Annotated in this window: 72 protein-coding genes (1 of these 72 only partly in view); 48 read left to right on the top strand and 24 right to left on the bottom strand. The window is 52.0% G+C overall.

Annotated elements, in window-relative coordinates:
- The 7 genes from ACXJJW_RS04680 to ACXJJW_RS04650 all read right to left on the bottom strand — a co-directional run.
- Positions 1-988: the 5' portion of a cation:proton antiporter gene (locus ACXJJW_RS04680; protein WP_456474583.1), read on the bottom strand. 203 nt of this gene lie to the left of the window's left edge; only the first 988 of its 1,191 coding nucleotides appear in the window; the start codon lies at positions 986-988; its stop codon lies beyond the left edge, outside the window.
- 21 nt (positions 989-1,009) lie between these two features.
- Positions 1,010-1,372 (bottom strand): response regulator transcription factor, encoded by a 363-nt coding sequence (locus tag ACXJJW_RS04675; protein ID WP_456474570.1) that lies wholly within the window; start codon positions 1,370-1,372, stop codon positions 1,010-1,012.
- A gap of 51 nt (positions 1,373-1,423) precedes the next feature.
- Positions 1,424-2,854: an RtcB family protein gene (locus ACXJJW_RS04670; protein WP_456474569.1), complete on the bottom strand. Its 1,431-nt coding sequence runs from the start codon at positions 2,852-2,854 to the stop codon at positions 1,424-1,426.
- 11 nt (positions 2,855-2,865) lie between these two features.
- Positions 2,866-3,282 (bottom strand): archease, encoded by a 417-nt coding sequence (locus tag ACXJJW_RS04665; RefSeq protein ID WP_456474568.1) that lies wholly within the window; start codon positions 3,280-3,282, stop codon positions 2,866-2,868.
- A gap of 7 nt (positions 3,283-3,289) precedes the next feature.
- Positions 3,290-4,060, bottom strand: a complete 771-nt coding sequence (gene minD, locus ACXJJW_RS04660) for a cell division ATPase MinD (protein WP_456474567.1) — start codon at positions 4,058-4,060, stop codon at positions 3,290-3,292.
- Positions 4,061-4,072: 12 nt separating this feature from the next.
- Entirely contained in the window at positions 4,073-4,450 is a 378-nt protein-coding gene (locus tag ACXJJW_RS04655) for a response regulator (RefSeq protein ID WP_456474566.1), read from the bottom strand.
- Positions 4,451-4,525: 75 nt separating this feature from the next.
- Positions 4,526-5,521 (bottom strand): NOG1 family protein, encoded by a 996-nt coding sequence (locus ACXJJW_RS04650; RefSeq protein ID WP_456474565.1) that lies wholly within the window; start codon positions 5,519-5,521, stop codon positions 4,526-4,528.
- Between the two features lie 87 nt (positions 5,522-5,608).
- On the opposite strand from ACXJJW_RS04650, the gene ACXJJW_RS04645 reads away from it, so the two are divergent.
- On the top strand, positions 5,609-6,508 hold the full coding sequence (locus ACXJJW_RS04645; protein WP_456474564.1) for a CBS domain-containing protein: 900 nt from the start codon (positions 5,609-5,611) through the stop codon (positions 6,506-6,508).
- On the opposite strand, the gene ACXJJW_RS04640 is transcribed toward ACXJJW_RS04645, so the two are convergent.
- Positions 6,493-7,041 (bottom strand): uracil-DNA glycosylase, encoded by a 549-nt coding sequence (locus tag ACXJJW_RS04640; protein ID WP_456474563.1) that lies wholly within the window; start codon positions 7,039-7,041, stop codon positions 6,493-6,495. The two genes, ACXJJW_RS04645 and ACXJJW_RS04640, sit on opposite strands and share 16 nt — an antisense overlap.
- A gap of 112 nt (positions 7,042-7,153) precedes the next feature.
- Between ACXJJW_RS04640 and ACXJJW_RS04635 the strand changes: the two genes are divergently transcribed.
- Both ACXJJW_RS04635 and trxA read left to right on the top strand, forming a co-directional pair.
- Positions 7,154-7,534 (top strand): NifB/NifX family molybdenum-iron cluster-binding protein, encoded by a 381-nt coding sequence (locus ACXJJW_RS04635; RefSeq protein WP_456474562.1) that lies wholly within the window; start codon positions 7,154-7,156, stop codon positions 7,532-7,534.
- Positions 7,476-7,919, top strand: coding sequence for a thioredoxin (gene trxA, locus ACXJJW_RS04630; RefSeq protein WP_456474561.1), 444 nt, complete (start codon positions 7,476-7,478; stop codon positions 7,917-7,919). Before ACXJJW_RS04635 ends, trxA begins: the two co-directional genes overlap by 59 nt.
- Before the next feature lie 25 nt (positions 7,920-7,944).
- Here the strand turns inward: trxA and ACXJJW_RS04625 are convergent, their stop codons facing one another.
- The 4 genes from ACXJJW_RS04625 to ACXJJW_RS04610 all read right to left on the bottom strand — a co-directional run bounded on the left by ACXJJW_RS04625 (position 7,945) and on the right by ACXJJW_RS04610 (position 12,576).
- Positions 7,945-9,372 (bottom strand): ATP-binding protein, encoded by a 1,428-nt coding sequence (locus tag ACXJJW_RS04625; RefSeq protein WP_456474582.1) that lies wholly within the window; start codon positions 9,370-9,372, stop codon positions 7,945-7,947.
- Between the two features lie 74 nt (positions 9,373-9,446).
- The gene (locus ACXJJW_RS04620) at positions 9,447-10,100 is read right to left on the bottom strand and encodes a metallophosphoesterase (RefSeq protein ID WP_456474560.1); all 654 of its coding nucleotides are present in this window, start codon (positions 10,098-10,100) and stop codon (positions 9,447-9,449) included.
- Positions 10,101-10,261: 161 nt separating this feature from the next.
- Positions 10,262-10,933, bottom strand: a complete 672-nt coding sequence (locus ACXJJW_RS04615; RefSeq protein WP_456474559.1) for a response regulator — start codon at positions 10,931-10,933, stop codon at positions 10,262-10,264.
- Positions 10,934-11,022: 89 nt separating this feature from the next.
- Complete coding sequence (locus ACXJJW_RS04610) at positions 11,023-12,576, bottom strand: radical SAM protein (RefSeq protein WP_456474558.1); 1,554 nt, start codon at positions 12,574-12,576, stop codon at positions 11,023-11,025.
- A gap of 336 nt (positions 12,577-12,912) precedes the next feature.
- Here ACXJJW_RS04610 and ACXJJW_RS04605 point away from each other — a divergent pair, with 336 nt between their 5' ends.
- The 3 genes from ACXJJW_RS04605 to ACXJJW_RS04595 all read left to right on the top strand — a co-directional run bounded on the left by ACXJJW_RS04605 (position 12,913) and on the right by ACXJJW_RS04595 (position 14,607).
- Positions 12,913-13,104 carry a RelB antitoxin-like protein gene (locus tag ACXJJW_RS04605; protein ID WP_456474557.1) on the top strand — a complete coding sequence of 64 codons (192 nt, stop codon included), beginning with the start codon at positions 12,913-12,915 and terminating at the stop codon, positions 13,102-13,104.
- Positions 13,091-13,354, top strand: coding sequence for a type II toxin-antitoxin system RelE family toxin (locus tag ACXJJW_RS04600; RefSeq protein WP_456474556.1), 264 nt, complete (start codon positions 13,091-13,093; stop codon positions 13,352-13,354). Before ACXJJW_RS04605 ends, ACXJJW_RS04600 begins: the two co-directional genes overlap by 14 nt.
- A 134-nt stretch (positions 13,355-13,488) precedes the next feature.
- Positions 13,489-14,607, top strand: a complete 1,119-nt coding sequence (locus tag ACXJJW_RS04595) for a tryptophan--tRNA ligase (protein ID WP_456474555.1) — start codon at positions 13,489-13,491, stop codon at positions 14,605-14,607.
- A gap of 11 nt (positions 14,608-14,618) precedes the next feature.
- On the opposite strand, the gene ACXJJW_RS04590 is transcribed toward ACXJJW_RS04595, so the two are convergent.
- From ACXJJW_RS04590 to cutA, 4 genes are read right to left on the bottom strand one after another with little or no spacing between them, the layout of a single operon-like run.
- Positions 14,619-14,831 carry an LSM domain-containing protein gene (locus ACXJJW_RS04590; protein WP_456474554.1) on the bottom strand — a complete coding sequence of 71 codons (213 nt, stop codon included), beginning with the start codon at positions 14,829-14,831 and terminating at the stop codon, positions 14,619-14,621.
- Positions 14,832-14,861: 30 nt separating this feature from the next.
- Positions 14,862-16,472 carry a lysine--tRNA ligase gene (gene lysS, locus ACXJJW_RS04585; RefSeq protein ID WP_456474553.1) on the bottom strand — a complete coding sequence of 537 codons (1,611 nt, stop codon included), beginning with the start codon at positions 16,470-16,472 and terminating at the stop codon, positions 14,862-14,864.
- A gap of 4 nt (positions 16,473-16,476) precedes the next feature.
- Positions 16,477-17,553, bottom strand: a complete 1,077-nt coding sequence (locus ACXJJW_RS04580) for a sensor histidine kinase (RefSeq protein WP_456474552.1) — start codon at positions 17,551-17,553, stop codon at positions 16,477-16,479.
- Between the two features lie 17 nt (positions 17,554-17,570).
- Positions 17,571-17,885, bottom strand: coding sequence for a divalent-cation tolerance protein CutA (gene cutA / locus ACXJJW_RS04575; protein ID WP_456474551.1), 315 nt, complete (start codon positions 17,883-17,885; stop codon positions 17,571-17,573).
- A gap of 41 nt (positions 17,886-17,926) precedes the next feature.
- Here cutA and ACXJJW_RS04570 point away from each other — a divergent pair, with 41 nt between their 5' ends.
- Positions 17,927-19,135: a site-2 protease family protein gene (locus ACXJJW_RS04570; protein ID WP_456474550.1), complete on the top strand. Its 1,209-nt coding sequence runs from the start codon at positions 17,927-17,929 to the stop codon at positions 19,133-19,135.
- Complete coding sequence (locus tag ACXJJW_RS04565) at positions 19,136-19,765, top strand: diacylglycerol/polyprenol kinase family protein (protein WP_456474549.1); 630 nt, start codon at positions 19,136-19,138, stop codon at positions 19,763-19,765.
- A 1-nt stretch (position 19,766) separates the two neighbouring features.
- On the opposite strand, the gene ACXJJW_RS04560 is transcribed toward ACXJJW_RS04565, so the two are convergent.
- From ACXJJW_RS04560 to ACXJJW_RS04545, 4 genes are all read right to left on the bottom strand, one after another.
- Positions 19,767-20,177, bottom strand: coding sequence for a PIN domain-containing protein (locus tag ACXJJW_RS04560; RefSeq protein WP_456474548.1), 411 nt, complete (start codon positions 20,175-20,177; stop codon positions 19,767-19,769).
- Positions 20,174-20,398, bottom strand: a complete 225-nt coding sequence (locus ACXJJW_RS04555; protein WP_456474547.1) for a hypothetical protein — start codon at positions 20,396-20,398, stop codon at positions 20,174-20,176. Before ACXJJW_RS04555 ends, ACXJJW_RS04560 begins: the two co-directional genes overlap by 4 nt.
- Before the next feature lie 99 nt (positions 20,399-20,497).
- Positions 20,498-20,677, bottom strand: a complete 180-nt coding sequence (locus ACXJJW_RS04550; RefSeq protein WP_456474546.1) for a hypothetical protein — start codon at positions 20,675-20,677, stop codon at positions 20,498-20,500.
- A 51-nt stretch (positions 20,678-20,728) separates the two neighbouring features.
- Entirely contained in the window at positions 20,729-21,016 is a 288-nt protein-coding gene (locus ACXJJW_RS04545) for a hypothetical protein (RefSeq protein ID WP_456474545.1), read from the bottom strand.
- Positions 21,017-21,283: 267 nt separating this feature from the next.
- Between ACXJJW_RS04545 and ACXJJW_RS04540 the strand changes: the two genes are divergently transcribed.
- The 40 genes from ACXJJW_RS04540 to ACXJJW_RS04345 all read left to right on the top strand — a co-directional run bounded on the left by ACXJJW_RS04540 (position 21,284) and on the right by ACXJJW_RS04345 (position 46,854).
- Positions 21,284-22,279, top strand: coding sequence for a 50S ribosomal protein L3 (locus ACXJJW_RS04540; RefSeq protein ID WP_456474544.1), 996 nt, complete (start codon positions 21,284-21,286; stop codon positions 22,277-22,279).
- A 2-nt stretch (positions 22,280-22,281) separates the two neighbouring features.
- Positions 22,282-23,055, top strand: coding sequence for a 50S ribosomal protein L4 (gene rpl4p / locus ACXJJW_RS04535; RefSeq protein WP_456474543.1), 774 nt, complete (start codon positions 22,282-22,284; stop codon positions 23,053-23,055).
- A gap of 2 nt (positions 23,056-23,057) precedes the next feature.
- A complete protein-coding gene (locus ACXJJW_RS04530; protein WP_456474542.1) occupies positions 23,058-23,318 on the top strand; it encodes a 50S ribosomal protein L23 in 261 nt (86 codons plus the stop codon).
- A gap of 9 nt (positions 23,319-23,327) precedes the next feature.
- Positions 23,328-24,047: a 50S ribosomal protein L2 gene (locus tag ACXJJW_RS04525; protein ID WP_456474541.1), complete on the top strand. Its 720-nt coding sequence runs from the start codon at positions 23,328-23,330 to the stop codon at positions 24,045-24,047.
- A gap of 2 nt (positions 24,048-24,049) precedes the next feature.
- Complete coding sequence (locus ACXJJW_RS04520; protein WP_456474540.1) at positions 24,050-24,445, top strand: 30S ribosomal protein S19; 396 nt, start codon at positions 24,050-24,052, stop codon at positions 24,443-24,445.
- Positions 24,446-24,454: 9 nt separating this feature from the next.
- Positions 24,455-24,916, top strand: coding sequence for a 50S ribosomal protein L22 (gene rplV / locus ACXJJW_RS04515; RefSeq protein ID WP_456474539.1), 462 nt, complete (start codon positions 24,455-24,457; stop codon positions 24,914-24,916).
- 4 nt (positions 24,917-24,920) lie between these two features.
- The gene (locus ACXJJW_RS04510) at positions 24,921-25,742 is read left to right on the top strand and encodes a 30S ribosomal protein S3 (RefSeq protein ID WP_456474538.1); all 822 of its coding nucleotides are present in this window, start codon (positions 24,921-24,923) and stop codon (positions 25,740-25,742) included.
- The gene (gene rpmC, locus ACXJJW_RS04505; protein WP_456474537.1) at positions 25,743-25,952 is read left to right on the top strand and encodes a 50S ribosomal protein L29; all 210 of its coding nucleotides are present in this window, start codon (positions 25,743-25,745) and stop codon (positions 25,950-25,952) included.
- Positions 25,949-26,212 carry a ribonuclease P protein component 1 gene (gene rnp1, locus ACXJJW_RS04500; protein ID WP_456474536.1) on the top strand — a complete coding sequence of 88 codons (264 nt, stop codon included), beginning with the start codon at positions 25,949-25,951 and terminating at the stop codon, positions 26,210-26,212. The genes rpmC and rnp1 overlap by 4 nt, the downstream gene beginning before the upstream one ends.
- A 6-nt stretch (positions 26,213-26,218) precedes the next feature.
- Complete coding sequence (locus tag ACXJJW_RS04495) at positions 26,219-26,542, top strand: 30S ribosomal protein S17 (protein WP_456474535.1); 324 nt, start codon at positions 26,219-26,221, stop codon at positions 26,540-26,542.
- A gap of 1 nt (position 26,543) precedes the next feature.
- Positions 26,544-26,942 (top strand): 50S ribosomal protein L14, encoded by a 399-nt coding sequence (locus ACXJJW_RS04490; protein ID WP_456474534.1) that lies wholly within the window; start codon positions 26,544-26,546, stop codon positions 26,940-26,942.
- A gap of 9 nt (positions 26,943-26,951) precedes the next feature.
- The gene (gene rplX / locus ACXJJW_RS04485) at positions 26,952-27,302 is read left to right on the top strand and encodes a 50S ribosomal protein L24 (protein ID WP_456474533.1); all 351 of its coding nucleotides are present in this window, start codon (positions 26,952-26,954) and stop codon (positions 27,300-27,302) included.
- Between the two features lie 5 nt (positions 27,303-27,307).
- Positions 27,308-28,042 (top strand): 30S ribosomal protein S4e, encoded by a 735-nt coding sequence (locus ACXJJW_RS04480; RefSeq protein ID WP_456474532.1) that lies wholly within the window; start codon positions 27,308-27,310, stop codon positions 28,040-28,042.
- A gap of 5 nt (positions 28,043-28,047) precedes the next feature.
- Positions 28,048-28,548 (top strand): 50S ribosomal protein L5, encoded by a 501-nt coding sequence (locus tag ACXJJW_RS04475; RefSeq protein WP_456474581.1) that lies wholly within the window; start codon positions 28,048-28,050, stop codon positions 28,546-28,548.
- A gap of 2 nt (positions 28,549-28,550) precedes the next feature.
- Positions 28,551-28,694, top strand: coding sequence for a 30S ribosomal protein S14 (locus ACXJJW_RS04470; protein WP_456474531.1), 144 nt, complete (start codon positions 28,551-28,553; stop codon positions 28,692-28,694).
- 12 nt (positions 28,695-28,706) lie between these two features.
- Positions 28,707-29,096, top strand: coding sequence for a 30S ribosomal protein S8 (locus tag ACXJJW_RS04465; protein WP_456474530.1), 390 nt, complete (start codon positions 28,707-28,709; stop codon positions 29,094-29,096).
- Positions 29,097-29,106: 10 nt separating this feature from the next.
- On the top strand, positions 29,107-29,655 hold the full coding sequence (locus ACXJJW_RS04460) for a 50S ribosomal protein L6 (protein ID WP_456474529.1): 549 nt from the start codon (positions 29,107-29,109) through the stop codon (positions 29,653-29,655).
- A 9-nt stretch (positions 29,656-29,664) separates the two neighbouring features.
- The gene (locus tag ACXJJW_RS04455; RefSeq protein WP_456474528.1) at positions 29,665-30,018 is read left to right on the top strand and encodes a 50S ribosomal protein L32e; all 354 of its coding nucleotides are present in this window, start codon (positions 29,665-29,667) and stop codon (positions 30,016-30,018) included.
- Between the two features lie 4 nt (positions 30,019-30,022).
- A complete protein-coding gene (locus tag ACXJJW_RS04450) occupies positions 30,023-30,472 on the top strand; it encodes a 50S ribosomal protein L19e (protein WP_456474527.1) in 450 nt (149 codons plus the stop codon).
- A 7-nt stretch (positions 30,473-30,479) separates the two neighbouring features.
- Positions 30,480-31,055 carry a 50S ribosomal protein L18 gene (locus tag ACXJJW_RS04445; protein ID WP_456474526.1) on the top strand — a complete coding sequence of 192 codons (576 nt, stop codon included), beginning with the start codon at positions 30,480-30,482 and terminating at the stop codon, positions 31,053-31,055.
- A 2-nt stretch (positions 31,056-31,057) separates the two neighbouring features.
- Positions 31,058-31,708: a 30S ribosomal protein S5 gene (locus tag ACXJJW_RS04440; RefSeq protein ID WP_456474525.1), complete on the top strand. Its 651-nt coding sequence runs from the start codon at positions 31,058-31,060 to the stop codon at positions 31,706-31,708.
- Position 31,709: 1 nt separating this feature from the next.
- Complete coding sequence (locus ACXJJW_RS04435; RefSeq protein ID WP_456474524.1) at positions 31,710-32,177, top strand: 50S ribosomal protein L30; 468 nt, start codon at positions 31,710-31,712, stop codon at positions 32,175-32,177.
- Positions 32,177-32,641: an uL15 family ribosomal protein gene (locus ACXJJW_RS04430; protein ID WP_456474523.1), complete on the top strand. Its 465-nt coding sequence runs from the start codon at positions 32,177-32,179 to the stop codon at positions 32,639-32,641. Before ACXJJW_RS04435 ends, ACXJJW_RS04430 begins: the two co-directional genes overlap by 1 nt.
- Complete coding sequence (gene secY / locus ACXJJW_RS04425; protein WP_456474522.1) at positions 32,638-34,017, top strand: preprotein translocase subunit SecY; 1,380 nt, start codon at positions 32,638-32,640, stop codon at positions 34,015-34,017. The genes ACXJJW_RS04430 and secY overlap by 4 nt, the downstream gene beginning before the upstream one ends.
- Positions 34,018-34,028: 11 nt before the next feature.
- The gene (locus ACXJJW_RS04420; RefSeq protein ID WP_456474521.1) at positions 34,029-34,589 is read left to right on the top strand and encodes an adenylate kinase; all 561 of its coding nucleotides are present in this window, start codon (positions 34,029-34,031) and stop codon (positions 34,587-34,589) included.
- A complete protein-coding gene (locus ACXJJW_RS04415; RefSeq protein ID WP_456474520.1) occupies positions 34,590-35,102 on the top strand; it encodes a DUF106 domain-containing protein in 513 nt (170 codons plus the stop codon).
- 55 nt (positions 35,103-35,157) lie between these two features.
- Positions 35,158-35,424 carry a 50S ribosomal protein L34e gene (locus tag ACXJJW_RS04410; protein ID WP_456474519.1) on the top strand — a complete coding sequence of 89 codons (267 nt, stop codon included), beginning with the start codon at positions 35,158-35,160 and terminating at the stop codon, positions 35,422-35,424.
- Positions 35,421-35,963 carry a (d)CMP kinase gene (gene cmk, locus ACXJJW_RS04405; protein ID WP_456474518.1) on the top strand — a complete coding sequence of 181 codons (543 nt, stop codon included), beginning with the start codon at positions 35,421-35,423 and terminating at the stop codon, positions 35,961-35,963. Before ACXJJW_RS04410 ends, cmk begins: the two co-directional genes overlap by 4 nt.
- A gap of 148 nt (positions 35,964-36,111) precedes the next feature.
- The gene (locus tag ACXJJW_RS04400) at positions 36,112-36,345 is read left to right on the top strand and encodes a 50S ribosomal protein L14e (RefSeq protein ID WP_456474517.1); all 234 of its coding nucleotides are present in this window, start codon (positions 36,112-36,114) and stop codon (positions 36,343-36,345) included.
- Positions 36,342-37,337: an RNA-guided pseudouridylation complex pseudouridine synthase subunit Cbf5 gene (locus tag ACXJJW_RS04395; protein WP_456474516.1), complete on the top strand. Its 996-nt coding sequence runs from the start codon at positions 36,342-36,344 to the stop codon at positions 37,335-37,337. The genes ACXJJW_RS04400 and ACXJJW_RS04395 overlap by 4 nt, the downstream gene beginning before the upstream one ends.
- A 54-nt stretch (positions 37,338-37,391) precedes the next feature.
- Entirely contained in the window at positions 37,392-37,754 is a 363-nt protein-coding gene (locus ACXJJW_RS04390; RefSeq protein WP_456474515.1) for a DUF4870 domain-containing protein, read from the top strand.
- 97 nt (positions 37,755-37,851) lie between these two features.
- Entirely contained in the window at positions 37,852-38,241 is a 390-nt protein-coding gene (locus ACXJJW_RS04385) for a hypothetical protein (RefSeq protein WP_456474514.1), read from the top strand.
- A 48-nt stretch (positions 38,242-38,289) separates the two neighbouring features.
- Positions 38,290-39,852: a lipoyl protein ligase domain-containing protein gene (locus ACXJJW_RS04380; protein ID WP_456474513.1), complete on the top strand. Its 1,563-nt coding sequence runs from the start codon at positions 38,290-38,292 to the stop codon at positions 39,850-39,852.
- Between the two features lie 43 nt (positions 39,853-39,895).
- A complete protein-coding gene (locus ACXJJW_RS04375; RefSeq protein ID WP_456474512.1) occupies positions 39,896-41,635 on the top strand; it encodes a radical SAM protein in 1,740 nt (579 codons plus the stop codon).
- 206 nt (positions 41,636-41,841) lie between these two features.
- Positions 41,842-41,982, top strand: a complete 141-nt coding sequence (locus tag ACXJJW_RS04370) for a hypothetical protein (protein WP_456474511.1) — start codon at positions 41,842-41,844, stop codon at positions 41,980-41,982.
- Entirely contained in the window at positions 41,979-43,145 is a 1,167-nt protein-coding gene (locus ACXJJW_RS04365) for a radical SAM protein (RefSeq protein ID WP_456474510.1), read from the top strand. Before ACXJJW_RS04370 ends, ACXJJW_RS04365 begins: the two co-directional genes overlap by 4 nt.
- A 68-nt stretch (positions 43,146-43,213) precedes the next feature.
- Positions 43,214-44,227 (top strand): phospholipase C/P1 nuclease family protein, encoded by a 1,014-nt coding sequence (locus tag ACXJJW_RS04360; RefSeq protein WP_456474509.1) that lies wholly within the window; start codon positions 43,214-43,216, stop codon positions 44,225-44,227.
- Between the two features lie 202 nt (positions 44,228-44,429).
- Positions 44,430-44,705: a hypothetical protein gene (locus ACXJJW_RS04355; protein WP_456474508.1), complete on the top strand. Its 276-nt coding sequence runs from the start codon at positions 44,430-44,432 to the stop codon at positions 44,703-44,705.
- Between the two features lie 587 nt (positions 44,706-45,292).
- Positions 45,293-45,955, top strand: a complete 663-nt coding sequence (locus ACXJJW_RS04350; RefSeq protein ID WP_456474507.1) for a type IV toxin-antitoxin system AbiEi family antitoxin domain-containing protein — start codon at positions 45,293-45,295, stop codon at positions 45,953-45,955.
- The gene (locus tag ACXJJW_RS04345; RefSeq protein ID WP_456474506.1) at positions 45,943-46,854 is read left to right on the top strand and encodes a nucleotidyl transferase AbiEii/AbiGii toxin family protein; all 912 of its coding nucleotides are present in this window, start codon (positions 45,943-45,945) and stop codon (positions 46,852-46,854) included. The genes ACXJJW_RS04350 and ACXJJW_RS04345 overlap by 13 nt, the downstream gene beginning before the upstream one ends.
- 96 nt (positions 46,855-46,950) lie before the next feature.
- Here the strand turns inward: ACXJJW_RS04345 and thsB are convergent, their stop codons facing one another.
- From thsB to ACXJJW_RS04325, 4 genes are all read right to left on the bottom strand, one after another.
- Positions 46,951-48,573, bottom strand: a complete 1,623-nt coding sequence (thsB, locus tag ACXJJW_RS04340) for a thermosome subunit beta (protein WP_456474505.1) — start codon at positions 48,571-48,573, stop codon at positions 46,951-46,953.
- A gap of 89 nt (positions 48,574-48,662) precedes the next feature.
- Positions 48,663-49,859, bottom strand: a complete 1,197-nt coding sequence (locus tag ACXJJW_RS04335) for a putative sulfate/molybdate transporter (RefSeq protein WP_456474504.1) — start codon at positions 49,857-49,859, stop codon at positions 48,663-48,665.
- A 56-nt stretch (positions 49,860-49,915) separates the two neighbouring features.
- The gene (locus ACXJJW_RS04330) at positions 49,916-50,257 is read right to left on the bottom strand and encodes a hypothetical protein (RefSeq protein WP_456474503.1); all 342 of its coding nucleotides are present in this window, start codon (positions 50,255-50,257) and stop codon (positions 49,916-49,918) included.
- Between the two features lie 6 nt (positions 50,258-50,263).
- Positions 50,264-50,671, bottom strand: coding sequence for a Tfx family DNA-binding protein (locus tag ACXJJW_RS04325; RefSeq protein ID WP_456474502.1), 408 nt, complete (start codon positions 50,669-50,671; stop codon positions 50,264-50,266).
- Positions 50,672-50,901: the final 230 nt, after the last annotated feature.

Below are 50,901 nucleotides of genomic sequence, written 5' to 3'. Positions count from 1 at the left end.
AATACACAGGTAAACCGCATCCTGCAACCTTGCTGAACACCGCTATTACGAAAAGTACAAATACAAAGCCCAGAGAAGATGCGCTGAGCGAGGTGAGGTCAACCTGCGTACCGATGACAGTAAAGAAGAGGGGTGCCATCATGAAATTCACCTTCTCTATAAACTTGTGTATGCTCTTGATGAGTTTCGTCTCTGCTATCGCCATGCCAGCCGCAAATGCACCAAGGATGGGTGCCAGGCCCGCGATACCGGCGATATACGCGAAGCCGAAGCAGGATGCCACTGCAAGAGCCTCCAGACTGCCCTTGGTTCTCATGAAGGGTGCAGTCGTGGCCACTATTCGAGAGAATATGAAAATTCCGGTAAGGGTGAGAAGTATCCACACGCCTATGGCCTTGGTGGCAATTATAAGAGTATCTGTAAGGGTAATACCCCCACCCTGAATCACAGCCAGAACCACCGCCAGGATAACCAGGCCGAGCACATCGTCAAAAACAGCAGCGCTGACAATTATCCTGCTCTCGATGGTTCTACCCTTACCCAGGTCGTAGAGGGTTTTAACTGTTATTGCGATGCTCGTAGCAGTTAGGGCGGCGGCTATAAGCATCGCCTCATGGGCGGTGCCGCCAGCGAGTAGCACAAAGTAGTATCCCATGGTGAAGGGGACGAATATCCCTCCCAGTGCCACGCCCACGGCGGTGGCGCCAGTTTTTTTGAACTCGGCGAACCGCATCTCAAGCCCAATTAGAAAGAGAAGAAGAATTGCACCAATCTCGGCGAACACCTTCACCGTGTCGTCGATAATCACCAGTCTGTTGCCAAAGAGCTCTACGCCTCCAAGCAGCGTGGGAGCTAGGAGCACACCTGCAAGAAGCTCACCCACAACAGCGGCTACACCGAAGCGCTGCGCAATCTCTCCCCCTCCCTTGGCTGCGAATATCAGAAGAGAGAGGGTTAAAATAGTCTCTAGAATCTCAGCTTCGCCCATGTCTGACACGCTCTCCTCACATCAGCCATGCAGGAGTTTTTCCACCATCTCCACAAGCTCCTTCTTCTCAAAAGGTTTGCCGAGAAAGTCGTCCGCACCGGAAATCTGCATCGCCTCATCTATATCTTCCTTTATGTACATTATGGAGAACATCAGCACAGGCAGCTCCGGGTACCGTGCTTTAATCTCCCTTGCTGCTTCTATGCCATTTGTACCGGGCATAAATATATCCATTATCACAAGGTCGGGTTTATAACCTTCCAGGGCTTCCATGCATTCACTCGCGCAGTAGACCCAGCTTACCTCATGCCCCTTTCCTTCGAGTATCTTTGCAACGAGTAGACCTATGTCAGGCTCGTCGTCTACAAACAGTATTCTCGCCATCTTATCACATTTGGAATATTATTGCCATCCCTGGTATAAAAACCTCGCGGGCTATCCCTTTATACATGCCAGCGGCTTAAGCTTAACCACCTTCTTTGCCAGGCCGGCGTTGTGCACTGCGTTGACAACTTCCTCCACATCCTTATATGCCCCCGGTGCCTCCTCGGCAACGCCGGCATAGGAGTGGGCCTTTATCACTATACCCCTGCTTCTCAGCTCCTGAACAATGCGCTCTCCTCGATATGTGCGCTTCGCCTGCCTCCTGCTCGTCGCCCTGCCAGCGCCGTGGCAGGCGCTTCCAAAGGCCTTCTCCAGCCCTGTGGAGGTGCCCCTTAGTATGAAGGAGAATGTGCCCATGGTGCCGCCTATGAGCACCGGCTGACCTACACTGCGGTAATCCTCAGGAATCTCCTTCCTTCCCGGGCCCAGCGCACGAGTGGCGCCCTTCCGGTGGACGTAGAGCATTTTGCGCTTCCCATCTACGAGGTGCTCTTCCACCTTGCAGGTGTTGTGGCTTATGTCGTAGAGCATCTCCACCTCTGCCTCCGGCATAACCTCCTCGAACACCTGCCTCACCAGGTGGGCTATAACCTGGCGGTTCGCCAGGGCGCAGTTTATGCCGGCAGCCACAGCAGAGAAGTACTTCTCCCCCTCAGGGGAATTTATCGGGGCACACGCAAGCTCGCGGTCCCTGATGGGTATCCCGTACTTCTTTGCGGCAGCATAGAGCTCCTTTATGTAGTCCATGCCTATCTGATGCCCCAGAGCACGGGAGCCGCAGTGCACAGATATGACCACACTGCCCTTCTCCAGACCGTAAACCTTCGCAGCTTCTTCGTCATAGACCTCACTCACATGCTGCACCTCGAGGTAGTGGTTCCCTGAGCCCAGGGTGCCTACCTCGCGGAGCTGTCTCTTCTTCGCCATGGCTGAGACATTCTCTGGCTTTGCTCCGGGCATCATCCCCTCCTCCTCTATGTACTCCAGGTCCTCCTCATAGCCGTAACCCTGCTCCACCGCCCAGGCCGCGCCACCGCGAAGCACATCGTCGATTTCACTCATGCTGAGGTGCAGCTTGCCCTTACTGCCCAGCCCTGCGGGCACCTTGCGGAACAGGGCCTCCGCGAGCTGCTCAATCCCTGACTTAACCTCCTCAAGGCTCAAACCAGTGCGCAGTGTGCGAACACCGCAGGATATGTCGAAGCCGATGCCCCCCATGCAGATGACGCCTCCATCCTCAGGGTCAAAGGCGCCAACACCGCCTATTGGGAATCCATAACCCCAGTGCGCATCCGGCATTGCCAGAGACGCCTTCTGAATCCCCGGCAAACATGCGACATTGGTTATCTGCTCCCTCACCTTGTCATCCATATCTTCAATCAGCCTGCGTGATGCGAAAATCTTCCCGGGCACACGCATATCGTTTCTTCTGGGAATTTCCCATTCATAATCCCCCTTCCTCTCAAGTAATTTAAGGTCCATCTCCACCACCTCTAAACGTCGACCACACACTGCACCTTATATCTTCCCTCCTCCTTACCAACTTCAAGCATGGAATAGGTTGCACCCTTCACCTCCACACTTATCTCGTGCCTCTCCCTGTCGATGGGCTCGCCTGTTGCGTAGCCCTCCAGTTGGGTGCCATCGGAAGAGATTTTGACGGTGAAGTCTGAGAAGAGATAGCCCTCAAGGTCAGCGAGAGCGAGGAGCTGGTTAAGCCACTCTACGAGCAGGGTTTCGATGTCGGGTGCCTCCGCCCTGATGTGAAACTTTTTTAACGGCTTCACCCTGCTGATATCCACCATAACAGAAAACATCGCCCTGGCAGCGTTTTCGAAAGCCTCATCTAGGGTTTTGCCATACCCCCGAATACCAATATCTGCCTCGTGGTCAAACGTCTCATAATCCATTGTACATTTACCTGCCAAATAGCCCCTGGACGAGCCGCTTCATGAAGGGCACCTTGGGCTCTACTGGTATGTACTCCTCCCCTACCAGGTCTGCGGCAAGCTTCTTTATCGCCTGGGCTGCCTGAGAATTTGGAGCCCGAATAACAAAGACCTCGCCAAAGGCTGCGCTGCGTCGCACCTCTGGGTCTTCGGGCACAACCGCTAGGATGCGCGTTTCCAGAATCATCTCCACCTCTTTCACAGTAAGGTCGCTGCTGTCGAAGGTTGCCCTGTTCAGAATACCACCCAGAACATGTGTACCGAGTTTTTTGGCAATTATCTTTGTTTTAAGGGCATCACTCATTGAGGATATCTCAGGGTTAACCACCAGCAGCGCCTCCTGGGCGGTGGAGAGGGCGGTAAGCACACTCCTGCCCAGTCCTGCGGGAGCGTCGATGAGCAGTATCTCAACCTTCTTCAGAGCCTCCAGCACCGAGTCCAGCCTGTCGGGGTCTGCCTTTCTCAGGGTTTCAAGTGATATCCCTGCCGGAACAACCTTAACGCCAGCTGGCCCCTCATAGATGGCCTCGTTTATATCTGCCTCTCCCGCCAGGACGTGGTGAAGTGTGGTTTTCACATCCTCAATGCCGAGGATGAGCTCCAGGTTGGCCATCTCTATATCGGCGTCGAGGATTAAAACCTCCTTGCCCAGCTGCGCAAGGGCCACGCCCAAGTTCGCTGAGATGGTGGTCTTTCCTGTTCCACCCTTTCCAGAGCATATTGTAATGGAGACGCCCATGGTAACCGCCTGTTACTCCTCTCTCTTTATAGGCCTCTCCAAAAGCCAGTTTACAGTGCGGAGCAGCTCCTCATTCTTAAAAGGCTTACTGATGTGCCAGTCTGCAAGCCCTCTGTCCAAACTCGTCACCTTGTCCTCATCCTCACTCTTGATTGTAAGCATGGCCACGATGATGTCCTTTGTTTCTTCCCCCTCCTTGATTTTCCTGCTAACCTCCCACCCGTTTAAACCGGGCATCATGACGTCGAGAAGAATCAAATCCGGCCTGATTCCGGATTCGAGTTTGTCCAGCGCCTCCTTTCCTGAATATGCAGTCTCTACCTCATGTCCTCCATTTTCCAGGATATTTTTAATAAGAAAAACCATCTCGGCTTCGTCATCAACAACCATAATTTTGGCCATTCTTACTCCTCCATAGTTATATATGATTAACAATTTTAATATTATATAGAATTGTATTTAAAATTATTTGTCATTCACGGTGCCGGTTATCCTCGCCACTATTTCATCTATTCCTGTACCTTCCTTTGCGGAGCATATCAGCGCTCTGTCCATGGGCTCAATTTTCTTTGCTTCCTGGAGTGCTTTCTCTGTAAGCAGGTCTGCCTTGTTTATTACAGGTACTACTTCAACATCAAAGCTTTCTGTAATGCTCCTGTATATCCGGAGCTGCTCCTCCAGAGGGTAGCCGCAGGTTTCAGAGGGGTCAAATACAAAAATTATAAGTCTGGCGAGGTGCTTCAGCGCGAGGATACACTGCCTCTCCACCCGCTTCATGTCTTCAAAGCTGCGGTCAAGCAAACCCGGGGTGTCGATCACCTGCACCCGCCTGTGGCGGTACTCCATGTACCCAAGAAGAAGCTGCTTTGTGGTGAAGGGATAGCTCTCCACCCGGGGCTCGGCTCCAGTAAGACGGCGCAGAAGAGAGGATTTGCCCACGTTGGGTGCACCCGCTATGACCACAGTAAAGGTATTCTCGACTGTTGGCAGATTTTTGAGCTTTTCTCTTACCTCCCTGAGAAATATAAGCTCTGGGTCGATTTTGCGGAGCAGTGAGGCGACTCTGCCGTAAAACTCCTTCCTGTAGCCATGAATTTCTGCTTCATCGCCAGCTGTGCGCACCTTGCGGGTGTACTCTCTTTCGAGCCTTCCAATCTTATCCACAATCCACCTGATGGAGCTCAGAGACTTCTTGAACTTCTCTATCCCCACGAGGGTTTCAATAAGCTCGTAGTAAAAGGGGGAGAGCTCGTCAATTTGTGGGATTCTCAGAAGTATTCTGTTCAGATAGCGCCTTATTGAGGAGCCGGCAACCTTTATACGGCGTACCTCCCGCTTCTTAATCTTACCCAGCCTTGACCCGGAAACAGAAACCCGTTTGGCTTCCTTTGAGGCTTTTGAAAAAGCGTAGTCCATCAGCTCTTCAGAATTCAGTATCTGGGGTACCCTCTTGAAATTCATTTCACAACCTTTCTTAAAAAGGTTTATATATAAATATCTGTCATAGTTAATCATGAATAATGTATCATACTCTTAATGGGGAAGAACATGAAACTCACGCCTGTGCAGAGAGAAGTTTTGATGGCGCTTGTGGAGCTTTATCACAAGTCAGGAGGCGAAGCGGTCAAGGGTGAAGATATAGCGGAGCTCATACACAAGAACCCGGGTACGATAAGGAATCAGATGCAGTCGCTGCGCAGCCTTGGCTTAGTGGAGGGTGTACCTGGTCCAAAGGGCGGATATCGCCCCACAACTGAGTGTTATTCTATTCTTAACTACGAGAAGCTTGAACATGAAGTTGCGGTGCCAATCCGTCTCAACGGCAAGCCCGTGGAGGATGTGACAGTAACAGGAATAGATTTAATCACAATCCACGATCCCCAGAAGTGCCGTGCAACAGTGCACGCTCTAGGCGACCTGAAGCAGATAGACGTGGGCAAGGAGGTCCTCATCGGACCTACGCCTGTTAACAGGCTTGCGATTCGCGGCAGGGTTGTGGGTAGAGATGACATCGACAATGTGCTGCTCATCGACATTCATGAGATGGTCTCTGTGCCAAAGGAGAAGGTTTATGATGTGGCGACCCATGCCATAAAGTCGATTTCTCCCGAGGCGAGCATTCGCGATGCCGCAAAGCTCTTTACTCAGATAGGCATCCGTGGCGCTCCTGTGATGACAGATAAGAAGGCAGTGGGAATCCTGACCAACACCGATATAGCCCGTGCCCTTGCTGAAGGCAAAGAGGACAGTAAGGTAAAGGAGGTCATGAGCACAACGCTGATAACCATCCACAAGGATGCAGCGCTCTCCACTGCGATAGCGGTGATGGAGCAGAACAATATTAGCAGGCTGATAGTCATAGACGACCGTGGGAATGCCATAGGCATAATAACGCGAAGGGATATACTGTGCCGCATGGCCCGCCTTCTGCGTCAGGTCTCGCTGTAGGCGAGTTCTTTAGCTCTGCGAATGTCTTCACTGAGGTGGTGAAGGAGGTTTATGTTTCTCAGTATCGCCGCCGGGTGATAGGTTACCAGGTATATCCTTCCCCTTCTGATGGGTTTTCCCCTTGTCTCGCCTACTTTTTTGATTCCCAGCAGTGCCTCGCCCGCAACCCCGCCCAGGAGCAGAATAACGTGCGGATTGATCACCTCTATCTGCCTTCTGAGGTGGGGAAGACAGGCTTTTATCTCCTTCTTCCTGGGCCTTCTGTTGTTTGGAGGCCTGCACTTGATAACAGAGGTTATAAACACCTCCTCCCGGGTAAGAGAGGCCTGGTTAAGCACCTGGGTGAGAAGTCTTCCCGCGCGCCCAACAAAGGGCTTGCCGGTTGCATCCTCTTCCCTGCCGGGGGCTTCTCCCACAAGCATTATCCTTGCTCTGGGACTCCCCTCGCCGGGCACTGCCTTTGTCCTTCCTGTGCTCAGCTCACACTTCCTGCAGAGTTTTATCTCCTCTGCGATGGCTTCTAAGTCGAACATAGCGGTGTGTAGCTGTCAGTACAGAAAAAGTTTTATGTTCAAATATGTTGCACAATATATGACAAATATATTTTATAAGGTTAGATTAAATGGTAAAGGCAGGTGGAAGATTATGAAGGTGGCGGTTGCTGCGGATGCAGCGGGTGAGAATGCAGAGGTAAGCCAGCACTTTGGAAGGGCGGGGTACTTCCTGATATACGAGCTAACTCCGGAAAGCTTCAGCTTTATGGAGGCGAGGGAGAATCCCAAAGCACGAGGCGGGCACTTCCATGAGGCGATTCTCCCGGTGCTGGAGGATGTGGAAGTGGTTATCTCCGCTGGTATAGGAAGGGGCGCCTATTCGCATTTAATAGCAGAGGATAAAAAGGTTGTAATTATCAACGTCATGCCAGCGAAGGAGGCAGTTGAAAAGCTCGCTAGGGGTGAGCTGAGGCATGAGCCCGGGAGGATTCACAGCGGGCATCACCATGCCCATGGTCACACTCACTATTAAAAAGGAGGTGTTAATAGTTATGAGCGCAACATTTGAAGAGATTGGAGAAAACCTGTACAAGGCCACTGCGCAAAACTGGGACGAGCTTGTGCTGAACTCTGAGCTACCCGTGGTTGTTGACTTCTGGGCAGAGTGGTGCGGTCCCTGCAGGATGCTGGGCCCCATCTTTGAGGAGGTGGCAGCTGAGTACAAGGGCAAGCTCAGATTTGTGAAGCTGAATACCGAGGAGAACCAGGAGGTTGCTATGCGCTACGGTGTGATGAGCATCCCCACCATAGGGTTCTTCCACAGGGGTGAGCCCATCGATGGCCTGGTGGGAGCAGTGCCAAAGTCCTTGCTGACATCAAAGATAGACAGTGTGCTGAAGAAGATAACTTTAGAGTAATACCTCCCTCCTTTCCTTTTTGATTTTACCCGGCGTCATAAAAACTTTTTATATCATTAAGACTAAAAGTGAGGATATTTCCTTCATCGGCGTATCTCTTTGCCTTTGCCGTGAATCCGGATTTTGATATAACTGCATAGTACTCTTTTCTCTCTTGATTGTACCACTTTACATCTCTTGCCTTTTCTATCAGACTTTTAAGAACATCCACATCTGTCTTTCTTTTTCGCCATTTACATTCTACAAACAGTATTTTTTTTGTCTCTGTATCCAGTGTTAATATATCTATTTCTCTGTCTTTGTGCCACCACCTACCAATGCTGGTGAATTTAAATGGAAGTCCATCTTTTAAATTTAGGTCCTTCAAGAATTGCCTGCAAATTTCTTCGAAACCCTCTCCAACAAAGGAATCCATATCTTTCAGCACTATTTTTTTCAGCGTCTCATAGGATTTTCCTTCGAACAGACTGAGATTCTTGTAAAAATATCTGAACCAGAATTTCACAAGTGGATTTTTTATTCTGTAAATTGATTTTTTAGAACTCCTTTTCTCTGTTACTGGTATAATTCTTTCCATCAGTTCATAGTATTCAATGATTTCTCCAATATATCTCGAAACAGAATTCACACTCATCCCGGCATAGGAGGCTATTTCGCTTAACTTTGTGTGGCCTGTGGCAATGGCTTCCAGTACGGTATAGTATGTACCCTTTCTCTTCCCAAACTCCTGTCTCAGGATATCCAGAACCTCATATCCAAAGACACTGTTATCCCTTAGGAAGAACACCTCAAGTATTTTATCCACTTTTCTGGATTTCAAGCCAAAATCTTCCATTGCTACGTAGTATTTCGGATATCCCCCAAATATTGAATAAAAGGTCACAAATTCTTCTTCTTTTGAATAGCCAAGATGTTTCAGCATATGTCTTACCTCGGAATATCTCAGAGGTTCGATCTTTAACTTTGCTTTTAACCTGCCGTACAGTGGCGACTTTATATCCTCGAAAACACCTTTTATCAAACCAACAATAGAACCAAGAAACACAAGCATTATGCGCTTGTTCTGATTTTCATCGATTTTCCTCTGAAAAGATGAAAAAATGGCGGGATATGTCTCTCTAAAGTTTTGAAATTCATCAAAAATTACTATTTTGCCCTCACAACGCTCCATTATAATGTCCAAGAAATCATCGAAGTTCTTTAATGCTTCCCTATCACCTAGAATACCCTCCCTTTTGAGGTCTATTTCAAATTCATTCAGAAGAGATTGCGGCGTCTTGAGACCATAAATAAAAAAATACACATGCTTTTTGTCCTTTGAGAAGTACTTTATGAGCTCCGTTTTTCCTATCCTTCGAGGGCCATAAATCAATACAGGAAACAACCTCTTAAATGAAAGCCCGTAAAGTTCCTCCAGCAATTGAAGCTCATTTTCTCTGTTTACAAACTCCATATTATTCACTAAGTGAATTATTCACCAAGTGAATATTTATACCTTACGGTGCTGGCTGTGCAGCTCTGCAGCATTCAGTACTCCCTAAGCTCAACCTCCACTTCACCTTCGTTCAGCTCAACAATTGCATATCCCATGTGTAAAGCGCCCGGGTTTACAACGGTGGTGTAGGCAACCCTTGCGACGCCCCTTGCTTCGTGGATGTGCCCGCAGAGCGCAACTGCGGGCTTCTTTTTCTTTATGAACTCCTTCACAGCCCGGGAGCCCGCATGCATTCCGGAGCTGGTCTGGTCAAGCTTTGTGCCGAAGGGCGGGGCGTGGGTAACCATAACCTTTGTGCTGTGCTCCTTTATGCCGGAGTAAGCGCTCTCCAGCAATTCCATCAGCTGCTGCTCTTCATACTCCTGGGGGGTGGCGAAGGGGGTGCGATTTGAGCCTCCTGCGCCGAAAAAACCAATGCCCTCTGCAACCCTCCCCCTGCCGTGAAGGCTCAGCCTGAGTTCTTTTATCAGCTCATTTACACCACGCAAATCGCAGTTGCCGGGTACAACCAAAAGCTGTCTGGACAGGTTTATCAGAGGCTTGAGAATCTCCCTGGCTTCATCTCTCCCCCCGAAGTTTGTTATATCTCCCGCTACAACCACCACATCTGCATTGGCAATCTCATACTTTATCACGTTAAGCTTATCCGGCCTCCCGTGGATATCAGAAATAACCAGTATCTTCATGAGTTTTTAATTGCAGCTTAAGAAATAAAAATTTTGGGTAGTAGGTATCCGGGCCCCCCTCCCCACCCAGCAATATTACTTACCCCCTTGGATTTTATATACTTTTTTGGAAATTCTCTTCAAATAAACAGTTTAGTAACCTTTTGTTATTGAGGGTTTCTTCAAATACCTTCGATGTGCTCCTCCACTTTTACCATATCCATAAACGAGGCAGCTTTTCTCCCGAGGAGAGTTAGGAGGTATACCTTATCCTTTCTCTGGTCTACCATTCCCGTCGCCTTCAGGTTGCGCAGGTGAAAGCTCACAATAGTTGGATCCTTAACCCCAATTTTTCGCCAGATGCCTGTGAAATTACTTGGCGAGGAGCGCAGAAGTCTTATGATCTCCCTTCTAATCGGGTGATTTAGGGCGCGTATAACAAGCTCAAACTCTGTTCTGGAGAGCCCTCCGGTGGGGATATTATCAGCCACTTTTTGCTCTTCAAGCACCGCCTTTATAGATGCCTTCATCTCATCAAAACTAAAGGGCTTGGCTATGTAGTCGCTTGCGCCGTGCTTCATCGCTTCGACAGCGCCCTTTATGCTGGAGTAACCTGTTATCATTATAACCTTGGTGTCTGGGAGGTTCTGCTTAACCCACTCCAGAAGCTTTGAGCCATCAACCCCCGGAAGCTTTATGTCAGTTATGAGTATATCCACCCTGTTCTCCTTCAGCAGTCTAAGGGCCTCCTCTCCATTCTCGGCAGTAATTACCTGGTGCCCCTCCCTGCTCAGCACCCTTTCGAGCCCGCGCAATGTTATGAGTTCATCGTCTGCTATTAATATCCGTGCCATCTTTTTTCTCTCAGTGGTTTTTGTATGTGTGTCAATTTTTATTTAACAGCACATATAAAACCTTTCGTTGCTCTTTGCAATAATATCGACTAATAGCACACACCGCACCGCTTGCACCCAGGGAAGCAGGCAGGCGAGGTTTCACCCTCCAGAAATTTGCTGTGCTCCAGGAGGAGATAGCTTTTGCTTACCAGCACATCTATCTTCTCCCAGGGGAGTTCAGCGTCTGTGCTGATTTCCCCCAGGTAACTTTCCATCTTGAGCCCCAAATCCCTGAAGGCACGTTTCCATGCGCCGAAGCTCCTCCCCTGGCCGAGCACCCTCTCAAGTACATCACCCAGGCGAGAATCACCCCTCGCCACAGCAGCCTGAAGCGCAGCGCTCCTGGGGCTTTCGCTCTCTATGCTGGCGATGCCCGCGAGGTTTTTATGAAGAATTCTAAGCCTGCGCTTCAGCACACCTGCCCCCGGGAAGGCCACCCACTGCATCGCCGAATGGGGTTTTGGCACAAGGGGGTTTACAGATAGCTTTATGCTCAGCCCTGTCTCCCTCTTTAGCATCTTCACCTCCTGTGCCAGGGCCTTGATGTGCTCCTCGCTTTCGCCCGGGAAGCCCAGGATGTAGTAGAGCTTCAGGTATCTTATGCCGGCGCGTGCCGCCAGCTTTGCTGCTTCTATAATCAGGGAGTTGCTCATGTCCTTATTGACAGCATAGCGAAGCTGCTCACACGCCTCTGGCGCCAGGGTGATGCTGCGCTGACCGCTCTCCACAAGAGCCTCGACGAAGCTTCGGGTGAGCGTGTCTGCGCGCAGCGATGGCGCAGAGATTTCCAGGCCAAGCTGCTTGAGGAACTCGGCCAGCTCGTCTATTTGCGAGTAGTCGGTGATACTCGCGCCCAGGAGGGAGATTCTCTTTGGCCTGCTCGCCTCGACGCCGCGGGTTATAACCTCCTCCAGCCTTGCGAGGCTGCGCTCCCTGCGCGGGCGGAAGATGTAGCCTCCCATGCAGAACCTGCAGCCCCGACCGCAACCTCTCGAAACCTCCACGAGCAGACTTTCGCCGAAGGCGCCCGCCTCGCTTAACACCTGCGCAGCGGGAAAGTAGGCGTCGAGGTCGCGAACATACACGCGAGTCGCTCCTCTGCTTATGCCGGGGACGTACATATAGCTCAGCTTTGCGAGCTCCTCCAGAGCTTCGCCCTTCTTCCTCCCCCTTACTGCCCCGATTACCTCCATAATGCCTGCTTCGGCCTCGCCTATGAAGAAGGCGTCGATGAAGCGCTCCAGGGGTGAGGGGTTTACGCAGCAGGGGCCGCCAGCTATTACAAGCTGCTCGCGCTCCTCCCGTCTTATCGGAATGCCGCTTCGTCTGAGAATTTCGAGCATGTGCAGGGCGTCGAGCTCAAACTGCCAGGAGAAGGCAATTACATCGAAGTCGCTGAGCGGCGAGCGCGTTTCGACGCTCCTCTCCACGTCCAGATAAAAGCGCTCCGCGTAGATATCCTCGCGGGAGTTGAGCAGGTCGTAGAGTATCTGCATTCCCAGGTTGGCGATACCGGCGCGGTACAGGTTGGGAAACACCAGCGCCACGCGCAGCTTGCCGTGGATGCTCTTGATTACGGTGTTGCGCTCCTTAACAATCATTTATGTAAGCGCGGGGGGTAACATCGCCAAGGGTGAGAGGACCGTCGAGGTAAAACGGATTGATTACATTTCCAAATAATGTAATATCACAATTTGTTCAAAACGTATGTTAATTATAGCGCCAAGTCCGGAAATTAACCCCACTAGCAGCCTCTCCGGGAGAGAAACCGGCTCCTGACGCAAGATCTTAAAGAGAATCTTAAAGGATAGACTAACAGAACCCAAACTACAGAAATACATACTCACGTGAGCACTAAGAATTTTAGTAAAATTAGAAGTTCTAATTGACATGTCGGGAGGTAAAGTCTCAGCTGATATATAACGTGGAGGATAGATATGAAGAAATTTCAAGAGCAATATATAGTGGATGGAAAGGGGCAAAAGACAGCTGTAGTTCTTCCCATTGAGGAGTATGAAGAACTCTTAGAGGACCTCCACGATCTTGCAATCATTGCTGAACGCCGGGATGAACCCACAATAACTTTCGAGGAGCTTAAGAGACGGTTGAAAGAAGATGGACTCTTATGAGATTCGATGGAAGAACTCGGCAGAACGCGACTTACGGAAGATTGATTCACAACATGTTCCTCGAATTATCAAGGCTGTCGAATCCCTTGTGGATGATCCATTTCCGCCACAGCGTCGCAAGCTCCGAGGGTCAGAGCAAAATTACAGGATTCGAGTTGGGAACTACAGGGTAATCTACCAAGTTGATACTAAAGCGAGAATTGTGACAATTTACCATGTGCGTCATCGAAGAGAAGCATATCGTCGCTGACTTGGATGAAGACCCTAGATAAATTTTCTGAAATGAAAAGCTTACTTTTACTGAGATGCCACGCCCCACCTCTGCCAGTCCCACACCTCACCCAACCACAGCCTTTATATTTCCGAAGCGCTTAACCCCAAGCTATGCCAGAGGACTTTGTGGTTACTCCGTGGGAAGTGGTTGGCGAGATAGACTACGACAAGCTCATAGATAAGTTCGGCACCTCACCCATAGATGACGCCCTGCTGGAGAGGTTTCGCAGGCTTGCTGGCGAACTTCACCTCATGCTGCGCAGGAAGATATTCTACTCACACCGCTCCCTTAACTGGGTGCTGACACAGTATGAGAAGGGCAGCCCCTTTGTGCTTTACACCGGTCGAGGACCTTCAGGCAATACCCACCTGGGACACCTCATGCCCTGGATATTCACCAGGTGGCTCCAGGAAAAGTTCAACGCCAAGCTCCTTTTCCAGCTCACCGATGACGAGAAGTTCCTGTTCAACCCTGAGCTAACCCTCGAAGATACCCGCAGGTATGCCTATGAAAATGCCCTTGACCTCATCGCTCTCGGCTTTGACCCGAAAAAGACAGAGATTTTCCTCAACACGGAGTACATAAAGTCCCAGTACAAGCTCGCCTTAAAGGTTGCCAAGCGCACCACCTTCTCCACCGCTAAAGCTGTCTTCGGCTTCAAAAATGAGACAAATATCGGGTTGATATTCTTCACCAGCATGCAGTCGGCGCCCTGCTTCCTTGAGAGCGAGCGTCAGGGTAAGGCTGTGCCTGTGCTAATCCCCTGCGCCATTGACCAGGACCCTCACTTCAGAATAACCCGCGACGCCGCGCCGCATCTGGGCTATCCCAAGCCAGCGCTGGTCCACTGCAAATTCTTCCCTTCACTGCTTGGCGGAGACAAGATGTCGGCAAGCAAGCCCGAGAGCAGCATCTACACCACCGACTCTCTGCGCGATGCGAGGCGCAAGATAATGAACGCCTTCACCGGGGGTAGAGAAACGGCGCAGCTTCAGCGCAAGCTGGGAGGAAATCCAAGCGTCTGCTCAATCTACCAGTACCTCTACTACATCTTCGAGGAAGACGACGAGAAAATTAAGGAGCAGCACGAAGCCTGTGTGCGCGGCGAACTGCTGTGCGGTGAGCACAAACGCTACCTGGCAGAGAAGGTTGAGAGCTTCCTGATGCAGCACCAGGAAAGGCGGGAAAAGGCTAAGGACGTGCTTGAGGATTTCATTGTAAGGGATTAGAAACTAGCTTCTCACAGCCTAATCACAAAGGTTATGTTACCTCCCTTGAATATTGCCCTCTCGAGTCTCAGCTCCCCCTCAACCTCTTCCACATCCTCGAGATAGAGGTTGTCAAGTTCGTCGTAGCTCAGGAGGGTGCCCACATAATCCTTCCCTGTCCTGGTGGTTATGCGCACCCTCTTACCAAGGGAATTTCTGAGCATCGTCTCGGGTTTAATTACCATGCTCTGAACCTGCCTCTCTGGGTATATAAATTATTCGCTCAGCTCCCTCAGCCGTGAGAGAAGCCACTCCCTCTCCAGCGAAGCCAGGAATGGTCCGGCACGAGGGCCCCGTGGTGTGCCGAGGGTGGCGAGGTAAATGGCACCAAAGGCTTTTGAAGCGCTTATGCCAGCTTCTCTGGCAAGCAGGAAGATCTTCTCCTGAATCTCCTCGTCGGAACGCTCAGCCTGGGAAAGCCACTCATACAGGGAGCGCAGGAAGAAGCGCTGCTCCTGTGAAAGCTTCTCCTTAACCTCTCCAGCATCCTCGAGGAGCACAAGCCTCAGCTCAGGCGCATAACGCTCCACCCACTCCTTTGCATAGCCCACGCGCCTGAGAAGCTCCCCTTCGAGTTCAGGTGAGTAGTGCCCGGAGCGCTTCAGGCTTGAGACTATCGCCTCCCGGCTTGTGAAGAGCTGCGCCACCATTGCAGCGTGGGAGAAGGGCAGGGGAAGTGCAGGCTGAGGTTCGCCTATCTGGGACATCTCATACAGCCTGCGGAGGTGCTTAGCCTCCTTCCTGTTCTCCACGCTCTCCATGCCATAGTAAACCCTCGCCACATGGTCGTACTCGTCGTACAGCTTTGGAAGCTCCCTCCAGGAGAAGCTCCGGGTCTTCATGAGCTTCTTGTTGTACAGGAAGCGCAGAAGCTGGGGGGGTGCTACCTGCAGCCACTCGTGGGGATAGACCACATTGCCCAGCGAGGCGCTCATCTTCTCTCCGGCGATCATCAGATGCTCATAGAAGATGGGCACAGGCATGGGAAACTCGAGGACGCGCTCGCATATCTCGGCGTTAACCCACCAGGCGCTCCCGGGAACGACGTACTCCTTGCCTGCACCCTCACTGGCTACGCGCCAGCGCGCCCACTGGGCCGCCCACTCGCTCTTCCACATCAGCTTTCCCTCATCGCGCAGCGGATCTGCTGTGCCTTCGTAACCGCAGCCCCTGGCGATGTGCTTCTCAAAGGCGTAGTCCTCACAGCGGTAGTACACCTTCCCGGCTTCATAACGCTCCACGCGGGGGGTTATAATCCTGCCGCAGGACCTGCATACTGGGGTAAAGGGGCTCCAGCCCTTGGCGAGGGGCTTGCCCCTATACTTATTCTGAATCTCAATCACAAGCTCCAGGTTGTCCAGGAGCTTTCTGATAAATGGGCGGAAGTTGCCCTGCCTGTACTCCTCGCGCATTGAGTACCTCTCGGGCTTAACCTCGAGGAACTCCTCTATCACGTCGATGTAGCCTGCCACATGGTGCTCCGCATAGCTGGAGTGGCACCCCCAGGGGTCGGGCACAGCGCTGACCGGTGTACCTATGTACTCCTCAAGTTCTCCGGGCACGCCCTCAGGAATCTTGCGCAGCGGGTCCATATCCTCCGCCACCCAGATGAGCTTCGCCTCACAGCCGGCGTCGCGCAGTGCGCGCACAACACTCTCGCCGCGTATGGTATCGCTCAGTCTGCCGATGTGCAGAACACCTGAGATGCTGGCGCTTGTCTTCACCACAAAGCGCTCAAAGCTGGGAATCTCCCTCTCTATGTAGCGAAAACTCTTCCGCCTGGCTATCTCCTGTGCCTTTCTGTCTGCCCAGAACAGCGCCGTCATGACTTCACCTCTGCTTCTTTGGGATTCTGACATAGAAGATACTTCCACCTTCAGGGTTGTCTTCCACCCAGGCTGAGCCATGGTGAAGCTCTGCGATGCGCTTGACTATCGCCAGGCCCAGGCCCGTACCCTTGACAGTGCCCTTCTCTATTCGCTTGTACCGCTCAAATATCTTCTCTTTTTCAGCATCGGGTATTCCCGGGCCGTAATCCTTCACCATAATCAGGTAGCTATCCTTCTCGTCGATGATATCAACCACAACCTTGCTGTTGGGTGGGCTGAACTTTATGGCATTGGAAATCAGATTGTAGAACACCGATTCTATGTTGGGATTCACCATTGCCACCCTCGGTGAGCGAACCCTCATCTCTATGCGTATGTTCTTCTCCCTTGCAGCTTCTTCAAAGGTGGCGACCACCCCCTTGAGAAGCCTTGTGATGTCCATCTTCTTGAAATCAAAACTCTCAAGGCTCTGGAGTCGCGCATACCTTGCGGCATTTTCTATCATGTCCACAAGCCTTTCTGTATTCTTCAGGAGTCTTTTCAGATCCTTTTTTATTTCTGTGCAGGATTTTCTATCCAGAAGTATCTCGCTCTGCAGCATGATTATGTTCGCCACGTTCAAGAGGTCGTGGGTAATGATATCGCTGAAAAGCTCCTTAATCTTCAGCGTCTCCTTAAATTTTTCCAGATTTGCCTTCATGCTTTCCTGCAGGCTGTAGCTGTCAGTTATATCACGGAAAATTGTGATTATACCTATAATCTCTCCATTGCTCTTCAAAGGAGAGGCGGATATCTCAATAACTCTCTTCCGGGCCTTTTTATCATAGTGAGTATGGACTATCTTCTTAACCTGTCCTCTTGTCACCACTTCCTCAAGGGGGCAGATGACATCCTCCTGACATGGTATTTTGAGGCAGTGGCTTATGGTATGGCAGGGCTTGCCCACAATTTCACTTCTCTCACATCCGCAGCGTTCCAGCAGAGCCCTGTTTGCGGCGAGTATCCTCCTGTCCTTACCTATTATCAGAACCATGTCGCCCATGGCGTCTATAAACTCTTTCAGTTCTTCAATTTTCATGTTCAAACCTCGAAAAGTTAGCTCTCTACCTCCTCTTCGAGCCAGCGGAGGTAGTCTTCACTCCCCTCTACAATCGGAAGGGCGATTACCTCCGGCACCTCGTAGGTATGAAGCTCCTTCACACGCTCTATTATCGCAGGTACCTTCTCTTTTAACGTTTTTATAAGAATTAAAACCTCTTCCTCTTCTTCCAGCTTTCCGCGCCACCAGTAGATGGAGGTGACCTTTTCTATAATATTTGCGCATGCGGCGAGTCTCTCTTCTACCAGTCTGCGCGCTATCTCTCTGGCCTGCGCGGCGTCTTTTGCAGTGATAAATACTACAGCATACATAAGGATAGTATTGAAACGTGAGAAAATAAAAAGGTGTCGTAATGCGTAACTGGCAGTGGTTTGTGATAATCGCCACCCTCTCTGCTCTCTGGCTGAGTTTCACGGGAGGGAAACCCTCAAAACTCGAGGTTTTTTTGATTGCTTCAGGGCTTCTGTGGCTGATTATTCTTGAAGTCGCAGAAAGAGGAAAGCTGAACATGGATAGGTATGCAATCCTCCTTGTGATTAAGACGGAGAGGGGGAAGGGCCTGATTCTTAAGGTCGCGGGCTACAAAAGGTTCTGGAGGGCTCTGGGCTACCCTATAGCCTTTGTGGGCATCGCGGGTGCTTTGGTTATGGTGGGTGCCCTTATTATAGGATTCTACTTCCTCTCCTTCAAGAGTGTGGATGTGCTCCAGCCCACACCCCTGGTGCCGGGGTACACCATACCCTTCTGGTACGGCATAATAGGCTTGGTCTCTGTGCTCGTGGTGCATGAGCTCGCCCACGGCATTATCGCTGCCGTAGAGCGCATAAAAATCAAAACCCTTGGCATAGCTCTGGTGGGGATTCTGCCACTGGGTGCCTTTGTTGAGCCGGAGGAGGAGAGTCTGAAGAAGAGCTCCTGGCTGACCCAGCTCAAGGTTTACTCCGCTGGTTCATCAGCAAACCTCCTTCTGGCCTTCTTGGTATCCCTCTCGATACCCTTCTATTTCGGGGCGCTGTACGACACCTCCGGGGGTGTGCAGATAGTCGAGGTAATTGATGGTTCGCCGGCGTCGATGGTGCTGGAGAAGGGCATGGTTATAAAAAAGATTCAGGGACAGGCAGTCGACACCATCCAGGATTTTTATGAAGTTGTTACAGGCCTCAAACCGGGGGAGAGGATTTCAATAGTCACTGATAGGGGAATCTTCTATCTGGTAACCTCCCCACGGGAGGAGGAACCGGAAAGGGGGTATATTGGCGTGAAAACCTTCTTTCCTCTGAAGGAGGATGTCATCGGCTACACTGGTTTGGCTCTGCCCATGATGATATTTTACTCCCTCTACTGGATTGCACTGCTCAATCAGGGAATTGGCTTTATCAACCTCGCCCCCCTCCATCTGGGTATCGCTGCTACGGACGGGCACCACATCTTCCGCCTCCTCCTCGAAAAGTTCTTTGCCACCCAGGAGGCAGAAAAGCTCTCCGCCATGGTTTCAACAGCGATGGTACTTATACTGCTCTTCAGTATCTTCAAGCCAAGCTTTCTCATGGCGGGTGGTTGAATGGACACGGAGACAAGGAGACAGCTTATCCATATGAGCGGTGCAATTACACCCTTCTACCTTCAGTTCTTCTATGAGCGCTTCTCCTCCTGGCTTGCGCCGGAGGCTCTTGTGGCCGGGATGCTGCTGGTGGGTTATGGAATAGCCCATCTATATAAACGCGGGGTTCGAATACCTGTGTTTGCAACGCTTGTGGATATGGCAGAGCGCGAGGAGGTTAAGGCCCAGTCCCCCGGCAGGGGAACCTTCAGGTTCTTCCTCGGCGTGTTTGCGACGATGCTCATCTTCGGCTCACTGCTGGATGCGCCCTTCTTTGTGGTGGGCTCCGGGATTCTGGTTCTCGCTCTTGGTGATTCCATATCCACGCTAGCCGGAAGGAAGCTTGGCAGGAGAAGGGTGCCCTACAACAGGGTGAAGAGTTTCGAGGGTTCGGGGCTCGGCACCGGCTATGCCTTTCTAGGCGTGCTCCTCTATCTTGTCTTCTTTCATGGTGTGGAGCCAGCTCAGGCGGCAAAGCTTGCGCTGGCGGGAGCAGTGGCAGGAATGTTTGTGGAGTCCCTCCCCATAAAGGTGGACGACAACCTTCTTATACCGGTTGCTGCCAGTGCTGCGGTGTATGCGCTTGCTTAGGTTATATTTCAAAAAATTTATCAAATCCCTTTTCAACCAGTTTTGTTTTTAATTTCCTGTCACCTGTCCACAATAGTCCATCAAGTTCTATTGTCAATGCTATAAATGGTATATCTTTTTCATCCACATCGTGACACAATTCATATGCTCTTTTTAAGCTAAATTCTGATACAGAATCCTCCCTAATAAAAGTTATCGCCTTTAATATTTTATGTAAGATCTCCAAAATTTTATATTCATCAATCTTAGCAGATTCTACAATCTTACTCTTATGTTTAAACATTTCCACTATTGCATAGTTACAGGAGTAAAATTCAAAATTCTCGCTGAGCAGAATCACGTCCCTGATTTCCCTGCTGGCAGGAAGCAGCGAGGAGAATAAAATATTCGTGTCAAGAATGATTCTTTTCATTTCTCAACTCCTATTTTCTTTAGAATCTCCTTCCCATGCTCCTCCCACCAGCTTCTTTTGATTTCTTCTGATAATTCCCAAGCTTCTCTCTCAGTCATTTTAAAATCCTTTACCAACTCTTCCAGCTCTACTCTCTCAATAAATCTCTTTATAAAATTCTGAGAAATCATGTCTTTTGGAATTTTTATTATCAGATTTTTTTCTTCGAGAGTTATTTCCATTTTAATAACCTCCTTATAATCCTGGGATTAACCGCCAAATCTACTCAATATCTATAATTTATGCAACATCAATATATATTTCGGAACAATTTTTATCTGTCATTTCTGCCACTCGCGGGCAGCGCTGAGGAGAATCATGCTCCAGATTTTCTGCTGTATATCCTGGCGAAGGAAATGCCCGCGTGTATTGCGAAGCCGTGCCGATGTAGCGTGTATTGCATCCTCAGGCACAAGGGCGGAGAATACCGCAGCAATAGCAAGCCCCAGAAGGAAGTACATGCGCCTTTGCAAGAACATGCCTGAGCTATGGTAAATGAGCTGCGCTGGTAGTCAAAGCGTCTCTCTGCGATATTGAGGAGAACTCCAAGGGGGAGGTGAAAATAAAAGGGAGAATGAGCCTCCCCAGGGCAAACTTCCATCCGAGCACCCTGGCAGGAGCGCTGCAAGTGCAGAAGCCGCAAAGACAGAGGAGGCATTTCGCTTGAGAAATCTGTAGGCGTGCTCAGGCTTCATGTAGGTAGAGAGTACTGCGGCAAATAATGTGCCTAGAGTGAAGTATGGGATTACCTCCACAAGCAACTTTGCATATTCCCCTAGCACTGTGGTAAGGAGGTTCATCTTTGCACCCATCAAAAGTTTTTGATTATCAAATAATTTTGATAATATCTGGATTACTCGCACCTCATATTTTTCTATAAACCATTACCAATGTTACTGCTTTCTAAAACCCACATCTCAGTGTTGTGACAGAACCAACGAAATCTATATATACCAGTAATACATCTTTTCAGTAAACCATTCCCCTCTGAGCCGGAAAGCCAGGGGGAATTTTGTTCTGGGTGCAACTCCAAAAGAGGAGGCACCAGATTGTGATGAGGTGAAGAAATGGGAAAGAGAGCGCATCATCCGCATCGCGGAAGCCTTGGATTCAGCCCGCGCAAGCGCGCTGCCTCGCCAGTGCCCAAGATAAAGCGCTGGGTAGTTGAAGATAGAGTGAGGGTACAGGGATTTGCGGGCTATAAGGCGGGAATGACTCATGTTGTGCTCATTGATGACTACCCGCACAGCCTCACCCATGGTGAAGAGGTAACAAAGGCGGTGACTGTGATTGAGACACCGCCCCTTAAGGTCTTCGGGGTGAGGCTCTATGGAAAGCGCAGCGAAGGACTGCGCACCATAGGCGAGGCCTGGGCAGAAAAGCTGGACAAAGCTCTTGCCAGGCGGCTGCCGGTGCCAAAAAAGCTGAAGAAGGGTATTGAAGCTCTTGAGTCTTATCTGGATGACGCCACGGAGGTTAGGGTGCTGGTGCACACCCTCCCCGGGGCTACGGGAATAGGAAAGAAGAAGCCCGAGGTTATGGAGTACCTGGTTTCGGGTAAGGTGGACGAGGCCTTTGAGCACGCCAGGGGTTTGCTCGGCAATGAGATTCGCGCTGGCGATGTGTTCGAGGAGGGCGAGTTCGTCGATGTAATGGCAGTTACAAAGGGCAAGGGTTTCCAGAGCCCTGTGCGCAGATGGGGTGTTAAGATCCTGCACCACAAGACGCGCAAGGGCAGGAGAACCGCGGGTACGCTGGGGCCGTGGCATCCCTCTGCAATGATGTGGAGTGTGCCCCAGAGTGGTCAGATGGGCTATCATCACCGCACCGAGTACAATAAGCGAATTCTTAAAATAGGTGAAAAGGGCGAGGAGGTTACGCCCAAGGGCGGATTTTTGGGCTATGGTGTTGTTCGCGGCGATTACATAATCGTTGAGGGCTCTATACCCGGGCCAAGGAAGAGGCTTGTGCGCCTTCGCCCGGCGATTCGTCCGCCGGAGCATCTGCCCGAGGGCAAGCCCCAGGTTGCCTACCTGAGTCTTGAGTCAAAGCAGGGTGTATGAACATGAAGACTACTCTTTATTCACTGGATGGTAAAGCCAAGGGAAAGGTGGAGCTTCCCGGAGTATTCGCCACCGAGTATCGTCCGGATATTATAAAGCGTGCAGTTATAGTGCAGCAGTCCCATCGCCTGCAGCCTTACGGCAGCGACTGGTATGCTGGCAAGCGCACCTCCGCAGAATCCTGGGGGCCTGGGCACGGCGTATCAAGGGTGCCTCGCAGGAAGGGCTCCCGAAATCCTGCAGCAGGAAGGGCGGCTTTTGTGCCCCAGGCGGTAGGCGGGCGGCGAGCGCATCCCCCTAAAGTTGAAAAGAGGATTTATGAGAAGATAAACCGCAAAGAGAGGCTTAAAGCTATAGCCTCAGCGATAGCAGCCACTGCAAACAGGGAGATTGTTGTCGCAAGAGGTCACCGTGTGCCCGAGGGCATTGAGCTTCCTGTTGTGGTGGAGAACGCCTTTGAAGAGCTTTCAAAGGTTAAGGATGTGAAGGAGTTCTTTGCATCGCTGAAGCTTCTCGGGGATGTGGAGCGCGCTTCCAGGCGCAAGATTCGCGCCGGTGTGGGCAAGCGCCGCGGAAGGCGCTACAAGAACAGGAAAAGCGTTCTAATTGTGGTTGGCGAGGATAAGGGCATCCTGAGGGGTGCGCGCAACCTTGCAGGTGTGGATGTGGTTCTCGCCAGAAACCTGAGCGCAGAGGACCTTGCCCCGGGAGCACATCCGGGCAGGCTCACTGTGTATACTGAAAATGCCCTGAAGGTGCTGGAAGAGAGGTTTTGAGCATGGATCCACATGAAGTAATTATCTATCCGGATGTTAAGGAAAAGTCGATGAAGATGATTGAGAAGGAGAACAAACTCGTGTTTGTGGTTAGAAGAGAGGCCAACAAGGAACAGGTAAAGGATGCTGTGGAAAAGCTGTATGAAGTAAAGGTGGAAGAGGTTAACACTTCCATAACTCCTAGAGGAATAAAAAGGGCATACGTCAAGCTGGCGCCCGAGTACAGGGCGGAAGAGGTAGCCACGAGGATAGGAATATTTTAGGTGATTGATATGGGCAAGCGTATAATTTCACAGCGCCGGGGAAAGGGAAGCATTGGGTTCAGGGCACCCTCTCATCGTTATCGCTGTGAACTCAAGTATCGAAAGTACGACGAGAAGGAGAAGACCGGAAAGGTGGTGGGCAGGGTTATCGACATACTACACGACCCTGCGCGAACTGCGCCGCTTATCCGGGTGGCGTTTGAGGGAGAGGGGAAGATGTATTTTCTTGCTCAGGAGGGGATTAAGGTCGGCGACACCATTGAAACTGGTGCCAAAGCTTCTATTGCACCCGGTAATGTGCTTCCTCTTGCGAACATACCTGAGGGTACGCCTGTCAGCAATATAGAGAATCACCCCGGTGACGGGGGCAAGCTTATAAGGAGTTCTGGCGCCTATGGTCTTGTGGTGTCCCACGAAGGTGAGAGAACAATAATCCAGCTCCCCAGCGGAAGGCTCAAGGCACTGGATGCAAGGTGCAGGGCGACCATAGGCGTGGTTGCAGGAGGCGGGAGGCGCGATAAACCAATCATGAAAGCTGGTAAGCGCTTCCATATGCTGCGCTCAAAGGCGAGGTACTGGCCTATCGTCAGGAAGGTTGCCATGAACCCTGTGGACCACCCCTTTGGCGGCGGCTCACACTCGCCGGGTAAGCCCACGACTATCTCGCGAAGAATGCCTCCGGGCAGGAAGGTGGGATTAATCGCTGCAAGAAGGACAGGGAGGCGATAGATATGGCTAGGAAGGAATTCAAATATCGCGGTTATACTCTTGATGAGCTGAAGAAGATGAGCATCGACGAGCTTATAGAGCTTCTGCCAGCGCGTCAGAGACGTTCGCTGAAGCGGGGTTTAACGCCGCTGCAGAAGAAGCTCATGGAGAAGATGAAGAAGGCTATGGATGGAAAGCGGGTTAAGCTGCGCACCCATGCGAGGGATATGATAATCCTGCCAAACATGGTGGGCCTGACCTTTGAGGTGCACAACGGCAAGGAATGGGCGCGCGTGGAGATAAAGCCCGAGATGGTGGCCCACTACCTGGGTGAGTTCGCACCCACCAGGAGGCGCGTGAGGCACGGCTCGCCGGGTATGGGAGCAACCCGAAGCTCCATGTACGTACCGTTGAAGTAGGTGGTGTAGATGGGCAAGCTGGGCTACTCATTCAGGGCTGAAGACGAGGAGAAGGTTGCTAAGGCAATCGGGAGAACAATGCGCATCTCTCCAAAGTGGAGCATAGAACTTGCGCGGGAGCTGCGCGGGATGAAACTCGGGGTGGCGGAGCGCTACCTCGAGGATATAATTGCCATGCGTCGCCCCTTACCTCTGAGAAGGTTCAAAAAGGGCGTGGCCCACCGTCGAGGCTTGGTGAAGGCCGATGCGGGCAGGTATCCCCAGAAGGCTGCAAGGCACATCCTCAAGCTCCTGGAGAGTGCCCGGACAAATGCTGAGTACAAAGGTTTGGATCCTGAGAAGCTGGTCATAAAGCACATAGCTGCACAGCGCGGCCCTGTGATTCGCGGCTGGCGCCCGCGTGCTTACGGCAGAGCATCGCCCAACAACACACCCACTACGCATGTGGAAGTGATTCTCGAGGAAAGGTGATTCAATGGCGCTGGAGAGAAAGTTCATCGAGGACAACATCCGCAAGTTTGAGGTCAAGGAGTTCCTGGAGCGTGAGCTGGAGCGCGCCGGGTGCGGAGAGATAGACATCCAGCGCACTCCTCTGGGCACGCGCATTATCTTGCATGTGCAGCGTCCCGGTCTGGTTATAGGCCGCAAGGGGCAGGCAATACGCAAGCTTACCACGATACTCAAAACTCGATTTGGCCTTGACAACCCCCAGGTTGAGGTAAATGAGCTTGAGGTTCCTGAGCTGAATCCGAATGTTATGGCAAGTAGCATAGCAAATGCCCTGGAGCGCGGCATCCACTTCAGAAGGGCGGCGTATACTGCGCTGCGCCGGATAATGGAGGCCGGAGCAAGGGGTGCGGAGATAACCATCTCCGGCAAGCTCACAGGTGAGCGCTCCAAGACGGTTAAGTTTGTTGACGGCTACCTCAAACACTGCGGTGAACCTGCGATGATGTACGTGAAGGAGGGCTATGCCGTGGCTGCACCAAAGCCGGGGGTAATAGGTGTGAAGGTAAAGATAATGCCTCCGGGTACACGCCTGCCTGATGATATAGTTTACAGGGAGCAGCCAGAGATTACAACCCCCTCGCCTGTGGTTGAGAAGAAGGCAGAAGAGATAGAGAAGCTTGTGGAGCAGCTTCAGGAGGAGATTGCAGAGGAAGGCCCGGGCAAGAAGAAGGTGGATGTGGAAGAGGTCAAGCGCAAGGCAGGCGAGAAGAGTGCTAAGCCAGAGAAAGCTGTAGAGGTTAAGGCTCCTGAGAAAGAGGAGAGCACAGAGGCCAAGGAGGAGAAGTAGATGGCGATACTCAGGGCAAGCGAGGTCCGCGAAATGGGCGTGGAGGAGATGAAGGAGAAGCTGGAAGAGCTGAGAAAGGAACTCCTCAAGGAGCGCTCAAAGGCTGCGTCGGTGGGCGTGCCCGAGAATCCAGGAAGGGTCCGCGAGCTTCGCAGGACAATAGCAAGAATACTCACCATAATGAAAGAAAAGGTTACTGAGCCATTATGAAACTCCGGACAAGGTACATAACAAAACACGAACTCATAGGTTTGGAATGCGAAATTGTGAGCGCCACGGATGCGAGCCTTGTGGGGCTTCGCGGCGTGGTGGTCGACGAGACAAGAAACACGCTTACCCTGGATGTGAAAGGAAAGCGGAAAAGGGTGGCGAAGGCAATTGCCACCTTCCGGTTTCGCGTGGGCAAGAGCGTTGTGGACGTTGATGGCAAGGCTTTGATTGCCAGGCCGGAAGACAGGATAAAAAGGTGAAAAAGTATGCGCGATATAGGCGTTGATGTCAAGGCACCTGAAAAGAGCTGTGAGGATGAAAACTGCCCCTTTCACGGGCACCTCAAGGTAAGAGGGCAGATTATAGAGGGCACTGTCGTTAGCAACGGCATGCAGGACAGCGTTGTAGTTCAAAAAGATTACCTTCGTTACATTAAGAAATACGAAAGATACGAGAAACGCAGGCGCAAGATACTTGCACACAATCCGCCCTGCATCTCCGCAGAGGTTGGAGATAGAGTAAAGATTATGGAGTGCAGGCCCATAAGCAAGGCCAAGAGTTTTGTGGTGATTGAGAAGGAGGCACAGTGATATGCAGGGAATCAGGGCAAATGTTGTCAGGGCACTCCCCAGCGGTGCACGCCTGGAGGTAGCAGACAACACGGGTGCAAAGGAGATTGAGATCATCCAGGTTATTGGATTTAAAGGTACGCGCCGCCGCCAGCCCAGCGCTGGTGTGGGCGACATTGTGGTTGCGTCGGTGAAGAAGGGCACCCCCGAGATGCGAAAGCAGGTGGTGCGTGCAGTGATAATACGCCAGCGCAAGGAGTACCGCCGCCGGAGTGGCGAGCGCATCAAATTTGAGGATAACGCTGCTGTGATAACCAATGAAAAGGGTGAGCCCAAGGGCAGCGAGATTAAGGGCCCTGTTGCGAAGGAGGCGGCGGAGCGCTGGTCCAAGATAGCCAGCGTCGCCAGCATAATAGTTTAGGTGGTTCAGATGTCGAGCAGACAGCCGAGAAAGCAGAGGAAGGCGCTCTTCAATGCGCTGTTGCACCGCAGGCAGAAGCTTGTGAGTGCCCACCTCAGCGAGAGCCTTCGCGAGGAGTACGACAGGCGAAGCTTACCTGTGCGCAAGGGCGATACTGTGCGTATACTTCGCGGCGACTTTCAGGGACACGAAGGTATCGTTGAGAGAGTAGACCTGAAGCGCATGCGCATATATGTGAATGGTGTTACAGTGCAGCGCAGTGATGGAAGTGAACGTCTGTATCCTGTTCATCCTTCAAATGTGGAAATTGTAAAGCTGGAGCTTAAAGACGAGGAGAGAAAGAACATACTTGAGAGGTAGTGTTCATGAGCAAGCATGCAAAGCGTTTAACAGCACCCAAGGCGGTGAAGGTACCCCGCAGGGAGAGCAAGTTCATAGTGAAGCCCAGAGCAGGGCCCCATCCACTGGAGCGCAGCATGGCCCTTCTAATAGTGGTAAGGGATATGCTGGGCTATGCCAAGAATTCGCGTGAGGCAAAGAAGATAATCAAGGCTGGTAAGGTGCAGGTGGATGGAAAGCCACGGAAGGACCACAAGTTCCCTGTGGGATTGATGGACATAATCACCATACCCGAGGCAAATGTCTATAAGGTGGTGCTCTTTGACAGAAAGGGCAGGCTTGTGCTCAGAGATATCGCCAAGTCGCGTGCAGGCGCGAAGCTGTGCCGGATTAACGACAAGACAGTCGTAAGGGGAGGGCACATCCAGCTCAACCTCCATGACGGCAGAAATGTTCTTCTTCGTGTTAAGGACGCCACAAAGCCGGAGGAGGATGTTTATTCCACCAAGGATACTCTTCTTATCACCCTCAAAAAGGGTAATATAAAGAAGCATGTGCCCTACAAAGAGGGCAATCTCGCCTACATAATCGGCGGAAGCCACATGGGTGAGGTGGCCAGGATTAAGGAGATTAAACAGGTCCGCAGCCCCCAGCCAAATGTGGTGGTGCTCACCGGCGATGATGGAGAGTTTGAGACCATCGAAGACTACGTTTTTGTTGTGGGTGAGAACAAGCCCCTGCTTCCGGAGGTGCTGAGTTGAACCCGATGAGGAAGCTCAAGATAGCAAAGGTTACTGTGAACATGGGCATCGGTGAGGCGGGTGAACGCCTTGCAAAGGGCGAGAAGCTGCTGGAAGAGCTTACAGGGCAGAAGCCCGTGCAGACCTTTGCCAAACGCACAATTCAGCCCTTCGGGATAAGAAAGGGCTTAGCAATAGGCTGCAAGGTGACCCTGCGGGATGAGAAGGCAACAGAATTCCTGGATAAAGTCTTTGCGGCTGTGGATAAACGCATAAGTGCGCGCAACTTTGACGAGCAGGGCAACCTTGCCTTTGGAATAAGGGAGCACATAGATCTGCCGGGTGTGAAGTACGACCCCATGGTGGGTATCTATGGCATGGACGTGTGCGTTGCCATTGAGCGCCCTGGTTATCGCGTAAAGCACCGCAAGCTGAAGAATACCAAGGTGGGCAAGAAGCACCTTGTGACCAAAGATGAGGCGATTGATTTCATCAGGCAAACCTTCAACGTTGAGGTGGAGGCATAGCTGTGGTTAGGAATATAGGCAGAGGGGCGAGGAAGTGCCGAAGGTGTGGCTCTCACGGCCCGGTAATAAGAAGATACGGGCTCTACCTGTGCAGGCACTGCTTCCGCGAGGTGGCCCCTGAGATAGGCTTTAAAAAGTACGAGTAGAGGTGTTTGATAATGCGCTTCGATACTCTGGCAGATGCACTTTCAATCATAAAAAACAGTGAATACAACGGTAGCCTTCACTGCGTGGTTAAGCCTGCATCAAAGATAATAGCGCAGGTGCTGCGGGTGATGCAGGAATATGGCTACGTTAAGGAGTACGAGTTCGTGGACGACGGAAGGTCAGGGCTGTTCAAGGTGACGCTCACTGGCAAGATAAACGACTGCGGCGTTATTCGCCCGCGGTACGCTGTTGGCAGGGACAATATCGAGAAATATGAGAAGCGCTTCCTGCCTGCAAGCGGCTTTGGAGTTATAATAATCTCCACCTCGCAGGGCGTTATGAGCCAGTACGAGGCAAAGGAGCGAGGAATAGGAGGAAGACTCCTCGCCTACGTTTACTGAGGTGATTGCCGTGGGAGAAGAGCCGCTGGTCAAAGAGGTTGTTGAAATCCCCGAGGGCGTGGATGTGGAGCTGCTCGGCGAGAATGTGGTGGTTCGCGGCCCAAAGGGTGAGCTTCAGAAGCGCCTTACCTACCCCGGAATAAGGCTCTATAAAGAGGATGGTTCCGTGACGATAGAGGCGAGGTTCCCGAAGAGGAGGCAGCGCGCCATGGTGGGGACCTTCGCATCGCATATACGGAATATGATAAAGGGCGTAACCCAGGGCTTCACCTATAGGATGAAGGTAGTTTATTCTCATTTCCCCATAACTGTGAAGGTCCAGGGCAGAGAGATAGTGGTTGAGAACTTCCTGGGCGAGAAGGTTCCGAGAAAGACTGAGATATTCGGGGACTGTACAGTTAAGGTCTCTGGTCAGGAGATAACCGTCGAGGGAATAAACAAAGAAGAGGTGGGTCAGACGGTGGCAAGAATAGAGCAGCTTACCAGGGTCAGGAAGCGCGACCCCCGAGTTTTTCAGGATGGTATTTATCTCGTTGAACGGGATGGCATACCTGTGTAGGTGGTGCAGATGAGGACAAAGAAAAAACCGGAGTTCAAGCGTGTTGATTATCATCGTCACAAAAAGCTGAGCCGCGGCAGCTGGCGGAGACCGAAGGGCAGGCACAGCAAGACGCGTATATACAAGAAGGGTAAGTTCCTTTCACCGAGAATAGGCTATGGTAACGACGCCTCGCTTCGAGGTCTTCATCCCTCGGGCTACCGCGAGGTTCTGGTGCACAACTTAGCCGAGCTTGAAGGGATAGACGCGAGCAGTGAGGCGGTGCGCATCTCCGCGCGTGTGGGCAGAAGAAAGCGCCTGCTGATGCTTGAGAAAGCTAAGGAGCTGAATATTAAGGTTCTTAACCCACCTTCGGAGGCTTAAGATTATGACACTGAGAACTCAGCGCAGAATGGCAGCGTCGCTGCTCAAAGCGGGAGAGAACAGGATATGGATTGATCCCGAGGCGACAGAGGATGTGAGCGAAGCAGTCACCCGCGATGATGTGCGCAGGCTAATTGCCGAGGGAATTATACGTGCAAGACAGAAGCGGGGAATCAGCAGCTACCGCAAGAAGAAGCTGGCGCTCCAGAAGAAGAAGGGAAGAAGGCACGGGCACGGCAGCAGGAAGGGTGCCAAGTACGCCAGGTATGGAAAGAAGGAGAGGTGGATGACGACAATACGCGCCCTTCGTAAGATGCTGCGCGAGCTGCGCGATAGCGGCGAAATCAAGCCTACAGTTTACAGGAAACTCTACCGCATGGCAAAGGGTGGTGCCTTCAGGAGCAGGGCACACCTGCGGAGCTACATAGCGGAACACGAGCTTAGCGAGAGGTGAATATTTAATGGCAAGAGGTGCTAGGTATCGAGTGCCCTTCAGAAGGAGAAGGGAAAAAAGAACAGACTACAGACACAGGCTGAAGCTTTTACTTTCAGGCAAACCCCGTGCGGTTATGAGGTTCACAAATAAACACGTGATTGGGCAAGTGGTTGAGTACTCACCTGAAGGTGATGTAACAAAGGTGTCTGTTCATTCAAAGGAGCTGGCGAAGTTTGGCTGGAAGGGCAGCACCTCTAACCTGTGCTCCGCTTACCTGGTGGGCTACCTCCTGGGCAAGCGCGCCCTTGAGAAGGGCATCGGCGAGGCGGTATTCGATTTGGGGTTGCTCCGCCCTATCCCGGGCAGCAAAGCCTTTGCGGCGCTTAAGGGTATAGTTGATGCTGGCGTGGAGGTGCCTGCGGATGAGGAGGTGTTCCCCAGCATGGAGCGCATACGCGGGGAGCACATCGCAGCGTATGCGAAGCTCCTCGACGAGGAGGAGAAGCAGAGGCGCTTTGGCGATTATCTGAAGCAGGGTCTTGATCCGGAAAAGCTGCCCGAGCACTTCGATGAGGTGCTTGAGAAGATAAGAGGTGCATAATAATGGTGGAAGAGCTTGAGTGGGAACCTGTAACGCGCCTTGGGGCGATGGTGAAAAACGGAGAGATTACCAGGATAGGTGAGATTTTCAAGCTCGGCTTACCCATTATGGAGCCCGAGATAGTTGATATTCTCCTCCCCGAGATCACCGAAGAGGTTCTCGACATAAATCTGGTGCAGAGGATGCACAAGTCTGGAAGAAGGGTGCGCTTCCGCGCCACTGTGGCGGTGGGCAACAAGAACGGCTACATGGGCCTGGGTAAAGGCGTTGCCAGAGAGGTGGGCCCTGCGATACGCAAGGCTATTCGCGATGCAAAGCTCAACCTGATTCAGGTTGCGCGTGGCTGCGGCAGCTGGGAATGCGGTTGCGGGACGCAGCACAGCGTGCCCTTCGCGGTCACTGGACGAGCAGGAAGTGTTCGCGTGACCCTCTTGCCTGCACCCCGGGGTGTGGGACTGGTTACAAACAATGTCAGCAAGAAGATTCTCGCCCTCGCGGGCATTACCGATGTATGGAGTAAGACCTCTGGACAGACGCGCACCACCATAAACACCGCTAAAGCTACCTACGAGGCTCTGCGCAACACAACGCTGATGAAGCTGACGGAGAGAGAGGCCAGGGCAGTGAGCATGGCCGAAGGCGAGGTGGAGTAAGATGCGCCGTCTTTCTGTGGTGAGAGTGCGGGGGCGCGTGGGCGTCCCGCAGGAGGTTGAAGATACGCTTACGATGCTGCGGCTTACCCGGGTGAACCACTGCGTCTTTATAGATGACCGCCCCACCTATGCGGGAATGCTGCAGAAGGTAAAGGACTACATAACCTGGGGCGAAGTTAGCGCTGACGAGGTGGCACTCATCCTTCGCAGGAGAGGTGAGCTTGTGGGCGGAGAAAAGCTAACCGATGCCTATGTGAAGGAGCACACCCGGTTTAAGAGCATAGACGACTTTGCAAAGGCTTTTGTTGATTTCAAGGCAGAACTCAGTGATATACCTGACCTCAAGCCGGTGTTCAGGCTGCATCCACCGCGCAAGGGTTACCGCGGGATAAAGCGCAGCTTCGTGGAGGGTGCTGCTCTGGGCTACAGGGGCGAGGCCATGAAGGAGCTTCTAAGGAGGATGCGCTAATGGCGCTGAAAAACAGGAAGATACGCAAAAAGCGCGGCTCACGAACCTGCGGACGGGGTTCGCACAAGAAGGCCCGGGGAGCAGGAAACAGAGGCGGCACCGGCATGGCCGGAGGCCTTAAGGGTAAGTGGACATGGATAATAAAGTATGCTCCGGGCTACTTTGGCAGACGGGGCTTCGATTTACCCCCGGAAGTGAAGGATGTATATGAGACGATAAATGTGGGTGAGCTCGATGAGCTTGTGGATGAGCTCCTCGCCCGTGGTATCGCCAGAGAGGTCGATGGTAAGATAGAGGTGGATGTTACTAAGCTGAACGTGGAAAAGGTTCTCGGTACCGGTAGGGTTACGCGGGCGCTTCTGGTTAAGGCGCCCAGGTTCTCTTCGCTTGCTGTCAAGAAGATAACCGAAGCCGGTGGTGAGGCAATAGTGCTGGTTACCCGGGAGTCCGGCTCCCCGGCGTGACGGAGAGTGAAGCCGTAATGGGCATTCTGCACAACTTTGAAGGCTTACTGACCAGCCTGCCTGAGGTGGAACGTCCTCGGGTGATACTCAGCTTCAAGGACCGCCTTAAGTGGGTTGTCCTTGTTCTGGTAGTTTATCTTCTCCTTGCAAATACAATGCTTTACGGGCTGGACCATGAGCGCGCTATAAATTACTTTGCCACGCTTCAGACAATAATGGCGAGCAAATTCGGCACGCTTATGACGCTGGGCATAGGCCCTATCGTAACAGGCTCAATTATTCTTCAGATACTCGTGGGTGGTAAGCTCATAGACCTTGACCTCTCCCAGCCCAGGGATAAGGCAATCTACATGGGTACACAGAAGCTGCTTGCCCTCTTCTTCACCGTATTTGAAGCGAGTGTAATGGTGCTTATGGGCGCTCTGCCAGCACAGGGCAATGACCCCTTCTACCAGTTCCTGATAGTGGCACAGCTTATCGCTGCAGGTGCTATGCTCATATACATGGACGAGGTTGTCTCGAGGTGGGGTTTTGGTTCTGGTATAGGTCTGTTCATCGTCGCCGGGGTATGCGAGGAGATAGCCTGGCGCGGCTTCAACCCCTTCTTCAGTGGTGGTGCTCCTGCAGGCATAGTACCCAAGTTCTTCTACACCCTGTTCAAGGGTTATCCTGACTTTTTCTCCCTCGTACCGCTGCTGGGTACCCTCATTGTGTTTAGTATCGTGGTTTACTTTGAGAGCATGCGTGTGGAGATACCTCTCACTTACGGCAGGTTCCGCGGGGCACGCGGAAGGTATCCCATCAAATTCATCTACGCCAGCAACATCCCTGTAATCTTTGCAAGTATCCTTATGGCCAATGTGCAGCTATGGGCTACGGTGCTCCAGAGTATGGGCTATCCGCTTCTTGGCACAATAGACCAGGCCACAGGGGCTGCGACGGGTATAGTTAAGTACTTCACCTTCCCGACGCCGATCTACAGGGCAGATTTTGATCCGGTGCATGCGGTGATTTTCACCCTGCTGCTCATCTCACTCTCGGTGCTCTTCTCCATATTCTGGGTGGAGACCACTGGCATGAACGCCAAGACCGTTGCAAAGAATCTCCAGCAGGGCGGGATGAAGATACCAGGCTTCAGGGGCGACATACGCATTATAGAGCGGGTGCTTCAGCGTTACATACCTGCGGTTACGGTGCTTGGCGGCGCAGCCGTTGGCATGCTCGCCGCCTTCGGTGACCTCACCGGTGCCCTCGGCGGCGGTACTGGAGTGCTCCTAACAGTTGGAATCCTCTATCGCCTGTACGAGGAAATTGCAAAGCAGCAGATAATGGAGATTCACCCGATGCTCAGGAAGGTTGTGGGCGATCTGTTCTAGGAGGTTGATTGATGAAGTGTGTGGTGGTCACAGGCATACCAGGCGTTGGAAAAACCACTGTGCTCAACTCAGCGCTGGAGAAGCTGGAGGAGAAATTTGAGATTATAAATTTTGGTGATAAGATGTTTGAGGTAGCGGAAAAACAGAAGCTTGTAAGTGACCGCGATGAGATGCGGAGGCTCTCACCTGATGTACAGAAGAAAATTCAGAAGCTTGCCGCAATAGCTATAGCCAATGTGGCAGAGGTTAACAATGTGATAGTGGATACTCACTGCACCATCAAGACGCCTGCGGGCTATCTTCCAGGCCTGCCAAGCTGGGTACTGGAGGATCTCAAGCCAACGCAGATAGTGCTTGTCGAAGCCAGTCCGGAGGAGATTCAGATGAGGCGCACCAGCGATGTGACGCGCGTGAGAGATGAAGATACCATGGAGGAGATAGCTCAGCACCAGGCTATAAATCGCGCTGCTGCAATGGCGTATGCAACGCTTACAGGTGCGACTGTCATGATAGTTGAAAACCACGATAACCGCCTCGAGGAGGCGGTAGAACAACTTGTGAAGGCGATATAAATGCCGGTGATTCTAGAACCCCTGTATGCGGTGATGGATGCCACCTTGGGACTCTTCTTCCACCTCACCGCCAATGAAAGGATGAACTATATGGTGGGCATATTCATAGTCTCTACACTGGTCTCCCTCTTCATTACCCTGGTAACTGCACGTGTTGTTGACCAGCGCAAGATGCGAAAGGTAAAGGAGAAGATGAAGGAGCTTCAGAAAAGGCTGAAGAAGGCACAGAAGGCAGGGAACATGAAGGAAGTTAAGAAAATTAATACAGAGATGATGACGGTGCAGCGTGAGATGATGGGAACCTCCTTCAAACCCATGTTTTATACAATAATTCCCATATTTCTGATCTTCTCTTGGCTGCGCTACACCCTGCCCCCCAGTATGACAGTGGTTACCCTGCCTTTTGAGCTGCCCAAGTATGGCACCACACTGGGATGGTTTGGCTGGTATATCCTCAGCTCCTTTGCGGTGTCGCCGCTGCTTAAGAAGATTCTTAACATAGAAGGGCCTTAGAAATCTTTATATCGCATAATTACACACAGAAAAGTTCTTATTGGAGGTAGTGAGTATGAAACCGAGCAAAAGGTCACGCTCTGTAAAGAAGATATCAAAGCGAACACCTGGAGGAAGGGTGGTAATCCATTTCAAGAAGAAGCGCCCGGGTTATGCGAAGTGCGCCCTGTGCAAGCGCGAGTTGCACGGCGTTGCAAGAGGGCGAAGTGCTGAGATTCGAAAGCTGCAGCGCTCACAGCGCAGGGTTTCGCGCCCCTACGGCGGCTACCTCTGCTCTGCATGTATGCGCGCTGAGCTGAAAAGGCTAGTGAGAGGAGAATGATAGTAACAGTCAGCGGACCCATAGGCTCGGGAAAGACAACCGTAGCCAGAGCCTTAGCTTCACGCTTCAATCTGCGCCATGTGAGTGCGGGCGAGGTCTTCAGGGCGCTTGCAAAGGAGCGGGGCATGACCCTGGCGGAGTTCTCCAGGTATGCAGAGGAGCACCATGAGGTAGACCGCCTTGTGGATGAGCGCCAGGTGGAGCTGGCAAAGAGTGGCGATGCTGTCGTTGACGGCAGACTCACCGCCTGGCTTCTCCCAGAAGCTGAAATCAAAATCTGGCTTAAGGCCCCTCTGGAGGTGCGCGCAGAGCGTGTGGCCAGGCGTGAGGGCATTGAATATGAGAGGGCGCTGGAGGAGACGAAGATGCGGGAGGAGAGCGAGGCCAGGCGCTACCGGGAGATTTATGGCATTCGCATAGAGGACCTCTCGCCCTACGATATTGTGCTCAACACCGGTCTTTACGAAGCTGAAGATGTTATTGAGATAATCTCTCTTTGCATATCCCTGTCACCCTATCATTTGGGTAAAGGTAATTAAAAGTCACCCTATCGCACTTCGTGCGAAACGGGTAACTAACGTCACCCTATCGGGCTCCGCCCGAGACGGGTAACCAGCTCCAAAGCGAGGATGAACCCGGAAGGCGACTGAAGAGGGACGAGCTTTGGAAACAGTGAGGTGATAGACAATGTTTGAAGTTGGAAGAGTATGTGTGAAACTTGCAGGCAGAGAAGCTGGTAAGAAGGCAGTTGTGGTTGAACAGATAGACAAGAACTTTGTGCTTGTAGACTCGCCCTGGATAAAGCGCAGAAGGTGCAATGTCAAGCACCTTGAGCCTCTCGATGTTACACTGAAGATAAAGAAGGGCGCTTCCAGGGAGGAGATTGAGAAGGCTCTGAAGGAAGCGGGAATTGAAGAATGAGCAGGCTACCTTCTGAGGTTGAGAGGAAGCTGATAACCCGCACCAAGGCGAAAACCAGCGATAAATTCGGGAAGCGCCCTTCTGAGAGAACCATCGAGGAGCACATAACCTATGGTTTTGTGAACCTCGACAAACCCCGTGGCCCCACCTCCCATGAGGTTGTCTCGTGGGTCAAGAGGATTTTGAATCTGAAGAAGGCTGGCCACGGGGGTACCCTCGACCCCAAGGTTTCTGGAGTCCTCCCCATAGGTCTCGAAAAGTCCACCCGCATACTCCAGGTGCTTCTCCCGGCGGGTAAGGAGTACGTGTGCGTGATGCGTCTCCATGGCGATGCTGCAGAGACTCGCCTCAGGGAGGTTTTTGAGGAGTTCACCGGGGCAATAGTACAGCGCCCGCCTGTGAAGAGCGCTGTGAGGCGCCAGCTGCGCACCCGCAGAATATACTATATGGAGCTTCTTGAGGTCGACGCAAGGGATGTTCTCTTCCGCGTAGGATGCGAAGCAGGCACGTATATACGCAAGCTGTGCCACGACATGGGCGAGGTTCTGGGCGTGGGCGCCCACATGCTTGAACTAAGACGCACAAAGAGCGGGAGCTTCACTGAGGAAACGCTTGTAACACTGCACGACCTCTGTGACGCCTACCATTTCTGGCGCGAGGATGGTGATGAGAGCTTCCTCCGCAAAGCTATTCTGCCGGTGGAGCATGCGGTGAAGCACCTCCCCCGCGTGGTGGTGCGCGATTCTGCAGTTGACGCCCTCTGCCATGGCGCCAACCTGGCGATACCCGGCATAGCCAAGGTGGACAGTGAGCTCAGCCCTGGCGATCTGGTGGCCATGTTCACCCTCAAGGGGGAGCTCATCGCTCTGGGCAAGGCGAAAATGGACACGAAGAGCATACTCACAGAAAACTCGGGAATTGCGGTTAAGACAACGCGGGTACTCATGAGCACCGGCACATATCCCAGGGGGTGGAAGGGAAGGGAGGATTAATCCATTCTGAAGCCGAAAACATTATATCCCACCATTAAAAGAATAGAATGGGAGGTGGTGAAAGGGTTGGGTGGAAAAACAAGTACAGGTCTGGAAGAGAATATTGCAGGTTTGCTCTGCTATCTTCTGGGGATTATAACCGGGATAGTATTTTATGTGATTGAGAAGGATAACAAATTTGTGCGCTTTCATGCGGTGCAGAGCATTGTGGTTTTCGGGGTGATTCTGGTTATCCAGTGGGTGCTTATTCCGATAGTGATGATGGTGCCTCTCGTGGGATGGGTGGTGGGCGGCCTGCTCGGTCTTGTGGTCTTCATAGTTTCAATAGTTCTATGGATACTTCTTATGTACAAAGCTTACAGGGGTGAGAGGTACAGGTTACCTATCGCAGGGAATTTTGCGGAAAAGTACGTATGAGGTGGTAAAATATGGGGAAACACTATTTTTTGTTGCATTTCTGCTCCTTCTCCTCTTTCTGGGCTGTACCGGTGGGGGGAAAAGTGCTGTCAGTGACGTGGGTGAAAAGGTAAAAGAGAAGGTAGAGGGCACAGTGAGCGAAGGCTGGTGCAAAAGGGGCACATACTGGCAGTGGATGAATCCAACCACTGGCGAGAGCGCCAAACTGATTGTACAGGGTGTTGTTAGCCACAAAGGCAAGAGGCTCTGCAAGGCTGTGCTCGAAAGTGCCGGTGCAGAGGGTGCTGGAAAGATGGAGAGTTACTTCGACGAGAGTGGAAGCTATTCCCATATGCTCCTCTATGACGAGCGGGGTAAATTGATGTTTGAATGGGAGATGGAGGATGGTAAGATAACTATGCGACAGTACGACGAGCAGGGCAATGTGGTGAGTGAGTACACAATGGGTGAGGGTATGCCCATGATACCCGGAATACCAACCCAGTGAAAGAGCTTTACTTCTTTTTTTGCCCTTGCCAGCCTTGGTGATAGGGCTATGCAGACCTGGCGTTTGCTGGACACCGGCAAGCGGAGTGCCGCTGAAAACCTCGCCATAGACGAGGCCCTGCTTCTTGCAAGGGCGAGGCATTCTTCACCCAATACGCTGCGTTTTCTTCAGTTTTCACCCAACGCTGCACTGGTGGGATTCCATCAGAGTGTTGAGCTGGAGATTCGGGAGAGTTACTGCAGGGAGGCGGGCATAGATATAAACCGCCGCATCACCGGTGGGGGGGCATTGTATTTCGATGAGACGCAGCTCGGGTGGGAGATTATCGCCCCTCGAGGTTATGAAGCCTTCCCGAAGCGCGTTGAAGAGCTCTACGAGGTAATATGCAGGGGCGCTGTGCGCGGGCTGCGGAACCTTGGCATCGACGCCGCCTTTCGCCCGAAGAACGACATAGAGGTTAACGGAAGGAAGATCTCGGGTACAGGGGGTGCACTCGAGGAGGACGTCTTTCTGTTCCAGGGCACCCTGCTCATGGACTTCGATGTCGAGACCATGCTCAGGGCGCTGCGCATACCCACTGAGAAGCTGAAGGACAAGGAGATGGAGTCGGTTAAGGAACGCGTTACCTGCGTCAGGTGGGAGCTTGGCCACCTGCCGGCACTGGAGGAGGTGAAGCGCGCCCTAATGCAGGGGTTTGCCAGGGAGTTTGAGCTGTACTTCGAGGAGGGCGAGCTTACCCGAGCAGAGGAAAAGCTCTATGGAAAGCTTCTGCCGAAGTTTAAATCACGGGAGTGGATTTACGGCACGCGGAGAGCGCCGGAGCAGCGCGCAACGCTCCGCGCCGCGAAGAAAACACCCGGCGGACTTATTCGCGCTCAGCTGGTCGTCGACACAAGGAATGAGCGCATCCACTTTGCTCTGATTACAGGCGACTTTTTTGCCTATCCCAAGAGGGCCATCTTCGACCTGGAGGCGAGGCTCAAGGACGCGAGCGCCGCGCCGGAGGAGGTTGAGGCCACAGTGAGGCGCTTCTTCTCAGAGCGGGAGGTTGAGATACCAGGTGCGGGCGTCGAAGATTTTGTTGAGGCTTTGCTTGCCGCCCTCGCCAAACTCAGGCTTAAGAAGTACGGCATAGGCATAGAGGAGGCGAACCGAATATTTACAGTGCTGGAGGACTTCGAGGGCATTGCCAGGCCCAAGGCGCTGCTTTTACCCTACTGCGCCAAGGCAAAGGGCTGCGACCTTCGATATGAAAACGCCTGCAGAAAGTGCGGAGGCTGCACTGTTGGTAAAGCATATGAGCTCGCAGAGGAGCTGGGCCTGGAGGCGATTACCATTGTGAACTACGAGCACCTGGAGGAGACGCTTCGCAGCCTCCGCGAAAGGGGCATCGATGCCTTCATAGGCACCTGCTGCGAGAGCTTCTTCATAAAGCACCAGCACGACTTTGAGCGCCTGGGCTTAAAGGGTGTGCTCGTTGATATAGACAACACCACCTGCTACGACCTGGGCAAGGTAAGGGAGGCGAAGAAGGGCAAATTCAGGGAGGAGACAACCCTCAAGCTCGAGCTGCTTGAGAAGGTGCTGAGGTTGAAGATGGATGGGGGATAAGCCGGGGCAACATATTTATTCCCCCTCTGCATCTCTTTAAGCTATGGCAGCCATGGAAGAAGACCACCTGGAGTTTCAGCTGAAGCAGCTTAAGCCTGAGGAGACGCTGGAGGACATCTTTATTAAGAACAAGCAGACCTACCTTTTCTACAAGTTGGCCTGGATACAGGATTTCTTTGATAAAAAGAAGATTGCCCAGGAGCTAAGTTTCCTTGTTATGATGATATACATCTACGACTTCATAGACCGCCTGGGCATGCGATTTGCCGACCGCATAATAAATTTCCTGTCCTTTACGGGCTGGCCTCTCAGCAAGTTCACCCCCCTACTCGGGCTTCATCTGCAGGCGAAGATACCCATGGCGGTGTCGCTGGAGTATCCGGAAAAAACAGAGGATGAGCAGGAGAAGATAGCTGAGCTGGTAACCACCGCCTACTCCTGGCTTGGCCTGGCGAGGGAGCAGGAGCTGGACATTGACCGCGTGGTGAAGCAGAAGCGCTGGCTGTACTCCCTGCTCAACTCTGAGCCAGAACAGAAGCGTCTTGAACTTGTGGAGAGGCTGCAGGAAGAGGGGGGAAGACAGGTAGAACTCAATCTTCTGAACATCGGCATTGTCCCCACTGAGCTCTGCCCCAACCGATGCCGCTTTTGCCTGGCAGCATGGAAGGCGAGCTGCGAGGAGAGGATAGGACGGGGTATAGACGAGGAGGAGTTTGAGGTTATAGCCGACGAGGTGATAAACTTCGCTGAGGAGCACTCACTCATAGTCACAGTTACGGGAGGCGAGCCCTTCCTGGAGCTGGAGCGGGTGCTCTACCTTGTGAAGAATGCACGCTCTCGCCTGGACATAACCACCAGCGCCTTCTGGGCGCAGGATGCTGACAGAGCCAGGGAGATACTGTCGAAGCTGCGCGAGGCAGCAAAGCAGAACCGCAGCCAGAACTTCAGCTTTACGCTGCAGGTCAGCCTGGACGCCTTCCATCAGGAGGTTTTCTTTGAGAAGGGCGAGTTTGTGCAGAATGTGCCCCTAGAGTGCATAATTAATCTCCTCATGCTGACCCAGGAGGAGTTTCCGGAAATTGAGGTTGTGCTTCTGACGAAGCTCACATCCTACGAGGACCCTCTCGCGAGGCTTATAAAGCTGCTTGAAGGGCAGGGCGTGAAGCTTAGGCTCACGCAGAAGGTGACTCAGCCGGGGGTTACCGTGAGCCTTCTGGACGAGGAGCGCAATCTCGTAGCAAAGCCTGCACTGCTAAAGGCATACATTGAATTCGAGGACACCCCCGGAAAGCCGGTGCTTGTATTCTATACGGTAGTGGAGAGCATGGGCAAGGCTTCAGCCCTGGACGCCTTCGAGTTTCCAGGCTTTAGGGAGCAGGTGCAGGAACTCCTAAAAGGTAAGGGCGATATTAAGCTTCCATTAATCGGCCTGGAGGTGAGCGACGACGGGAATGTCTATCCGGGTGCTCACTCGCTCTATGCCTGGAGCGCCGGCAACCTCCTTGAGGAGGGTCTGGCGGATATTTATGAGCGGCTGAGCTATGACCCGCTTATTGTAGCCCTCGCCGAGGAGCCAGTGAGGATATTTGCTCTGGCAAGGGAGGTTGAAGGTGAGCGCATAAATGCGATTGCAGCAAGGGAGTCATCGCCACTGGCGGCTGCGTACAAAATCCTGGAGACGCCGTGGATGCGCCTGTACATAACCCGCCGCCTTCTGGGCGAGTCCAAGGAGAAGGCTCAGGAGGAGTACAGGAAGTACAAGGAGAAGTACACCGGAGAATAATAAAATTTTGCTAATACGTATTACTATTTCCTAATTTTTTTAATTTTATACGCAAGGGCGCAAAACTATAAATATCACGCGGGAGCAGGAATAATCGGGTGATTAAATGAAAATTGTGAAGAAGGAGAAGAAAACTGCGTATGCGACCTGCAAGTGTCACAAGAGCTGCATGTAAATCCCTCTTTTTCTTTTTTTGTGGTGATACCATGGATATGTCTGAAGAGGTAAGAGAGAGGGTGTGTAAACGCTGCGATTTCTACAAGGAGGGCGAGACCCTGGAGTGTGCAGCCTTTAAAACAGCGAAGCGCCTTGTGGAGCAGGGGAAGGTTACCCTAGACGAGATATGATGTACCCCCGACTTAAAAACTGTGTTCTGCGCGGAGGGGAGGGCTACTTCCTCTACAACTATGTTGAGGATGAGGTGTATGAGCTGGACAGCGAGGCCTTTGAGCTGCTGCGCCGCTTTACAGGCAGCAATAACTTCGTGAGTCTCACAGAGGAGTTTGAAGAGGGGCAGGTGAGGGAGGCGGTGGAGTATCTCCTCGGGGAAGGCTGTCTCAGGGATGAGCATCTCGACGATGCCCCGCAGAGCTTTATGGTTGAGAACTTCACACCCTCGCTGCGCTACCTACAGCTCCACATCACAGAGCGGTGCAACTTGGTGTGCAGGCACTGCTATCTGGGTGATAAGGCGGCAATAGATCTGCCCAGGGAGCTGGCCTTTAAGGCTGTGGAGGAGTTCTCCAGCTTTGGATGGAAGCTTTTAATCACCGGAGGTGAGCCCCTGCTCTCTCCCTACTTCTGGGAACTTGTCAGCTACGCCTCTAAGCGTGGGATTCGCGTTGTTGTGCTCACCAATGGCACGCTTCTAGAAGCTAAAGCGAGGAAGCTGGCTGAGCATGTGCATGAGGTGCAGGTCAGCCTGGACGGCATGAGGCAGGGACACGAGGCACTGCGAGGTGAGGGAAGCTTTGAGGCGACGCTGAGGGGAATTGGAGCCGCAGCTAAATACATGAGGGTTAGTGTGGCGACGATGATTCACAGGGAAAATCTCCAAGAATTCCCGCAGCTTGAGAGGCTTGTTAAAAGCCTTGGCGTGGAGGAGTGGAGTCTCGATGTTCCGTCGCCAAAGGGAACACTGCTCGAAAATCCCGACCTGCTTCCACCCTATGAGGAAGCGGCGCGGATATACACGCGCTACGGCTTCTCCTCGGGGGTGCACGGGGGCAGCGGTGACTATGCCTGCGGTTCTCACCTGTGTGCTGTTAATGTGGAAGGCGATGTTACAAAGTGCGGCTTTTTTGTGCAGGGTGTTGGCAACCTTGCAGAAATTTCGCTGAGAGAGGGATGGAGGAGAATAGTAGAGAGCTACCTGCCCAAGGTGAGCGAGCTCGCATGCACCGGCTGCGAGCATCTGAGCGAATGCCGCGGCGGGTGCAGATTTCGGGCACTCTGCGAAGGCGACTTTCTGGGCAGGGACAGCTTTCTGTGCCTGCTTTACAGAGGCTGAAAGCAGTATAAAGATACCTTTATATATACCCCAGCCCCAGCTTATACCCTGAAAGGGGGTTTAGCGTTATGAAGCAGCGGGCTCATGCCTGGGTTGCGTTGAGGGCTCTCAAGCTGATAGACGACAGCGGCAGGGCGCCCAAGCTGGTGGAGCTCCTGTCCTACTACCTCAGCGATGTCTGGGACGGGGCGTGGCTCCCCGACATCCTCATCAGGGACATGAGCTACGGCCACATTTTCAAGATGGAAAGTGACCCGGAACTGCTGGGAGGCATAGAGCCCCGGAGGAAGGTCACCTACACCCAGCTCAAGAAAAACCTTAGCGGAAGAAGGCTCTGCCTGGGTTACCTGAAGGGTTCGGAAGAGCTGAGAAAGCCCTACTGGGTCCACGAGGAAGTGGGTGGCCACCTCCCCGACAGGGTAATAGCCCTGACCCATGGGATAATAGACATGCTGAAAATGGGGGACTACCCTCTCGCCTTCTACGCAAAGAAGAAGCGCGCCAGGGCATACAGGAGGGAGGACCTGTCCCGGCAGAGGATAAGGGACCTGTCGCTCTCGCCGAACTTCTCCGCCAGGCAGATAGCCCTGATGTTCTATATGGTCAGCCACTACATCTGCGACGCCCACATGCCCCTGCACTGCGACCTCCGCGATTACGGGGGCAGGGGGATAAGGCGCAGGCTCCCTAGAAGTTTGCACCCGAGCATAGAGGCGAAGTGGGAGGAATCCTTTCCCGATAAGGAAAGACTGACAATCCACGACTACACCACTGAGAGCCTGGACGAGGTGGTCACAGACCTGCCGGAGGACTCGCTGATAGAGATAGATTCTGAGAAGAAGTACTCCCTCGGACGTATTACGCTGCCCAGGAGGAATGAGTGGGATGAGATGGTGAATATCAGCAGGGTTTCTTATGCCTTCTCCAGGGAGTGGATAAAGCAACCCTACAGGGATGCCGACGCCCTAATAGCAGACATCGGGGAGGAAGAGTTCAGGAGGGGCACCAACCTCATCTTCCACGACGCCGTTGCAGAGGTGGCAAGGATATGGTGCAAGGCCTGGGGCGTCTTTGTCAGGTGAGTATTGAGGGTCTGCTCAGGTTGAGCCTGCCTTTGCTTGCAAAAAGCTACGTGAAAACCTAGATAAGCGTCGCTGGCAGTGGTTGAGAAATAAATTGCTGATAGGGAGCTATTAGCGACGTCCGTGCTGTTATACTACTATAACAGAAAAACTTACCTAGAACGATACGTCAACTCAAAGAAATCTACGAGGATGAATCGCTATGAAATTCAAACTTGACCCTGCGGAAATAGAGGCCATGAAAGAGGCTGGTATCAAGATTAAAGAATATCAGGCGGAATGGGAGAAAGAATATTGCCTGAATATAGGTAGAGGCATCGAGGGTGATGTCAAGGTTAAATTCTTCCAGGAAAATGGAGAATCCTATCTTGAGATCCCCAATGACGTGGTCGAGAATATTAAGATGAATGAGGACCTGGTGGGCTTTGTGGAGTTTATTCCCTATCGTGGAGACAAGATTGAGATAAAAGTATTCTGACTTCCCTTTACCTTTATAAAAAACTTCTTTTTGCACCGCTTAAATCATGAGCGGTAAAGTTGTTACTCTTGATATCAACCTTGGGAGAGTTTCTGAGGTCTGCCAGGGTTTTTGCACCCTACTCTCAATCCCACAATGGTCTGATTCCAGCCCAACTGCGCTGATAATCAGGTATGCCACAATAACATTTCAATCCCACAATGGTCTGATTCCAGCACGATTGCGTCTGCTGAAGTTTCTGCTACAATAGACTTTCAATCCCACAATAGTCTGATTTTAGCCAAAGAACTCAAGGAAGGCACCGGCGACAATATAATCTTTCAATCCCCCAATGGTCTGATTCTAGCTGTCGGGAGAAGTGTTTCCTTCGGTCTCATCGTTAACTTACAAAAAGCATATGCTCTTCTCCGGATAATCTGCATACAGAGATCGCCTCCAGTTCTCTACAAATAAAGCACCCTTTTCAATCTACTCTAACAGGATTTTGAACACGGCGGTTCCACATTCTCACATCTTCTCTACTCCCTTCAAAACATTGGTGACGTTAGATTTCATATTACTATTCATCCAATAAGGTGAATTGTGATATGAAAACGATTGAAGTCGTCCTGAGAGAGTTCCCCCTAAGGGGCAAGAGGTTCCTCACCTCGAAAGAGCTGGAGGAGGTGTGCAAACGCTACGGGCTGGACGGCCTCACCACGAAAAAGGTTCTGCTGAACAAGGGCTATCTGGTGAGGATATTCAGGGGTATCTTCTACCTCAAGGACTACAATGAACACAGGACAGGCGTGCTCAGGTACTCTGCTCCAGAGCTGCTCGCAGAAGGTCTGGGGTTCAAGGGTGTGAAGAACTGGTACTTTGGCCTGAACACGGCGCTCAAGATGCTTAACCTCACCCACGAGGTCTTCAGAGTCAGCTATGTGCTCAACGACAGCTTCAACAGGGTGAAACCCCTCAGCATAGCAGGTTCCGACTTCTTTTTTATCAGGATTAAGCCGAAGCTCTTTTCCTTCGGCATAAAGGATGTCAGAACCTCCAGCGGCATAACACTGAGGCACAGCGATTTGGAGAAGACACTCCTGGACATGATCTACCTCTCCAGGCGCTCCGGTAGAGATATCGCAGAGACGGTGCTCGATGAGTATGGAAAGGATGCCAGCCCAGAGGTTCTTCTGAGCTATGCGAGACACTACCCATCGACGGTAGAAAAGACGGTTAGTGTGTGGGTTGAGAGGAGATGGAGAAGCTGAAGGAGTTCCTGGCACTGCTGGGCAAGCGCACTGGTATAGGTTCCGAGGAGCTACTGGAAAAGGACTTCCTCCTGAACCTGCTTCTCCACAAGTTGAAGGGAGAGGAGTACGCCTTTAAGGGCGGCACCTGTCTCTCCAAGGTTTACCTGAACTACCACCGAATCTCTGAGGACCTGGATTTCACCTTCGTGGAACAGGAACGCTTCCACGGCATTTCCGGGAAGGGAATTAAAAGAGAGTGCTCTAAGCTGATAACCTCCTTCGGAGAAAGGTTGGAAGAGGTTGCTGTAAAACACAGACTGGACTTCAGACTGGATAAGAGCAACAGAAGGTACGTGGAGATAGGGAGCAACAACAGGTTAGCGACCTTTAAGGTGTGGTACACCTCCGCCTTAACCGGAAGAGAGTCCTTCGTGAAAGTGCAGGTGAACTACCATGAGCTGGTTCTGTTCCCATTCCAAAGCAAAACCGTTTGGCCGATAGAGGTGAACCTTTCTCCAACAGAAAAGAAGTACTTTGAGGAGCTGTTGGATTTCTACAAACTCGCAGAATACCCCGTATACGATGCCAGAGAAATAGCCTGCGAGAAGCTCAGAGCCCTGCTGACGAGAGTGAGCATAAAGAGCAGAGACGTGGCTGATCTCTTCTTTATAGAGAAAGAGCTGGATATCCCTCTGGAAAGAGCTAAAGAACCAGCAATAGAAAAGACGCACTTTGCACTGAGACACTACGCAAAGTACAGGGAAAACTTCAAGAAAAGCGGGAGAATAACACCAAGAGAGCTGCCAGAGAGAGTGGATCATATACTGCTGAGAAGGGCGGAGAGAAAAAGCTTTGCCACATTTGCAAAAAGACTGGCTGAACTTCTGCAGGAAATGAGAAAGGAAATCTCCGACTGAGGTGATAGAAAAAATGTAGTGGACAGCCGAATAAAAAGACTACCTGCTCTCTCACAAGGGTGGTACTCCTTCCTAAAGCCGCAGAAAAAAGAGGGGTTAAAACTGTGGCATCTCTGGCGCCCCTCCCTCCTTCTCCTTCTCAAATTTTCCGGCTGCCACGATGTCGTCAATGCGAAGGATCATTACCGCCACCTCGCTGGCAGCAGAGATCGCCTGCGTTTTAACGCTCACAGGGGTTATAAGCCCCGCTTTGAAGGTGTCGGTGAGCTCATTCGTTGTGACATCGTAGCCGTAGTCAGGGCTCTTCTCGTGGGCCTTTCGAAGCTCCACCAGCACATCTATAGGGTCCAGGCCGGAGTTCTCGGCCAGAGCGCGGGGTATCACCTCCACAGCATCGGCAAACGCCTCTATCGCCAGCTGCTCTCGCCCTCCCACCGTAACAGCGTAATCTCTGAGCCTCAGTGCCACCTCTACCTCCGGTGCCCCAGCGCCTGCGACAACCTTGCCCACATGCATCGCTGCCGCAACAACACCTATCGCATCCTCAATGGCGCGCTCCGCCTCATTGACCACGTGCTCACTGCCGCCGCGGATGAGTATGGTCACCGCCTTGGGGTCCTTGCACTCGCGCACAAACACCATCTCATCATCGCCTATCTTCATCTCCTCAACAACGCCCGCATACCCAAGGTCCTTGCTGCTCAGGTCGTCAATACTCGTAACAATCCTCGCCCCGGTTGCCTTTGCAAGCTTCTCTATGTCGCTCGCCTTAACCCTGCGCACCGCAAATATCCCCTCCTTCGCCAGGTAATGCTGTGCAATGTCGTCTATACCCTTCTGGCAGAACACCACATTCGCTCCTGAGGCTTTGATTTTCTCCACCATATCGCGTAGCATTCGCTCCTCCTCGTCCATGAATGCCTGAAGCTGCTCCGGGTCAACGATATTTATCTTTGCGTCCACCTCTGTCTTCTTAACCTCCAGCGCAGACTTTATCAGTGCAATCTTAGCCTCCTTAACCACACGGGGCATGCTAGTGTGCACCCGCTCCTTGTCCAGCACAATGCCATTCACCAGCTGCGTATCCTCAACGCCGCCGCCTGCCTTCTTCTCTATCTTTATAAGTTCCCTGTCGACAATGCCATTCTCCCGCACCTTCTGCACCGCATCCACCACTATTCCCGCGAGATGCTCCTTGGACTTCTCTGCCCCCTTGCCTGTCATCGCCATTATCGCAACCTTTTCCAGTGCCTCCATGTCGTCTGGCGATATGTCATGCGCCATGTCGTTGAGAATCTCCCTCGCCTTCTCTGAGGCCATGCGGTAGCCTCTGGCTATTAGCGTGGCATGCACCTCCTGCTCGAGGAGGTCCTCAGCTCGCTTTAAGAGCTCCCCTGCGAGCACCACTGCAGTGGTTGTACCGTCGCCAACCTCACTCTCCTGGGTCTTGGCTATCTCAACTATCATCTTACCAACCGGGTGCTCTATGTCCATCTCCTTGAGTATAGTCACGCCGTCGTTGGTTATCGTCACATCACCTAGGCTGTCCACGAGCATCTTGTCCATCCCTCTCGGTCCGAGGGTGGTCTTTAAGGTCTCGGCGATTATTCTCGCCACCATTATGTTTGTGCGTCTCGCCTCACTGCCCCGGGTGCGCTGCGTCCCCTCCTTGAGTATCAATACAGGAGTCCCACCAAGCTGTCCAACTTGTGCAGCCATCTAAATCCACCTCCTTCCTTAAGTTTAGTAAATAATGGTTAGAAAAATATTGGCGGCGAGGTTTTTATTTTTTGCGCTTCCTAATCCCCTTAAACTGTTATCTTTTCATACTTAAGGAGGTAAGCGAGGATTAGCCCTATGAGGAATGCCCACGCAAGGTTGCTCATAAGTGTAATGCCCAGCATCACCAGCGGGACATAGAACTCCTTCTTCCCCCTCAGATCCCTTATCATCGTCATGAGCTCTGCCCCGGCGATGAACAGCAGAACGCCCAGAATTGAGAAGGGCAGAAGCTTTATTATCTCTATTGAGCTTTCTCCGAAGAGTAGGGCAACGCCAAGGAAGAAGCTCCCTATTATTATGTTGTTGCCAGCCGTACGCGCGCCAAACCTGTAGTGCGCTGCTAAGCCGCCTGCACCGTGGCACATGGGCATACCACCAAACAGGAAGGAGCCCAGGTTCGCCAGTCCCTGGCTCGTGGCGAGCGCCCTGTAGGTCACCCTCTCTGCTCTGCCCCCGAAGTAGCTCTTCGCAAGGTCGTGCTGTGCGACTACTGCATTGCCCAGGGTCATTGGAATCTGGGGCAGGACCAGAAGGAAGAAGGCTGTAACAAAGTCGTCCACACTCGGCATGCCTCTAAAGAAAATTGGCTCAGGCAGGTGAATACCCAGGGTGACTCTGGGCGTTTGAAAGGCCAGGCCTATGATGAATCCCCCCAATACTATTATCAGGGCGGCAGGTGCCTTCCTGTTCTCAAGGAGGAGATACGCCACAGCCAGGCTTGCAATTCCCAGCAGGAAATACACACTCAGATCGCCCACGCCGAGTTCAGCAAGCTTAAACTGATAGCCCGGTACGACTGGGCTCTGAGGGGGTGACTTTAAAAATTCGAGACCGCGGATGAGCAGCAGCGTACCGACGCCGAGCTGTACACCTCTGACAACCGTCTTTGGAACGTACCTGCTCAGCTCTATTAAGCCGGTGGTTCCGAGGAGTATCAGGATAGCACCCACAAGTAGGGCACTCGCATAGATTATGTTGGGTGTTATGAGGGCGTAATTTGCGATTGCATAAGCGCCGATAACCTTCATGGGCTGCACGGGAGTGGGCACACGGTAGTAGGCTCCGGAGAGTATGTAGAACAGCCCAATCATAAAGAACAGGCCTATGGCACTTACACCATTGAGAAGTATCATTCCCAGAGCTAGGGGTAGGAGTGTGCCCAGGTCGCCAAGCGAGCCGGCAGCTTCCACCCTGTCAAACCTGTAATCCCTGCCTATCTGCATCGTCAGAGATAAAAATTATAACAATAAAAAATTAATTTATTATATTTAAAACCGATTTACATACTATTTTTATTATTTAAGTGCTTTTCCAGGGCCTTCTCAATTTCACTGCGCGTGGCATTGCCCTGAATAGCGATCTCCCGTCCTATTATCAGCGCCGGGAATTGCTCTAAACCGAGCCTTTCAGCCCTGCGCAGGTTTCTGGGGAAGTTGTGCACTATGAGCATGTTGCCATGCAGGTCTTCAAAAACGCTCAGGGTGTTTATCCACCTTCTGCCAGTTTTTTCCTCCAGCACCTGCATAACCGCCTTCTCAAACTCCTCACTCTCCTCTTGAAATTCAACACCGCAGCAGCCGTCCTGCACTGGCAGAGACTTTCTGAGTAGCTCAATTCTCATTTAGCATCACTCCACTATAACCCTCCCGCTTCTCAGAATGTTAACCTCTATTTTCCTGGCAATGCGATTGCCCATAACCCTGTTTCCACCCCTCCTGCGCAGCAGGCCGATGAGTGATGTCTTGTTGTGCACCACCTTTATGCCGTGCTTGTCAGCGGCTCTGAGAATCTTCTCGGGCGCAGCGAATATGTCCTCGCCCTCCTCCAGGGATACCCTCACCGGCGATAGTTTCTCGAAGGCTATTATTGTGCGCCTCGCCTTTTTGACATTCTCCCTGGCGCGCTTTTCCAGTATAGCGATGTTCTCACGTGTGGTGCCCAGAATTTCTGCTATCTCACGCTGCTTGTAACCCCTGGCGCGTAGCTCCAGGATTTTGAGCTGCTTCTCTGTCAGGAAGGATTTTTCCTGTGCCAATTTACCACCGCCAGTAAATTTGCATAAGCATAGATAAATATTTCTGTTTACATTCTTTGTTGTTCTATCCAGGGACATATGTCCGGTTGAAGTATAATTCTGCGGGATACATATAGTTGATTCCTTGATGCGGTCTCTCGAAGTTCCAGTAATACACGAATTCTCTAAGACCATTGAACCTCCCTGCCTCATACACATACGCCTTATGAAAAGCCTCCACCTTACCGATC

This window comes from Candidatus Pyrohabitans sp. (genome assembly GCF_054014795.1).
Note: the sequence above shows the minus strand (reverse complement) of the source record. Positions and strands in the feature narration are given on the sequence as shown.

What these genes read in the sequence shown, in the direction of transcription:
- ACXJJW_RS04410 (WP_456474519.1), top strand. Translation starts at nt 35,158, where the DNA reads ATGAAACCGAGCAAAAGGTCACGCTCTGTAAAGAAGATATCAAAGCGA.
- ACXJJW_RS04540 (WP_456474544.1), top strand. Translation starts at nt 21,284, where the DNA reads ATGGGAAAGAGAGCGCATCATCCGCATCGCGGAAGCCTTGGATTCAGC.
- ACXJJW_RS04550 (WP_456474546.1), bottom strand. Translation starts at nt 20,677, where the DNA reads ATGTACTTCCTTCTGGGGCTTGCTATTGCTGCGGTATTCTCCGCCCTT.
- ACXJJW_RS04645 (WP_456474564.1), top strand. Translation starts at nt 5,609, where the DNA reads ATGAAACTCACGCCTGTGCAGAGAGAAGTTTTGATGGCGCTTGTGGAG.
- ACXJJW_RS04665 (WP_456474568.1), bottom strand. Translation starts at nt 3,282, where the DNA reads ATGGATTATGAGACGTTTGACCACGAGGCAGATATTGGTATTCGGGGG.
- ACXJJW_RS04545 (WP_456474545.1), bottom strand. Translation starts at nt 21,016, where the DNA reads ATGAACCTCCTTACCACAGTGCTAGGGGAATATGCAAAGTTGCTTGTG.
- ACXJJW_RS04335 (WP_456474504.1), bottom strand. Translation starts at nt 49,859, where the DNA reads ATGCAGATAGGCAGGGATTACAGGTTTGACAGGGTGGAAGCTGCCGGC.
- rplV (WP_456474539.1), top strand. Translation starts at nt 24,455, where the DNA reads ATGGGCAAGCTGGGCTACTCATTCAGGGCTGAAGACGAGGAGAAGGTT.
- rnp1 (WP_456474536.1), top strand. Translation starts at nt 25,949, where the DNA reads ATGAAACTCCGGACAAGGTACATAACAAAACACGAACTCATAGGTTTG.
- ACXJJW_RS04430 (WP_456474523.1), top strand. Translation starts at nt 32,177, where the DNA reads ATGGCGCTGAAAAACAGGAAGATACGCAAAAAGCGCGGCTCACGAACC.
- minD (WP_456474567.1), bottom strand. Translation starts at nt 4,060, where the DNA reads ATGGGCGTCTCCATTACAATATGCTCTGGAAAGGGTGGAACAGGAAAG.
- rpl4p (WP_456474543.1), top strand. Translation starts at nt 22,282, where the DNA reads ATGAAGACTACTCTTTATTCACTGGATGGTAAAGCCAAGGGAAAGGTG.
- ACXJJW_RS04510 (WP_456474538.1), top strand. Translation starts at nt 24,921, where the DNA reads ATGGCGCTGGAGAGAAAGTTCATCGAGGACAACATCCGCAAGTTTGAG.
- ACXJJW_RS04465 (WP_456474530.1), top strand. Translation starts at nt 28,707, where the DNA reads ATGCGCTTCGATACTCTGGCAGATGCACTTTCAATCATAAAAAACAGT.
- ACXJJW_RS04495 (WP_456474535.1), top strand. Translation starts at nt 26,219, where the DNA reads ATGCGCGATATAGGCGTTGATGTCAAGGCACCTGAAAAGAGCTGTGAG.
- ACXJJW_RS04440 (WP_456474525.1), top strand. Translation starts at nt 31,058, where the DNA reads ATGGTGGAAGAGCTTGAGTGGGAACCTGTAACGCGCCTTGGGGCGATG.
- ACXJJW_RS04490 (WP_456474534.1), top strand. Translation starts at nt 26,544, where the DNA reads ATGCAGGGAATCAGGGCAAATGTTGTCAGGGCACTCCCCAGCGGTGCA.
- ACXJJW_RS04330 (WP_456474503.1), bottom strand. Translation starts at nt 50,257, where the DNA reads ATGAGAATTGAGCTACTCAGAAAGTCTCTGCCAGTGCAGGACGGCTGC.
- ACXJJW_RS04580 (WP_456474552.1), bottom strand. Translation starts at nt 17,553, where the DNA reads ATGAAAATTGAAGAACTGAAAGAGTTTATAGACGCCATGGGCGACATG.
- ACXJJW_RS04525 (WP_456474541.1), top strand. Translation starts at nt 23,328, where the DNA reads ATGGGCAAGCGTATAATTTCACAGCGCCGGGGAAAGGGAAGCATTGGG.
- ACXJJW_RS04560 (WP_456474548.1), bottom strand. Translation starts at nt 20,177, where the DNA reads ATGAAAAGAATCATTCTTGACACGAATATTTTATTCTCCTCGCTGCTT.
- ACXJJW_RS04590 (WP_456474554.1), bottom strand. Translation starts at nt 14,831, where the DNA reads ATGGTAATTAAACCCGAGACGATGCTCAGAAATTCCCTTGGTAAGAGG.
- ACXJJW_RS04355 (WP_456474508.1), top strand. Translation starts at nt 44,430, where the DNA reads ATGAAATTCAAACTTGACCCTGCGGAAATAGAGGCCATGAAAGAGGCT.
- lysS (WP_456474553.1), bottom strand. Translation starts at nt 16,472, where the DNA reads ATGACGGCGCTGTTCTGGGCAGACAGAAAGGCACAGGAGATAGCCAGG.
- ACXJJW_RS04640 (WP_456474563.1), bottom strand. Translation starts at nt 7,041, where the DNA reads ATGTTCGACTTAGAAGCCATCGCAGAGGAGATAAAACTCTGCAGGAAG.
- ACXJJW_RS04675 (WP_456474570.1), bottom strand. Translation starts at nt 1,372, where the DNA reads ATGGCGAGAATACTGTTTGTAGACGACGAGCCTGACATAGGTCTACTC.
- ACXJJW_RS04420 (WP_456474521.1), top strand. Translation starts at nt 34,029, where the DNA reads ATGAAGTGTGTGGTGGTCACAGGCATACCAGGCGTTGGAAAAACCACT.
- ACXJJW_RS04595 (WP_456474555.1), top strand. Translation starts at nt 13,489, where the DNA reads ATGCCAGAGGACTTTGTGGTTACTCCGTGGGAAGTGGTTGGCGAGATA.
- ACXJJW_RS04600 (WP_456474556.1), top strand. Translation starts at nt 13,091, where the DNA reads ATGGACTCTTATGAGATTCGATGGAAGAACTCGGCAGAACGCGACTTA.
- ACXJJW_RS04360 (WP_456474509.1), top strand. Translation starts at nt 43,214, where the DNA reads ATGAAGCAGCGGGCTCATGCCTGGGTTGCGTTGAGGGCTCTCAAGCTG.
- ACXJJW_RS04615 (WP_456474559.1), bottom strand. Translation starts at nt 10,933, where the DNA reads ATGGCACGGATATTAATAGCAGACGATGAACTCATAACATTGCGCGGG.
- ACXJJW_RS04475 (WP_456474581.1), top strand. Translation starts at nt 28,048, where the DNA reads ATGAGGAAGCTCAAGATAGCAAAGGTTACTGTGAACATGGGCATCGGT.
- thsB (WP_456474505.1), bottom strand. Translation starts at nt 48,573, where the DNA reads ATGGCTGCACAAGTTGGACAGCTTGGTGGGACTCCTGTATTGATACTC.
- rplX (WP_456474533.1), top strand. Translation starts at nt 26,952, where the DNA reads ATGTCGAGCAGACAGCCGAGAAAGCAGAGGAAGGCGCTCTTCAATGCG.
- ACXJJW_RS04365 (WP_456474510.1), top strand. Translation starts at nt 41,979, where the DNA reads ATGATGTACCCCCGACTTAAAAACTGTGTTCTGCGCGGAGGGGAGGGC.
- ACXJJW_RS04655 (WP_456474566.1), bottom strand. Translation starts at nt 4,450, where the DNA reads ATGGTTGTTGATGACGAAGCCGAGATGGTTTTTCTTATTAAAAATATC.
- ACXJJW_RS04370 (WP_456474511.1), top strand. Translation starts at nt 41,842, where the DNA reads ATGGATATGTCTGAAGAGGTAAGAGAGAGGGTGTGTAAACGCTGCGAT.
- ACXJJW_RS04375 (WP_456474512.1), top strand. Translation starts at nt 39,896, where the DNA reads ATGGCAGCCATGGAAGAAGACCACCTGGAGTTTCAGCTGAAGCAGCTT.
- ACXJJW_RS04625 (WP_456474582.1), bottom strand. Translation starts at nt 9,372, where the DNA reads ATGGAGTTTGTAAACAGAGAAAATGAGCTTCAATTGCTGGAGGAACTT.
- ACXJJW_RS04570 (WP_456474550.1), top strand. Translation starts at nt 17,927, where the DNA reads ATGCGTAACTGGCAGTGGTTTGTGATAATCGCCACCCTCTCTGCTCTC.
- trxA (WP_456474561.1), top strand. Translation starts at nt 7,476, where the DNA reads ATGAGCCCGGGAGGATTCACAGCGGGCATCACCATGCCCATGGTCACA.
- ACXJJW_RS04455 (WP_456474528.1), top strand. Translation starts at nt 29,665, where the DNA reads ATGAGGACAAAGAAAAAACCGGAGTTCAAGCGTGTTGATTATCATCGT.
- ACXJJW_RS04415 (WP_456474520.1), top strand. Translation starts at nt 34,590, where the DNA reads ATGCCGGTGATTCTAGAACCCCTGTATGCGGTGATGGATGCCACCTTG.
- ACXJJW_RS04520 (WP_456474540.1), top strand. Translation starts at nt 24,050, where the DNA reads ATGGCTAGGAAGGAATTCAAATATCGCGGTTATACTCTTGATGAGCTG.
- ACXJJW_RS04555 (WP_456474547.1), bottom strand. Translation starts at nt 20,398, where the DNA reads ATGGAAATAACTCTCGAAGAAAAAAATCTGATAATAAAAATTCCAAAA.
- ACXJJW_RS04620 (WP_456474560.1), bottom strand. Translation starts at nt 10,100, where the DNA reads ATGAAGATACTGGTTATTTCTGATATCCACGGGAGGCCGGATAAGCTT.
- ACXJJW_RS04670 (WP_456474569.1), bottom strand. Translation starts at nt 2,854, where the DNA reads ATGGACCTTAAATTACTTGAGAGGAAGGGGGATTATGAATGGGAAATT.
- ACXJJW_RS04530 (WP_456474542.1), top strand. Translation starts at nt 23,058, where the DNA reads ATGGATCCACATGAAGTAATTATCTATCCGGATGTTAAGGAAAAGTCG.
- ACXJJW_RS04650 (WP_456474565.1), bottom strand. Translation starts at nt 5,521, where the DNA reads ATGAATTTCAAGAGGGTACCCCAGATACTGAATTCTGAAGAGCTGATG.
- ACXJJW_RS04480 (WP_456474532.1), top strand. Translation starts at nt 27,308, where the DNA reads ATGAGCAAGCATGCAAAGCGTTTAACAGCACCCAAGGCGGTGAAGGTA.
- ACXJJW_RS04435 (WP_456474524.1), top strand. Translation starts at nt 31,710, where the DNA reads ATGCGCCGTCTTTCTGTGGTGAGAGTGCGGGGGCGCGTGGGCGTCCCG.
- rpmC (WP_456474537.1), top strand. Translation starts at nt 25,743, where the DNA reads ATGGCGATACTCAGGGCAAGCGAGGTCCGCGAAATGGGCGTGGAGGAG.
- ACXJJW_RS04635 (WP_456474562.1), top strand. Translation starts at nt 7,154, where the DNA reads ATGAAGGTGGCGGTTGCTGCGGATGCAGCGGGTGAGAATGCAGAGGTA.
- cutA (WP_456474551.1), bottom strand. Translation starts at nt 17,885, where the DNA reads ATGTATGCTGTAGTATTTATCACTGCAAAAGACGCCGCGCAGGCCAGA.
- cmk (WP_456474518.1), top strand. Translation starts at nt 35,421, where the DNA reads ATGATAGTAACAGTCAGCGGACCCATAGGCTCGGGAAAGACAACCGTA.
- ACXJJW_RS04395 (WP_456474516.1), top strand. Translation starts at nt 36,342, where the DNA reads ATGAGCAGGCTACCTTCTGAGGTTGAGAGGAAGCTGATAACCCGCACC.
- ACXJJW_RS04450 (WP_456474527.1), top strand. Translation starts at nt 30,023, where the DNA reads ATGACACTGAGAACTCAGCGCAGAATGGCAGCGTCGCTGCTCAAAGCG.
- ACXJJW_RS04400 (WP_456474517.1), top strand. Translation starts at nt 36,112, where the DNA reads ATGTTTGAAGTTGGAAGAGTATGTGTGAAACTTGCAGGCAGAGAAGCT.
- ACXJJW_RS04345 (WP_456474506.1), top strand. Translation starts at nt 45,943, where the DNA reads ATGGAGAAGCTGAAGGAGTTCCTGGCACTGCTGGGCAAGCGCACTGGT.
- ACXJJW_RS04565 (WP_456474549.1), top strand. Translation starts at nt 19,136, where the DNA reads ATGGACACGGAGACAAGGAGACAGCTTATCCATATGAGCGGTGCAATT.
- ACXJJW_RS04610 (WP_456474558.1), bottom strand. Translation starts at nt 12,576, where the DNA reads ATGATTGTTAAGGAGCGCAACACCGTAATCAAGAGCATCCACGGCAAG.
- ACXJJW_RS04445 (WP_456474526.1), top strand. Translation starts at nt 30,480, where the DNA reads ATGGCAAGAGGTGCTAGGTATCGAGTGCCCTTCAGAAGGAGAAGGGAA.
- ACXJJW_RS04605 (WP_456474557.1), top strand. Translation starts at nt 12,913, where the DNA reads ATGAAGAAATTTCAAGAGCAATATATAGTGGATGGAAAGGGGCAAAAG.
- ACXJJW_RS04350 (WP_456474507.1), top strand. Translation starts at nt 45,293, where the DNA reads ATGAAAACGATTGAAGTCGTCCTGAGAGAGTTCCCCCTAAGGGGCAAG.
- ACXJJW_RS04380 (WP_456474513.1), top strand. Translation starts at nt 38,290, where the DNA reads ATGCAGACCTGGCGTTTGCTGGACACCGGCAAGCGGAGTGCCGCTGAA.